40 protein-coding genes and 2 tRNA genes (1 of these 42 running past the window's edge) are annotated in these 46,048 nt (G+C 65.5%); 27 read left to right on the plus strand and 15 right to left on the minus strand.

From position 1 onward, the window contains the following. Positions 1-173, plus strand: partial view of a phosphoglycerate dehydrogenase gene (gene serA / locus HK108_RS11665; RefSeq protein ID WP_172171209.1) — the 3' portion only. It extends 1,420 nt beyond the left edge of the window; only the last 173 of its 1,593 coding nucleotides appear in the window; its start codon lies beyond the left edge, outside the window; the stop codon is at positions 171-173. Positions 174-194: 21 nt separating this feature from the next. Here serA and HK108_RS11670 read toward each other — a convergent pair whose 3' ends face one another. Next, positions 195-896, minus strand: coding sequence for a phosphatase PAP2 family protein (locus tag HK108_RS11670; protein ID WP_181271647.1), 702 nt, complete (start codon positions 894-896; stop codon positions 195-197). After that, positions 893-1,744, minus strand: a complete 852-nt coding sequence (locus tag HK108_RS11675; protein WP_181271648.1) for an HpcH/HpaI aldolase/citrate lyase family protein — start codon at positions 1,742-1,744, stop codon at positions 893-895. The genes HK108_RS11670 and HK108_RS11675 overlap by 4 nt, the downstream gene beginning before the upstream one ends. Positions 1,745-2,042: 298 nt before the next feature. Here HK108_RS11675 and HK108_RS11680 point away from each other — a divergent pair, with 298 nt between their 5' ends. From HK108_RS11680 to HK108_RS11730, 11 genes are all read left to right on the plus strand, one after another. After that, the gene (locus HK108_RS11680) at positions 2,043-3,080 is read left to right on the plus strand and encodes a 3-isopropylmalate dehydrogenase (protein WP_139468860.1); all 1,038 of its coding nucleotides are present in this window, start codon (positions 2,043-2,045) and stop codon (positions 3,078-3,080) included. 178 nt (positions 3,081-3,258) lie between these two features. Then, positions 3,259-4,350: a branched-chain amino acid aminotransferase gene (locus tag HK108_RS11685; protein WP_181271649.1), complete on the plus strand. Its 1,092-nt coding sequence runs from the start codon at positions 3,259-3,261 to the stop codon at positions 4,348-4,350. Positions 4,351-4,482: 132 nt separating this feature from the next. Further along, on the plus strand, positions 4,483-5,904 hold the full coding sequence (locus HK108_RS11690) for an MFS transporter (protein WP_181271650.1): 1,422 nt from the start codon (positions 4,483-4,485) through the stop codon (positions 5,902-5,904). A 130-nt stretch (positions 5,905-6,034) separates the two neighbouring features. Continuing rightward, complete coding sequence (locus HK108_RS11695; protein ID WP_181271651.1) at positions 6,035-7,846, plus strand: DUF222 domain-containing protein; 1,812 nt, start codon at positions 6,035-6,037, stop codon at positions 7,844-7,846. A 78-nt stretch (positions 7,847-7,924) separates the two neighbouring features. Then, positions 7,925-8,587, plus strand: coding sequence for a GNAT family N-acetyltransferase (locus tag HK108_RS11700; protein WP_181271652.1), 663 nt, complete (start codon positions 7,925-7,927; stop codon positions 8,585-8,587). Positions 8,588-8,661: 74 nt separating this feature from the next. After that, positions 8,662-10,863 (plus strand): prolyl oligopeptidase family serine peptidase, encoded by a 2,202-nt coding sequence (locus tag HK108_RS11705; protein WP_181271653.1) that lies wholly within the window; start codon positions 8,662-8,664, stop codon positions 10,861-10,863. Between the two features lie 10 nt (positions 10,864-10,873). Further along, the gene (gene lplB, locus HK108_RS11710) at positions 10,874-11,953 is read left to right on the plus strand and encodes a lipoate-protein ligase small subunit (RefSeq protein ID WP_173155895.1); all 1,080 of its coding nucleotides are present in this window, start codon (positions 10,874-10,876) and stop codon (positions 11,951-11,953) included. After that, positions 11,950-12,753: a Type 1 glutamine amidotransferase-like domain-containing protein gene (locus HK108_RS11715; protein WP_229664105.1), complete on the plus strand. Its 804-nt coding sequence runs from the start codon at positions 11,950-11,952 to the stop codon at positions 12,751-12,753. Before lplB ends, HK108_RS11715 begins: the two co-directional genes overlap by 4 nt. Positions 12,754-12,846: 93 nt before the next feature. Then, the gene (gene thyX / locus HK108_RS11720; RefSeq protein ID WP_139468853.1) at positions 12,847-13,632 is read left to right on the plus strand and encodes an FAD-dependent thymidylate synthase; all 786 of its coding nucleotides are present in this window, start codon (positions 12,847-12,849) and stop codon (positions 13,630-13,632) included. A gap of 119 nt (positions 13,633-13,751) precedes the next feature. Beyond that, complete coding sequence (locus HK108_RS11725; RefSeq protein WP_181271654.1) at positions 13,752-14,330, plus strand: maltokinase N-terminal cap-like domain-containing protein; 579 nt, start codon at positions 13,752-13,754, stop codon at positions 14,328-14,330. A gap of 81 nt (positions 14,331-14,411) precedes the next feature. Next, entirely contained in the window at positions 14,412-14,846 is a 435-nt protein-coding gene (locus HK108_RS11730; protein ID WP_181271655.1) for an HIT family protein, read from the plus strand. Positions 14,847-14,919: 73 nt separating this feature from the next. Here the strand turns inward: HK108_RS11730 and HK108_RS11735 are convergent, their stop codons facing one another. From HK108_RS11735 to HK108_RS11745, 3 genes are all read right to left on the minus strand, one after another. Continuing rightward, positions 14,920-15,975 (minus strand): zinc-binding dehydrogenase, encoded by a 1,056-nt coding sequence (locus HK108_RS11735; protein WP_181271656.1) that lies wholly within the window; start codon positions 15,973-15,975, stop codon positions 14,920-14,922. 129 nt (positions 15,976-16,104) lie between these two features. After that, the gene (locus HK108_RS11740) at positions 16,105-17,034 is read right to left on the minus strand and encodes a 3-methyladenine DNA glycosylase (RefSeq protein ID WP_373284087.1); all 930 of its coding nucleotides are present in this window, start codon (positions 17,032-17,034) and stop codon (positions 16,105-16,107) included. Between the two features lie 76 nt (positions 17,035-17,110). Then, a complete protein-coding gene (locus HK108_RS11745; RefSeq protein ID WP_181271657.1) occupies positions 17,111-19,888 on the minus strand; it encodes an ATP-dependent RNA helicase in 2,778 nt (925 codons plus the stop codon). Positions 19,889-20,016: 128 nt separating this feature from the next. Here HK108_RS11745 and HK108_RS11750 point away from each other — a divergent pair, with 128 nt between their 5' ends. The 5 genes from HK108_RS11750 (at position 20,017) to HK108_RS11770 (ending at position 24,133) form a co-directional block, all read left to right on the plus strand. Further along, the gene (locus HK108_RS11750; RefSeq protein WP_139468848.1) at positions 20,017-20,823 is read left to right on the plus strand and encodes a fumarylacetoacetate hydrolase family protein; all 807 of its coding nucleotides are present in this window, start codon (positions 20,017-20,019) and stop codon (positions 20,821-20,823) included. Between the two features lie 129 nt (positions 20,824-20,952). Next, positions 20,953-22,419, plus strand: coding sequence for a glutamate--tRNA ligase (gene gltX / locus HK108_RS11755; protein WP_181271658.1), 1,467 nt, complete (start codon positions 20,953-20,955; stop codon positions 22,417-22,419). Positions 22,420-22,421: 2 nt separating this feature from the next. After that, on the plus strand, positions 22,422-23,750 hold the full coding sequence (locus HK108_RS11760; RefSeq protein ID WP_181271659.1) for an alpha/beta fold hydrolase: 1,329 nt from the start codon (positions 22,422-22,424) through the stop codon (positions 23,748-23,750). A gap of 201 nt (positions 23,751-23,951) precedes the next feature. Further along, positions 23,952-24,023: transfer RNA gene (locus HK108_RS11765), tRNA-Gln, on the plus strand. A 37-nt stretch (positions 24,024-24,060) separates the two neighbouring features. Then, a tRNA-Glu gene (locus tag HK108_RS11770) sits at positions 24,061-24,133 on the plus strand. Positions 24,134-24,296: 163 nt separating this feature from the next. On the opposite strand, the gene HK108_RS11775 is transcribed toward HK108_RS11770, so the two are convergent. Together HK108_RS11775 and HK108_RS11780 are read right to left on the minus strand one after the other, a co-directional pair. Further along, entirely contained in the window at positions 24,297-25,043 is a 747-nt protein-coding gene (locus HK108_RS11775; protein ID WP_181271660.1) for a DUF4282 domain-containing protein, read from the minus strand. A 106-nt stretch (positions 25,044-25,149) separates the two neighbouring features. After that, positions 25,150-26,151, minus strand: a complete 1,002-nt coding sequence (locus HK108_RS11780; protein WP_181271661.1) for an aldose 1-epimerase family protein — start codon at positions 26,149-26,151, stop codon at positions 25,150-25,152. A 119-nt stretch (positions 26,152-26,270) separates the two neighbouring features. Here HK108_RS11780 and galT point away from each other — a divergent pair, with 119 nt between their 5' ends. The 3 genes from galT to HK108_RS11795 all read left to right on the plus strand — a co-directional run bounded on the left by galT (position 26,271) and on the right by HK108_RS11795 (position 29,802). Then, a complete protein-coding gene (gene galT, locus HK108_RS11785; RefSeq protein ID WP_181271662.1) occupies positions 26,271-27,491 on the plus strand; it encodes a galactose-1-phosphate uridylyltransferase in 1,221 nt (406 codons plus the stop codon). Then, positions 27,488-28,795: a galactokinase gene (locus HK108_RS11790; protein ID WP_181271663.1), complete on the plus strand. Its 1,308-nt coding sequence runs from the start codon at positions 27,488-27,490 to the stop codon at positions 28,793-28,795. Before galT ends, HK108_RS11790 begins: the two co-directional genes overlap by 4 nt. Before the next feature lie 86 nt (positions 28,796-28,881). Then, on the plus strand, positions 28,882-29,802 hold the full coding sequence (locus tag HK108_RS11795; RefSeq protein ID WP_229664107.1) for an alpha/beta fold hydrolase: 921 nt from the start codon (positions 28,882-28,884) through the stop codon (positions 29,800-29,802). Between the two features lie 94 nt (positions 29,803-29,896). On the opposite strand, the gene HK108_RS11800 is transcribed toward HK108_RS11795, so the two are convergent. From HK108_RS11800 to HK108_RS11835, 8 genes are all read right to left on the minus strand, one after another. Further along, a complete protein-coding gene (locus tag HK108_RS11800) occupies positions 29,897-30,175 on the minus strand; it encodes a hypothetical protein (RefSeq protein ID WP_181271664.1) in 279 nt (92 codons plus the stop codon). Between the two features lie 17 nt (positions 30,176-30,192). Continuing rightward, entirely contained in the window at positions 30,193-31,890 is a 1,698-nt protein-coding gene (locus tag HK108_RS11805; protein WP_181271665.1) for a sodium:solute symporter family protein, read from the minus strand. Between the two features lie 216 nt (positions 31,891-32,106). Then, positions 32,107-33,159, minus strand: a complete 1,053-nt coding sequence (locus tag HK108_RS11810) for an ABC transporter permease (protein ID WP_181271666.1) — start codon at positions 33,157-33,159, stop codon at positions 32,107-32,109. Then, on the minus strand, positions 33,156-34,124 hold the full coding sequence (locus HK108_RS11815; RefSeq protein ID WP_181271667.1) for an ABC transporter permease: 969 nt from the start codon (positions 34,122-34,124) through the stop codon (positions 33,156-33,158). The genes HK108_RS11810 and HK108_RS11815 overlap by 4 nt, the downstream gene beginning before the upstream one ends. Beyond that, positions 34,121-35,677 carry a sugar ABC transporter ATP-binding protein gene (locus HK108_RS11820; RefSeq protein ID WP_229664108.1) on the minus strand — a complete coding sequence of 519 codons (1,557 nt, stop codon included), beginning with the start codon at positions 35,675-35,677 and terminating at the stop codon, positions 34,121-34,123. The genes HK108_RS11815 and HK108_RS11820 overlap by 4 nt, the downstream gene beginning before the upstream one ends. A 1-nt stretch (position 35,678) precedes the next feature. Continuing rightward, on the minus strand, positions 35,679-36,773 hold the full coding sequence (locus tag HK108_RS11825; protein WP_181271668.1) for an ABC transporter substrate-binding protein: 1,095 nt from the start codon (positions 36,771-36,773) through the stop codon (positions 35,679-35,681). Positions 36,774-36,891: 118 nt separating this feature from the next. Next, on the minus strand, positions 36,892-37,650 hold the full coding sequence (locus HK108_RS11830; RefSeq protein WP_172171257.1) for a DeoR/GlpR family DNA-binding transcription regulator: 759 nt from the start codon (positions 37,648-37,650) through the stop codon (positions 36,892-36,894). Positions 37,651-37,805: 155 nt separating this feature from the next. After that, positions 37,806-38,522 carry an IclR family transcriptional regulator gene (locus HK108_RS11835; protein WP_025777351.1) on the minus strand — a complete coding sequence of 239 codons (717 nt, stop codon included), beginning with the start codon at positions 38,520-38,522 and terminating at the stop codon, positions 37,806-37,808. Positions 38,523-38,698: 176 nt separating this feature from the next. On the opposite strand from HK108_RS11835, the gene leuC reads away from it, so the two are divergent. From leuC to HK108_RS11870, 7 genes are all read left to right on the plus strand, one after another. Further along, complete coding sequence (gene leuC / locus HK108_RS11840; RefSeq protein ID WP_139468837.1) at positions 38,699-40,183, plus strand: 3-isopropylmalate dehydratase large subunit; 1,485 nt, start codon at positions 38,699-38,701, stop codon at positions 40,181-40,183. Positions 40,184-40,199: 16 nt separating this feature from the next. After that, on the plus strand, positions 40,200-40,799 hold the full coding sequence (leuD, locus tag HK108_RS11845; protein WP_181271669.1) for a 3-isopropylmalate dehydratase small subunit: 600 nt from the start codon (positions 40,200-40,202) through the stop codon (positions 40,797-40,799). 206 nt (positions 40,800-41,005) lie between these two features. Continuing rightward, positions 41,006-42,322: a UDP-N-acetylglucosamine 1-carboxyvinyltransferase gene (gene murA / locus HK108_RS11850; RefSeq protein ID WP_139468835.1), complete on the plus strand. Its 1,317-nt coding sequence runs from the start codon at positions 41,006-41,008 to the stop codon at positions 42,320-42,322. After that, a complete protein-coding gene (locus tag HK108_RS11855; RefSeq protein WP_139468834.1) occupies positions 42,319-43,086 on the plus strand; it encodes a lysophospholipid acyltransferase family protein in 768 nt (255 codons plus the stop codon). Before murA ends, HK108_RS11855 begins: the two co-directional genes overlap by 4 nt. Then, positions 43,083-44,096: an NAD(P)H-dependent glycerol-3-phosphate dehydrogenase gene (locus HK108_RS11860; RefSeq protein ID WP_181271670.1), complete on the plus strand. Its 1,014-nt coding sequence runs from the start codon at positions 43,083-43,085 to the stop codon at positions 44,094-44,096. Before HK108_RS11855 ends, HK108_RS11860 begins: the two co-directional genes overlap by 4 nt. A 44-nt stretch (positions 44,097-44,140) precedes the next feature. Then, complete coding sequence (locus HK108_RS11865; RefSeq protein WP_181271671.1) at positions 44,141-44,674, plus strand: YbhB/YbcL family Raf kinase inhibitor-like protein; 534 nt, start codon at positions 44,141-44,143, stop codon at positions 44,672-44,674. A 92-nt stretch (positions 44,675-44,766) separates the two neighbouring features. Beyond that, positions 44,767-45,882, plus strand: a complete 1,116-nt coding sequence (locus tag HK108_RS11870) for a D-alanine--D-alanine ligase family protein (RefSeq protein ID WP_181271672.1) — start codon at positions 44,767-44,769, stop codon at positions 45,880-45,882. Positions 45,883-46,048 lie beyond the last annotated feature (166 nt).

A 46,048-nucleotide genomic window follows, 5' to 3' on the forward strand; every position in this document is an offset into this window, starting at 1 on the left:
TCGGTGCGAACAACGTCAACATCGCGGGAATGCAGGTCTCGCCTGCATCGACGAGCAACGAGGCGCTGTCCGTGCTCGCCGTGGATTCGGTCGTCTCGGACGAGGTCGTCAAGGCCGTGGCTGGTGCCGTGAACGCCTCGGCCTTCACCGGCGTCTCGCTCCAGGAGGACTGAGCCCCTCAGCAGAAGACCCGTTCACCCCGCAAGCCACAGAGCGAAGCGGGGTGAACGGGTCTTCTGCGCTGTCAGGGTCCAGAATTCGTCGACGAGAACGGCGACGGCGATGCCGATGAAGGCGCCGGCGATCGTGTCGGTGAGCCAATGGACCTGGAGCGCTGTCCGAGACCACATCATGCCGAGGATCCAGATCCCGGCGAGGATGAACGACCAATGGAAGCCCATCCTCGGTGCTTGTGCTTGTGCTTCCTGGGCTGTCGATCCGCGCAGCTGATGACGGCGGCAGGCGATGATGGCCAGACTCATGGCCAGTGCGGCCGCGCCCATCGAATGCCCCGAGGGATAGGAGAACCCCAAGGATTCGTAGAGCTGGTCGCCGGGGCGCAGCCGGGTGACGATGGCCTTGAGGATCTCCGAGGCGGCGATGCCGGCGAGCATCGTGGTGACGAGGAAGAGCGCCGAGCGCAGGCGTCTGCGCAACACGAAGACGCCTGTGAGCAACGCGGTGCAGATGACCACACCCGTGCCGCCGCCGACCTCGGCGAGGACGACGGCGATCCAATATGGCACCGAGCCTCTATCGAGGCCGACGAACTCCAACCAGGACTGATCGACCGGGGTGGGCCCGATGCGCTCGAGATGCAGCCACAGTCCGAAGGCGATGACGAGCAGGACGGCGGGCAGTGTTGCCCGCAGCAGCCAAGGCGGCTGTCGGCTCAAGCGTTCCAGAGACCGTAGGCGTCGGCCATGGACGCGATCTTCTTGGCGCGGGCCAGGCGCGGCAGGTAGGAGCCGTCGGTGATCTCGGATCCGCCTTCGGCGGCTTCGAGCATCTGGCGGGCCCAATCGCGTTCGTCTTCGCTCGGGCTCATGGCCTCGTTGAGGGTGTTGACCTGGTCGACGGTGAGGACGAGCTTTCCGGTCATGCCCATCATGTGTGTGACTTCGGCATCGGCCCAGACCTTCTCATCATCGGCATCGGCGGCCGAAGGGCCGTCGATGGGTCCGGGAAGGCCGCCCATGCGAGAGGCGATCGTCAGGCGTGAGCGGGCATAGGCCAGAGCCATCGGATCGCCGGAGAAGCCGGTGTCCTTGCGGAAGTCATTGGTGCCGAAGGCCAGACGGAAGGTGCCGGGCGCCTCGGCGATGCGGGTGGCGTTCTCCACTCCGCGGGCCGATTCCAAGAGGGCGAGCACGGGCAGGCCGGCCTTCGCGCGCATCGCGGTGTAGGACACCTGCTCGGGGCGTTCGGTCTCGGGCAGCATGACTCCGCGCAGGCCCGGAAGCATGGCGACGGCGGCGAGGTCGTCGGCCCAGAACTCGGATTCCACCTTGTTGATCCGCACCCAGGCGGACATTCCCGAGTCGAGGGCGCGCACGACATTGTCGCGGGCTTCGATCTTCTTGTCATCGGCGACAGAAGCCTCGAGGTCGAAGATGACGGAATCCGCTTCCGAGGTCTGCGCAGGAGTGAACAGCTCCTCCCTCGCAGCATTGACGAGCAGCCAGGACCGGGAGAGTTTGGCGGGCAGAGCTGCGGCGCGGGCGTTGCGGATGATTTCGGTCAATGATCGACTTTCTCTCGGGGCTGGTTGCGTGCGGCCCCCACGGGGTTTGGGGTGCTGTCTCCATTTTCGTCCCTGCGGCGTCGGATGTGTAGCCGAGAACAGTGATTGAGACGTGAATTTGTTCATGTCGGCACACGGAGCGCGGGGCAGCGGCGGGTGCGGCGGTCGTCGTCCGAAGTGTTCGCGCCACTGTTGCGCCGACGTCGCTGCATCTCCGCCCCTCTGCGACGGCGCAGACGACGGTTCACATTGTAAGACGCTGTAGTTGTATCGTGAGATTGAGTCCTATTCTGTGAGCATGAAGTTCTCAATCGCAGTCATGCCCGGAGATGGAATCGGCAACGAGGTCGTCCCCGAAGGCCTCAAAGTCCTCAAGCGCGCCATCGAGGTGTCCGGCGAGCCCGTCGAGCTCGAGCTCACCGATTACAAGGTCGGTGCTCAGCGCTATCACGAGACCGGTGAGACGCTCACCGACGAAGAGCTCGAATCGCTGCGTGAACATGATGCCATCTTCTTCGGCGCCTGCGGAGATCCGTCCGTGCCCTCCGGCGTGCTCGAGCGCGGAGTCATCCTCAAGATGCGCTTCGGGCTGGGGCATGCGGTGAACCTGCGTCCCTCGAAGCTGTTCGCCGGAGTCACCAGCCCGCTGGCCGAGCCCGGGAAGATCGACTTCGTCGTCGTCCGCGAGGGCACCGAGGGCTCGTACACCGGATCCGGCGGTTCCGTGCGCACGGACACGCCACAGGAAGTCGCGACCGAGGTCTCGGTCAACACCTGGTACGGCGTCGAGCGCGCCGTCCGCGATGCCTTCGCCCGCGCTCAGGCGCGGAACAAGAAGCTCACCTACGTGCACAAGCACAATGTCATGGTCCACGCCGGTCACCTGTGGCGTCGCGTGGTCGAGAAAGTCGGGCAGGAATTCCCCGAGGTGGCCGTCAACTATGAGCACACCGATGCGTGCACGATCTACATGGTCACGAATCCCGAGCGCTACGACGTCATCGTCACCGACAACCTCTTCGGTGACATCCTCACCGACCTCGCAGCCGCGGTCACCGGCGGTATCGGTCTGGCAGCCTCGGGGAACCTCAACGTCGAAGGAACGGCGCCGAGCCTGTTCGAACCGATCCACGGGTCCGCTCCGGACATCGCCGGGCAGCAGATCGCCGACCCGACCGCCTCGATCCTCTCGGGGGCGCTCATGGCCTCCCATCTGGGGCTCGAGACAGTGGCCAAGGCGATCGAGACGGCCGTGGAGGCCGACCTCGCCGAGCGCGACGGAACGAAGCGGTCCACCGCCGAGGTGGGCGACGCGATCGCGGCACGCCTCGGCTGACCGGATCGACCGCCTCGGCGAAGGGGTGAGTGGGTGACCACGGGGTCACCTCTGCGAGGATGAACCCAACCGAGCGACACCCGATTTCAGGTTTGACGGCATCACCCCGGTGCGACGAGCGCCGGGGTGATGGACTACCCTGAAAGTGTCACTCATCACAAGTGAGAAAAGAGTTTTCATGACAGATTTCACCGTTCTTAAGAACCTCCAGCCGCAACCCGAGCTGGTGCGCGAGAACATCAAGAAGGATCCCGGCTTCGGCCAGTACTTCACCGACCACATGGCGCACATCCGCTATACGATCGATGACGGTTGGCAGGGACACGAGGTCCGGCCGTATGGTCCGCTGCTGCTCGACCCGGCAGCCGCCGTCCTCCACTATGCCCAGGAGATCTTCGAGGGGCTCAAGGCCTACCGTCATGCCGACGGATCGGTATGGACGTTCCGACCCGAGCGCAATGCCGCGCGCATCAACAAGTCTGCCGAGCGTCTCGCGCTGCCGCAGCTGCCCGAAGAGGACTTCATCGACTCGCTCAAGCACCTGGTCAGCCTCGATCAGGCGTGGGTTCCGACGCCGGAGTCGGACGCCGACGAGTCGAGTCTCTACCTGCGCCCGTTCATGATCGCCACGGAGCGGTTCCTCGGCGTGCGGGCGAGCCACGAGGTCGACTACTACGTCATCGCCTCACCGGCCGGACCTTACTTCTCCGGCGGCATCAAGCCGGTGTCGATCTGGCTCTCGCCGAAGCTCAAGCGCGCCGGCGCGGGCGGCACCGGATTCGCCAAGTGCGGCGGCAACTATGCATCGTCGCTGGTGGCGACCAACGAGGCGGCCGCCAAGGGCTGCCAGCAGGTGCTGTTCACCGACTCGGTGGAGAACAAGTACATCGACGAGCTCGGCGGCATGAACCTCATGCTCGTGACGAGGGGCGGCAAGCTGCTCACCCCGGCGCTGAGCGATTCGATCCTCGACGGCGTCACCCGCCGTTCTCTGCTCGAACTGGCACCTCAGCTCGGACTCGAGGCCGAAGAGCGTCAGATCTCCATCGAGGAGTGGCGCGAGGGCGCGGCCAGCGGCGAGATCGTCGAGGCGTTCGCCTGCGGCACCGCCGCGGTCATCACGCCGATCAGTAAGCTCGTCAGCGAAGACTTCACCATCGACCATGGTGAAGAGGCCGGTGAGAAGACCATGGAGCTGCGCAAGACGCTGCTCGGCATCCAGTACGGACGCGTCGAGGACAAGAACAACTGGCTCGTGCGGCTGGCCTGAGGGGCGGGGCTCTGGAGGGCCGGGCGTCGCGATGATCGCGGAGTCCGGCCCTTTGTGTCAGTCCGTCTGCTGTTGCGGAGCCGTTGATTACGGGTGACCGGTCGGCAGTTATTTTACTCAGCTGTGCGTTAAATGGGGTACTGTGTCTTCGTGCACACGACCACCTCGGCGTCGGTACCGACAGCCTCCGAAGTCATCGCTCACCTGCCATGGAAGTGGCGCACCCAAGGTGCCATCTTCATCATCGGCGGGCTCGGTTTCATGTTCGACGCATGGGACGTCGCCCTCAACGGATTCCTCATTCCGCTGCTCAGCGACTATTGGAGTCTCACCGTCGGCCAGGCCGCCTGGATCGCGACTGCCAACCTCATCGGCATGGCACTTGGTGCCTTCATCTGGGGCGGCATCGCCGACGTCATCGGTCGGAAGAAGGCCTTCACTCTCACGCTCCTTGTGTTCTCGATCTTCACCGTCGCCGGAGCCTTCGCGCCCGCATATGGGTGGTTCATCCTCTTCCGCTTCTTTGCGGGATTCGGGCTCGGCGGATGTATCCCCGTCGACTACGCCCTCGTCGGGGAGTTCACTCCCAGCCGTCACCGCGGACGCGTGCTCACGGCTATGGACGGCTGGTGGCCGATCGGCGCCTCGCTCTGTGCGTTCGTGTCGGCTTACCTCCTCGGCTTCGGGGACTGGCGCCTGATCATGCTCGTCATGATCGTGCCGGCTCTGTTGACGGTGGCGGTGCGTTTCGGGATTCCGGAATCACCTCTCTATCTCGCCTCGGTCGGCCGCTACGCAGAGGCCGATGCGATCATCAAGCGACTGGTCGAGCGCACCGGCGCCGACGTGCGTGAGTGGACACACGAGCCGGTCGGAGGGGCTGCTGCGACGCCGACCTCGAGTGCAGAGCCCAAGGTAGGTGGGCAGCTGCGTGCGGCCAGTGGTCAGCTGGTGCAGCTGTGGCAGCATTCCGCGAGAACGACTCTCGTCGCCTGGTCGCTGTTCGTCTCCGTCCTTCTTGTCTACTATGCGGCGCTGACATGGCTGCCGGGGATCCTCAAGAAGCAGGGGCTGGCCGATCAGGCGGCATTCCTCGTCACCGGGTCGATGACAGCGGTGGGCATCCTCGGTGTGATCGTCTCCGCGCTCATCGTCGAGCGATTCGGTCGCAAATGGGTGCTCGGGGTCTCGTCGATCGTGGCCGCGATCCTCCTCGTCGGATCGGCAGTGTTCATCGAAGCCTCCGGCGCCGACCTCACCTGGACCGCGAAGGCTGCGATCATCGGGTTCGGCTTCGTCATCCAGATCGCCATCCCGACGCTCTACACCTACGTCTCCGAGCTCTATCCCACCCGCCTGCGCGGATCCGGATTCGGATGGGCGTCGGCAGCGTCTCGACTGGCGACAGGATTCGCCCCGATCGTCTTTGGTGCGTTCATGTGGCCCGTGCTCGGACTGACGCTGACGTTCGTCCTCACCGGCGCGCTTGTGGTCGTCGCCGTGCTGCTCATGGGCTTCCTGGCCCGAGAGACGACCGGCGAAGAACTGAGCTGAGGCAGTCGCGAAAGCGACGGGGCAATTCCACTTCGGGACGCTTGGCATCGGAATTGGTTCCATGAGGCGGTGACCTGCACAGATGGTCGCGCGAAATCTCGTGTCAGTGGCGAACGATAGTGTTCTGGACATGGAGGCAAAGCAGGTTCCAGACGTACCCACCGAGATCGCTCGGTGGTGTGAGAGCCTGGCCGAAATGCCTGCTGCCGCGACCGAGGAAGAAGCGATCGATCGCATCACGGCTCTCGAGGAGCTGACCTCCGCCTGTGCCGCCGCGCAGGCCCGCGAAACCCTGACGTTCGATATGCACCGCAGGAATCGGGAAGCCGAAGACGGGATACCGAGCAAGAAGCAGGGTCTCGGAGTCGGTGCGGAGATCGGCTTGGCCAGGAAGGTCTCCCGGCACCGTGGCAACGCGCTGCTCAAATTCTCTCGGACCCTGCTCTTGGATCTGCCCAATGTCTACAGGGCGATGAAAGGTGGCGACATCTCGGAGGAGAAGGCCCGCACGGTCGCAAAGGAATCCGACTGGCTTCCCCGGGAGAAGAAGCACGAGCTCGACGAGCGGATGGCCGGACGCCTAGCCGAGGTGGGTGTCAGGCGACTGGGCAACGAAGTGAGGGCTCTCGCACAGAGACTCGATCAGAAGGCTGCAGTCGACCACCTCGAGCGCTGTATCGAGGAGCGCTCGGTCAGTGTGCGTCCGGCACCGGGAAATATGGCGTATCTGACCGCTCTGCTGCCGATGCCGCAGGCTGTCGCCGCATTCGCCAACCTCAAGAAGTCGGCGCAGACTGCCATCGCCACCGGCAGAGCCGACGGTCGAGGTCAGAATCAGATCGCTGCGGATCTCTTGGTCGAGCGACTGACCGGGCAGGCTGCTGCTGCGGCAGTGCCCACTGAAGTCCACCTCATCATGCAGGACAGCAGTCTGTTCGGGCCCGGGGAAGAATCGGCATGGTTCCCCGGAGTCGGCCCGATCCCGGCACAAGCCGCCAGGGCCGTCGTTGCCGAGAACGAGGCCGCCACCTTCATCCGCAGGCTCTACACTCGGCCCGAAGACGGGCAGCTCGTGAGGATGGACTCGCGCCGCAGGGAATTCTCCGGGCTGCTTCGACGCATGGTCGTCTTCCGCGACGACCTCTGCCGCTCGCCGTGGTGCGAGGCCCCCATCCAGCACGCCGATCATGCCGACGCGGCTGCCGGCGGCGGCGAAACCGAGTGGGACAACGCCTCTGGACTGTGCGCCGCCTGCAACTATCTCAAAGAGCTCAGCGGGTGGCGCCACAAGGCAACTGCCGACTCCCTCGAGGTCGTCACACCGACCGGTCACCACTACAAAACCCGCACCAAACCACTCAGCGGTTCCGATCCCGGATGCGCCTCCGGTCAGGACGGGGGACTCGGTGCGAGGCATGGCCCCGGCCAACAGGATCCTCCTGATCAGCAGCACGATCGGGAACGGCAGCAACTTCCCGGTCGACAACACGGTCCCGAGCCGGGACGAGACTATGGCCCCGAACCGGGACGAGGGCCCGTTCAAGCAGCGGAGGCGACGGCGTCGACCGGTGACGGACCTCGTGCCGCGCCGCCTGGCGAGGGAACACGTGCCGCGCCGCCCGGCGAGGGAACACGTGCCGCGCCGCCCGGCGAGGGAACACGTGCCGCGCCGCCCGGCGAGGGAACCCGTGCCGCGCCGCCGGACGACAGAGCTCGTGCCGTTCCCCCGAACGACCGTGAAGGTGCTTCACCAGATGAAGCCGAACACGAGTTTTCGGTGTTGATTCCATGGCGGTACGTCCGCCGGACCTCGCAGCCGGCAACCGTCGAAGTCGGCGGGTCGACCATCGGAATCGACATCTTCGATGCCGACGAACGCCCGATGAGTCCCACCGAAGAACTCCTGTGCGCCGCAATCCTCGAACACAGAGGCAGGCTGTGAACCGAGTCTGCCGAGGCGATGACAAGTGGTCACCGAAAGTTCAACTGCCCGCTCCGTCACGGGACTATGGTGATAGTCATGAACGACCTCAACGGGCAGTCGTCGCCCGCTGACCACATCGCGCCCTCCGGCCAGGCGGACGTTCCCGCGGTCGAAATCGTGTGGGGGATGCCGATGGGAATGGGTCCGTTGTGGCAGGGCGTGCCCTCGGGGCCGGGAATCGCCGGAGTCCTCCCGCCCCGCGACGAGGTCGAAGCAGTCTATGGGGCCGCTGCCGCCGAGCCGCCGCTGAACGAGGACCCGAGGTTTGCGGCAGTGTTCGCCGACGTCTACGAAGTCTCCGTCCGCAACGGGCAGGTCCTCATGACATTGACCCGGACCCAGCCCGACGGCCGGCTGAGCTCATTCGCCTACGGACACCATTGGAAATGGGAAGAACAGAAATATCCGTGGGCCTTCGAACTGCAGCGCCGCCTCGGCGAGGTTTCGACCGAACTCGAATCGACCTTCGCTCTCAACCTGCTCGCCCGTGATCCGAACCGGCGCGAACGAGGACTGGGACGGCGCACTCTCGAGGCGTGGATCGGGGAGGTCGGACGCTTCGGCTGCTGGCTGCAGACCGACGATATCGACAGCCCGGCACGACGGCTCTACGAGGAACTCGGCTTCACCGAACTCGGCCACGGGCCCGAAGCACCCAACGGGCACCCCGGCTTGGTCATGTTCCGCAGCCCGCGGTGAGAAATCCTCGGCAGAACAGTTTCTCGTCAGCGGCGACACGTGGCCGCGTCGGCGGCGGTCACTAGGATGGGAGCATGCGTGAAGAAGACTCCTCGAAGGCGGTCTCGACGGTGAACGCCGAACTGCCCGACGACGAAAACCTCTGGCTCGAAGACATCTACGGCGAGGAGCAGATCGCCTGGGTGAAGGACCAGAACGCGAAGACCCTCGAACGTTTTCACGACGGCCTCTTCGACGACATCTCCGGTGATCTGCGCACTGCGCTGGACTCCGACGACCGCATCCCAATGGTCACCAAACGCGGGGACCACTTCTATAACTTCTGGCGGGACAAGACGAACCCGAAGGGCCTGTGGCGACGCACCTCCTGGGACAGCTACCGCACGGCCACCCCCGACTGGGAAGTGCTGCTCGACCTCGACGAACTGGCTGCAGAGGAAGACACCGCCTGGGTCTGGTCAGGAGCGATGGTGCGCCGCAGCGACAACCGCCGCGCACTCGTCCTCCTCTCCCCGGACGGAGGTGACTCACACCGAGTCCGCGAATTCGACCTCGACGACCGCGCCTTCGTCGACGGCGGCTTCGACATCCCCGCCGCCAAAACACGGTTGGCCTGGCTCGACGACGACACCGTGCTCGTCGCCACCGAAACCGACGCCGACTCACTGACGACCTCGTCCTACCCACGCCAAGCCCGAGCGCTCCGCCGCGGTCAGAGCCTCGACGACGCCCCGATCGTCGCCGAAGTGCCACGCGACCACGTGGCGATCTTCGTCGGCAGCGACATCCGCCCCGACACCGAGGCCACCGACCGCGCCGTCATCATCGACGCCATCGACTTCTTCAACTCGACGATGAGCTTCCTCGACCTCGCCGACATCACGAGCGCAGACGGTTCGCTGTCAGTCGAACCGACGGCATGGGCCGACGCGCTCAACAGTGTCGACGTCCCCACCGACGTCGAGGTCGGCTTCGAGCGCGACCTCGTGCTCTTCCGACCCCAGTCGACGTGGACGTCCGCCACCACCGAGGTGGCCGCCGGCGGCCTCGCCATCGCCGATATCGATGCCGTCAAGGCAGGCGAGATCGCTCCGCGCGTGATCTTCACCCCCGACGCCCACACCTCCCTGCAGTCCTTCACCTCCACCCGGGACTACCTCGTGCTCGAGCTGCTCGCCGACGTACAGTCGAAGCTCACGGTCCTCGACCTGAACAACGACTTCGCCGAATCCGCACTGCCCGGAGTCCCGGCCAACCATATGGTCGGCCTCGGCGCGGTCGACAAGTACGACCCGGCCACCGCCAACGACTTCTGGATGGTCAGCACCGGCTTCCTCACCCCTTCGACATTGTCGTACGGCACATTGGGCCCCTCGGACGAAGCTGCGGGAACGAACGAGTCCAGCATCGAGGTGATCAAGTCAGCCCCGGCGATGTTCGATGCCGAAGGGCTGAGCGTCGAACAGCACTTCGCCACCAGCGCCGACGGAACGAAGATCCCGTACTTCCAGATCGGAGCCGACGACCTCCCGCTCGACGGAGAGAATCCCACCCTGCTCGACGGCTACGGCGGCTTCGAAGTCAGCCGCACTCCCGGATACTCACCCGTTGTCGGCATCGGCTGGCTCAGCCGCAGCACCACCGGCAACACCCTCCCGGCAGGTCGCCGAGGCGTCTATGTCCTCGCGAACATCCGCGGCGGAGGCGAATACGGACCCGAATGGCACACCTCGGCGATGCGGGAGAACCGCATGCGCTGCTATGAGGACCACTCGGCCGTGGCACGCGATCTCATCGCCCGCGGAGTGACGAGCCCGAAGACGCTCGCCTGCGCCGGCGGATCCAACGGGGGCCTGCTGGTGGGCAATATGCTCACCCAATATCCCGAGCTCTTCGGTGCTGTGTCCTGCGGCGTTCCGCTGCTGGACATGGCCCGATACACGAAGCTCAGCGCCGGCTATTCGTGGAAGGCCGAGTACGGAGACCCGGACGTGGCCGAGGACTGGGCGTTCATCAGAGAGTTCTCTCCCTACCACCTCCTCGAGGACGGTCAGGCCTATCCGCCGGTGCTGTTCTGGACGGCCACGTCGGATGATCGGGTGGGGCCGGTGCAGGCACGAAAGATGGCCGCCCGGATGCAGGCGGACGGAATCGAGAACGTGTGGTTCTTCGAAGACACCGAAGGCGGACATTCCGCCGCTTCGGACAATGAACAGACCGCATTCACCCGGGCGCTGAGCTACCGGTTCATGTGGAACGCACTGACAGGGGAGTAGGTTGGGAGACATGACGAACGAGACGCAGCACTTCCACGGCGAATACAAGGTCATCGGCGGCAAACTCGTCGTCGCCGATGTCACCACCGACGGTCAGACCATCACCGAGGTGAAGATCTCCGGGGACTTCTTCCTCGAACCCGAGGAAGCCTATTTCGACCTGGCACCGGCCCTCGTCGGCGCCAGCGTCACTGCCGATAATGCGGCGCTGCGCGGCCGCCTCGACGAGGCTCTGGCCGGCTACGGTTCGGAGCTGGCGATGCACGGCTTCTCCACCGCCGATATCGCCACCGTCGTGCGACGGGCGCTGGGATCGGCGGCGAACTTCACTGACTTCGACTGGCAGGTCATTCGCGGCGAGGTGCTGCCGACTCAGCTCAATGTGGCACTTGATCAGGTCCTGCTCGAGGAAGTTGCGGCAGGTCGTCGTCAGCCGACTCTGCGGTTCTGGGAGTGGGAGGACACGGCCACCGTCATCGGGGCCTTCCAGTCCTACGTCAACGAGCTGCGGCCCGAAGGCGTGGAGAAGTACGACGTCCAGGTCGTGCGTCGCATCTCGGGCGGAGGTGCGATGTTCATGGAAGGCGGCAACTGCATCACCTATTCGATGTTCGTCCCGCCTGCCCTCGTCGCCGGCCTCGACTATGAGGAGTCGTATGTGTTCCTCGACCAGTGGGTGCTCGCGGCTCTCAAGACCCTCGGCGTTGAGGCGTTCTACAAGCCGATCAACGACATCTCCTCGACCGGAGGCAAGATCGGCGGTGCCGCACAGAAGCGCAATCGCGACGGCACACTGCTCCACCACGCGACGATGAGCTACGACATCGACGCGGACAAGATGGTCGAAGTTCTGCGCATCGGCGAAGCGAAGATCTCCGACAAGGGAGTGGCGAGCGCGAAGAAACGCGTCGACCCGCTGCGGAGTCAGACCGGTGAGGCACGCAAGGACATCATCGATGTCATGGCAGACACCTTCGCCACCCGCTACGGGGCCACTTACGGTACCTACACAGAGGAGGAACTCAAGCGGGCGCAGGAACTCGTCGATGAGAAGTTCGGGACCGAGAAGTGGACGCACCGAGTGCCGTGAGCATCTCTGAATCCACCGCTTTCCGGGGCACGATTGTGGCCCTCGGCGGCGGTGGGTTCTCGGTGTCCGAGACCGGGGAATCGGCCATTGATGACGAGCTGGTGCGCATGGCCGCCAGACGGATCCGCGGCGGCGCTGAGGACGAGGCCGGTGCTCAGAGCGGCTTCGGCGCCTCTGTTGGACTCCCGAACGTCTGCTTCGTCCCGACGGCATCCGGCGACAGCCGCGACTACATCGAGCGGTTCGAAGCGACATTCGAGGCGCGGGCACGAACCCATGTCCTCTCCTTGTTCGGGCAGAGTCCGTGGGACTACCAAGATCCGGCGATGCTGCTCGACATGGACCTCATCTACGTCGGCGGCGGCTCCACGGCGAATCTGCTCAGCCTCTGGCGCAGGCATGGCGTCGACCAACGGATGAGAGAAGCGGCCGCCGGAGGAACGATCCTCGCCGGCATCAGCGCCGGTGCGAACTGCTGGTTCGCGGCATCTTCGACGGATTCATTCGGTCCGCTGGCACCGCTGAACGACGGGCTCGGATTCCTGCGGGGGAGTGCCTGCCCGCACTTCCATGGAGAACCCGGACGGAAGGAATCCTTCCGGGAATGGATCGCCCAGGGCCGGCTTCCCGGCCCCGGAATCGCCATCGATGATCATGCCGCGGTCGTATACGTCGACGGTGCAGCCACCTCGGTGATGGTGGAATCCGCGGGGGCGCAGGCGTTCGTCGTTGATACGGGCGGTCGCCTGCACAACCTCGACGAACAGGGCCCCGTCGCATCTGTCAGCCAAGACGGTTGAGGCGAGGAGAATTTCGGTGCGGACCGGTCGCCGCAACCAGCCGGGCTGTCTGTAGGATTGGGAATCAATCACGTCCCCTTCACTAGGAGAGCCATGCGCCAGGTCGAACCGTCCGTTGAACTGCTCGCCAAGCCCAATATCGATTGGGAAGCGATGAGGACTTACCTCGACGAGGTGGGCGGAACCTCCTGGGCGGACCGGGTCGAAGATGCGGAATCTCCCGACGCCGAGGATCTCCTCGAGTTCTCCGGACGCATGTGCTATCGCTCGTGGGAGCCGGGACTCAACCCGAACGTCTCGCGGGTGCGCACCGATTCCGCGCAGTACCTCGGCAACGTCGTGAAGTCCCAGCACGGATCCGTGCTCGAACACGCGAACTTCACCTTCGTCCTCCACAACGTCTCGCGCGTGCTCACCCACGAACTCATCCGCCACCGCGCAGGATCGGCGTTCTCGCAGGAATCGCTGCGCTACGTCCGCCTCACGGACATCCCATTCTGGTTCCCCGAGTGGGCCCGCGAAGATCCCGAACTCATGGAACGCAGCCTCAAGGTCCTCGACACCCTCGAGGAGCACCAGCAGTGGATGGCCGATCATTTCGAGCTTGACGAGGAGGGCACGAAGTTCTCCCACAAGAAGCACATGACCTCGTTCATGCGCCGCTTCGCCCCCGAGGGCCTGGCCACCGGAATCGTCTACACCGCGAACCTGCGTTCTCTGCGCCACGTCATCGAAATGCGCACTGCGAAGGGCGCTGAAGAGGAGATCCGCCTCATCTTCAACAAGATCGGCGAGGTCATGCGCGAAGAGGCACCGGCAGTCTTCGCCGACTACGAAGTCGTCGACGGAGAATGGATCCCCGGCACGCGCAAGGCCTGAGACCACGCAAGGCCTGTTGCGAAGCGTCCGGAGACTTCCGAGCGCCTCACACCTACAGACACCTGACCCGCCCAGCCACACCTGACGCCGACGTCAGACAGATTTCAGGAGGAACCGTCATGGCAGATATCTACGCAGCTCAGCTCAATCCCGGCAAGCTCGACGTCGTCACCGACTGGGTTGCCAAGCAGGACTGGGCCGCCGAGCTCGACCTCGCGGCGAACCCGCTCGAGACTGTTACCGCGTACCGCTTCGACGACCCTGCCGGCGAAGTGGGCATCGAGATCCACATCGTGAAGAGCGGCGACCAATTGCTGCAGGTGCCGCTGACCTACCGCGGAGCACCGCTCGAAGGCGCCGACGAAGCATTCGTGGCGAACATGGATCACTCGGTGCTCGGCAAGCGGTGGGTCTACGCCGGCATGGGCGACCCGCTGTTCCGGCAGCGCCTCGACCACACCATCGCCACCGCGTCGACCGCAGCGAAGCAGTACCGCGTCGATGCTGAGGGCAACCGGGGCGAAGAGATCACCGAGGTGGCCCACGCCTTCGGGACGGGACCTCTGCCGGGTGCCGGCGACGTCGAGATCCTCTACCGCCTGTCGCCCGAGTCTCCGGCGGAGAAGTCCGACGCCGGTCTGCTGTTGGGCCGCTGGGATGGCCAGGACACGAATGTCGTCCTCGCCATCATGGTCTGAGGGCTCGTCAGCACGATCTGAGGGACTCGACCCAGCACCGAACTGGACAAGTGACTGACAGCAGGGGAGGAATCGGAACTGATGAGCAGCGACTGCATCTTCTGCCAGATCGTCGCAGGTGACGCGCCGAGTGCGCCGATCGCCGAGACCGAATCGACGTTCGCGTTCATGGACATCCAGCCCGGGTCGGACGGGCATCTGCTCGTCGTGCCGAAACGGCACAGCACGGACCTGCGGGACATCCCGGCCGAAGATCTGTCTGCGGTGGCGCTCGAATCCCAGCGCATCGCCAAGCACGCTTTCGACGCATGGGGAGCCGATGGCGTCAATCTCCTCAACTGCTGCGGTGCCGAGGCGTGGCAGACGGTCTTCCACTTCCATATGCACGTCATTCCGCGCTACCGGGACAGGGACAAAGACCGCCTGCGGCTGCCGTTCGAACCCGGAATCCGCGGGAATCAGGAACTCATCGGATTCCTGGCCGCGAGCATGCGGGAGTCACTCGGCGACGAGTGAGGCATTGCCGTGATCGCCGCCGTTGCGCTCGACCTCGCCGAGGCGACTCACAGTGCCCGGACCGCCGGCCGTCTCACCTGGCCAGGTCGATGATCGTCATCCCCGCCGAGGCAGAGGGTGACCCCATCGCCTCCATCGCCGCGGGCGCCTCGTCGAGTCCGATGACAGTAGTGACCAGCTCCTGCGGACGCAATCGTCCCTGAACGACAAGGTCCACGAGCTCTGGGTACTCGGCCGCAGCCATTCCGTGCGAGCCGAGCACGCTGAGCTCGAGAGCGATCACGCGCGGCAGATCGACGACCGGCTCCGCGGGCAGCAGCCCGATCTGCACATGCCGACCCAAGGGTGCCAGAGCACCGATCGCCGCCCGGATCGTGTCCTCCCTGCCCAGGGCATCAACGGTCACAGCCACCCCGTCGGGATCAGTCGACGCGAACTGCGCGACCACCTCGGCGCTCAGCTCCTCAGGGCTGAGATCCCGAGCATTGACGCATCGTGCGGCACCGAACTCACGGGCGGATTCCAAGGCCGCATCGCTGACGTCGATGGCGATCACCTTCGCACCGAGGGCCCGGGCGATCATGATTGTCGACAGTCCCACCCCGCCGCAGCCGAAGACGGCGACAGTCTCGTCCGCGGCAAGGCGAGCCCGCACTCGCAGACCATGGAAGGCCGTGGCGAATCGACACCCGAGCCCGACGACGGCCGCGGCCGGCAGGTCCTCGGGCACGGCCACGAGGTTGGCATCGGCATTGTGGATGACGACCTGATCCGCCCACGATCCGAAATGCGTGAATCCCGGCTGCGTCTGATCGGGGCACACCTGCGCATTGCCGGAAACGCACCACCGGCAGTTCCCGCACCCGCACACAAAGGGAACGGTCACCCGCTGGCCGACGTGGAAGTCCTGTACGCCCACACCCGCCGAGGCGACCCGACCGACCAGCTCATGCCCGGGTACGTGGGGCAGGGTGATCGTCGAATCTTGGCCGGTCCACGCATGATGATCGCTGCGGCACACCCCGGTGGCTTCGACGTCGATGACGACTCCCGCACCAGGTGCGGTCGGGGCGGAAATGTCCGTGAGTTCGGGACGGACGGAGAACTGATCGAAGACGATGGCGCGCATACCGTCGATCGTAGGCTCGCCGGTGCCGCGACCGCGAAGACGTCCACGAAACGGCGCGGCCGCAGCGACTGGTCAGCACAGCGGGCCCGGCGCAGCCGCAGCGGCTAACCAGCGCAGCCCCCAGGCGACTCAGCGCGGATGAACTCCCGCGACCGCCAAAGCATCGAGCAGCCGAGCCCGCAGCGCCTGCGCCCTGCCCGAGAAATCCTTCTGCCGCTCCATGTATACGGCCTTGCCCGCAGCGGTCTCGATGGCGACGACCCCGTAGCCCCAACCACGCAGGTCATAGGGGGAGGCCTCCATGTCCAGGGTGCGGATGTCGAGCGCGAGGTCGAAGCAATCGACGACGAGATCCGAATCAGCGATCGGCGAGATCTTCATCGCCCATTTGTACAGATCCATCCCCGCGTGCAGACACCCGGGCTGCTCGTTGGCGACCATGCCCTCGCGGCTCGGCTGCAAGGTGTTGAGAGGCCGGGCCGGTTCGGTGAAGAAGCGGAACGCATCGTGATGCGAACACTGGATGCGGTGGCCTTCGACCACGGCATCGGTCTCGGCGGGGCTCAGCCGCAGGGGCACCTGCTGATGACGGCGCTGCTCGTCGGTGAGACGGTAGACCATCGCCCATTCGTGGATGCCGAAGCACCCGAAGTTCGCTTCCCGACCCAATGTCGACGACAGCAGCGAGGCGATGAACTTCGCCCCGTCCCCACGGTCGGTGCGCCAGGACTCGAGGTCCACCTCGGCGAAATTCTGCGCATCGTCGATGCGGTACCAGCGGCGGTCGAAATATCGACGATCAGCTGCCGTCTCAAGCGTGACGCGCACACCCGGCCCGGGATGCCACTTCTTCAGCTGCCCGACCTTGAACGGGTAATAGGTGAAGAGGAAGTCTTCGACCGGATGGGTCTCCTGTCGCATCCGCCGCTCGATATGCGCATCGGTGCGCTCGGCGATCCGACGCTCGTGCTCGTCACGCAGCCCGCGCCAGATCTCGGCAGGGACGACACCGTCACCGAGGCGGCCCGACGATGTGCCGGCACGCTCGGTCGCCGCCATGGCTGGGGCGGGAGTCGTGGTCGAGGGTGCGGAAGTCACCGCACCATTGTCCCAGACGGTGGAGTCGGGCTCCAGCTCAGCGACCCGAGCGCTTCGTGCCCTTCGCGGCCGATGCGGTGAGTGGATCCTCCGGCCACGGATGCTTCGGGTAGCGGCCCCGGTTCTCGGCCCTGACATGGGCATACGCATTCGCCCAGAACGACGCGAGATCACTGGTGACCGCCAGGGGCCGCCTGGCGGGGGAGAGCAGGTGCATGGTGACCGCCACCCGGCCGTCACAGACGCGGGGCACATCGGTCCAACCGAAGCACTCCTGGAGTTTGACCGCGAGGATCGGGGTCGGCTCGAGGAGATCGGGATCCGGATACTCGAGGCGAACGTGTGACCCGCTGGGCACCTCGATATGGGTCGGGGCCAGCTCATCGAGCCGGGCCGCCTCGGGCCACGGCAGCAGGCCGCGCAGCGCGGAGACGAGGTCGACGCGAGCAGGATCGGAGCCCTTCGCGATGTGGTCGAGCGCATCAGGACACCACTGATCGAGCGTCTCAGAGAGGTGCACCCACGTCACGTCCGGCCATGGGTCCCCGAAGACCGCGCGGAGCAGTCCCAGCCGGGCGCGCAGCGATTCGAAGGCTTTGGAGGGACGCAGAACCTCGCGGGCTCCTCGCTCGCGCACCGATTCGGCGATGGCACGGCGGGCGAGTTCGCGACCGGCCTGGATCGGGGTGGAGGTCAGTTCGATTCCGCCGAGGCGGCTGCGCCGTACCGCACGGACCTTCCCGGACTCGAACGTCGCCGTCTCCTCCGTGTGCAGCAGCCCGGCGCCGGCGAGTTCCGCGGTGTCGACGTCGATGGGAACAGCAGATCGGATGATCGCACGCGATCCGGCCAGGCCCACTTCGGCGATAGCCAACCATGGGCTGCCCTGCAGCGAGGAGTCTCGGGGCAGGCTCGCCGCCGTGCCGGAAGCCAGTAGGTATTCGGAATCGGAGGCGCCGCGCAGACGCGCGATCTGCAGGGGATAGGACAGCGCCGTGACGAGCCCGAGATCCTCGGGAGTCAGCGATGTGCCGGAACCGCCGTTGACTTCAGCGCGGTCGCCGATTCCACCGTTCCCGGTGTCGCCTCCCGTGTCGCCGCCATCGCCACCCTCGCCGCCATCGGAGGCGAACTCGCGTGCGATCGACGCGAACCGTTTGCGGTCCTGAGCGAATCGAGCGTCCTTGCTGCGTCGCAGCTGCCGCAGCAGCGCGGAGAGATCGGCGCCTGGAGCCCGCTGATCGGATTCGATGACGGCGACTGCTTCTGCCGCACGAGCGGGAGAGAGCAGCGCAGCTCCGTCGAGGAGGCCACGTGCCGACCACACCGAGGCGGGAACCGCCGCGATGGCCCGCCCCGACTGGGTGACGTTCAGTGCTGATATCGGGAAATCGGCAGTGTCGGGGCGCTCACCGGTGGGGCGCTCCCCGGCGGGGCGCTCGCCTCCTGCACCGTCCATTGCCGCTGCCGAGATCTCCATGGCTCCCAAGGCGACCAGGTTGTCGACCGCCTGCCGTTTCGGTCCGGCCGGCAGCGGATCTGGCAAGAGGGTCTCGTCGCCGCCCCACACAGCGAGTGCGAGCACTGCGGAGGTGAGATCGGAGGTCGCAATTTCGGGAGGAGTGTGCTCGGGCAGGCTTGCCCAATCCGCCTCTGACATGCACCGATACGCAACACCCGGTCCCTGCCGGGCGGCACGACCGGAGCGCTGTGTTCCCGAAGCCTTCGACTCCCGCATCGTGACCAGCCCGGACATGCGACGCCGCGTATCCAGCCGTGGTCCTCGGGAGAGCCCGGAGTCGACGACGATGCGGACCCCGTCGATCGTCAGCGCCGACTCTGCCACCGAGGTCGAAACGATGACGCGACGGTTCCGTCCCTCGTCGGTGCGTGGGCGCAGAATCGCGTCCTGCTCCTTCGCGGGAGTCCGTCCCGTGAGAGTGTGCACCTCGATCGTGTCACCGGTACCCGAACCACCAGAGCCGATCGGTCCGCCATCACCCGAACCGCCACCTGATTCCACACGGCGCCGCACGCGAGAGGCCACCTCGTCGACTTCGCGTGCACCGGGAGCGAAGACGAGGACGTCGCCCTCACCGGTCTCAGTCAGCGCACGCACCGTCGTCGCCGCCAGATGATCAAGGAAATCCCAGGTCACACCCCGCGCATCAAGGGGCCGCTCCTTCGCCGGTGCCCACCGTATCTCCAAGGGATGAGGATCGGCGGACACCGACAGCAGCGTCGCCGGCGACTGCGGTCCGTCACCGAGACGCGCGGCCCACAGCTGCGCATCCAAGGTCGCCGACATGACGACCACGGACAGGTCCTCGCGCAGATCAGCCAATTCCCGGCACATCGCGAACGCGAGATCCGTATCCAGCTGCCGCTCATGCACCTCGTCGAGAATGACCCCGTCGATACCGGTCAGCTCCGGATCGCGCAGCAGTCGGGACAGAAGCACACCCGTGGTGACGAACTCGATCCGTGTCGCCCGCGAAGTCCGCGATTCACCGCGGACGGTGAACCCCATCACCTCGCCGAGGCGGGTCCCCGTCAACGACGCGAGCCGCCTGGCCGCGGCGCGGGCCGCCATCCGCCGGGGCTGGGTGACGATGATGCGGCCCGGACCAGTCAGGTGCTCAGCGATCATCGGCGGCACCACGGCGGTCTTACCGGTTCCGGGAGGAGCCTCTACGACCAATCTCGGGGCGGGGGTCGCCTCGGCGAGGCCCAACTCATCGATGAGCGCGGCGGCGGGCAGGCCGGCCCCGATGCGGGCGAGATCGAAGGTGTGCGGGAGGTGCGGATCGGGCATGCCACCAGTCTCTCAGCAGGGCGGCCCGGCCCGCACACGGGACACAGCGGGGGATCTGCTGGGATCCGATCACGGATCGATGAGCACCGACGCGCGGAAGGCACCAGGCACTGACTAGACTGTGACACATGCGTATCGCCAGATTTGTACATCAGGACGAACCCAAATACGGAGTCGTCGAAGGTGAAGTGCCGCCGATCACCGACGGAAGCTGGGACACGTCGGGACTCGAACTCGCCGTTCTCGACTCGGACCCCTTCTTCTCTCCGGCCCAATCGACAGGCGAGAGGCTGAAGATCGACGACGTGCGTCTGGTCAGCCCCATCCTGCCGCGTTCGAAGGTGATCGGCGTGGGCCGCAACTTCGCCGCACACGCAGCAGAACTCGGCAACGAGGTTCCCGTGACCCCGGTGACCTTCTTCAAGCCGAACACCGCGGTCATCGGCCCCGGCGACCCTATCCGCCTGCCCGCGATCAGCGAATACGTCTCCTATGAGGCCGAACTCGCCGTCGTCATCGGCCGTGTGGCCAAGGGTGTGAAGGCGGAGAACGCCTTCGACCATGTCCTCGGCTATACCGCGAGCAACGATGTCACCCTGCGCGACCTCCAGAAGTCGGACAAGCAGTGGACTCGGGCGAAGGGCTTCGACACCTCGGCCCCGCTGGGTCCCTGGATCGAAACCGAACTCGACGTCGACGACCTCGGCATCCGCTCCTGGGTCGACGGGGATCTCAAGCAGGACGGCACCACCGCCGACTTCATCTTCGATATCCCGACCATCATCGAACACCTGTCGGAGACGATCACCCTGCTGCCCGGCGATGTCATCCTCACCGGAACCCCGGAGGGGGTCGGCCAGATCGTGTCCGGCAACCGCGTCGACATCGCCATCGAAGGACTCGGCGTCCTGTCGAACCCGGTCATGGACGCCTGAACCCACCGCCGCCTCGGCGATCGCATCCACGGAACACCAGAGCCGCCGAACCACCAGCGCCACCGCGCACACCACAGACTCACATCACCCAACAGACTCACACCCGAGAAGATCACGCAAAGGACAATCGTGAGCGTCAAAGTTCGTTTCTGCCCATCACCCACCGGCACCCCGCACGTCGGCATGGTCCGCACAGCCCTGTTCAACTGGGCCTATGCCAAGCACACCGGCGGCAAGTTCGTCTTCCGCATCGAGGACACCGACGCGGCACGTGACTCCGAGGAGAGCTTCGGCCAGGTCGTCGATGCTCTCAAATGGCTGGGCCTGGACTGGGACGAAGGCATCGAGGTCGGCGGCGACAACGGACCCTACCGCCAGTCGCAGCGCGGCGAGATCTACTCAGGCGTCATCGAGAAGCTCAAGGCCGGCGGCCACATCTACGAGTCCTACTCGACCAACGAGGAAGTCGAAGCCCGGCACAAGGCCGCGGGCCGTGATCCGAAGCTCGGCTATGACGGCTACGACCGCGACCTCACCGACGAGCAGAAAGCAGCCTTCCGCGCCGAGGGCCGCGAACCGGTATGGCGCGTGCGCATGCCCGATGAGGACATCACCTTCAGCGACCTCGTGCGCGGCGACATCACATTCAAGGCCGGAACCGTGCCCGACTTCGTCGTCGTTCGTGCCAATGGCCAGCCGCTGTACACCCTGGTCAACCCCGTCGACGACGCGCTCATGGGTATCACTCATGTGCTTCGCGGCGAGGACATCCTGTCCTCGACCCCGCGTCAGATCGCTCTCTACGAACACCTCAAGGCCATCGGCATCGCCGAGGCGACCCCCGAGTTCGGCCACCTGCCCTACGTCATGGGCGAAGGCAACAAGAAGCTGTCGAAGCGCGACCCCGAATCGAACTTGTTCCTCCATCGCGAGAACGGATTCATCCCCGAGGGACTCATCAACTACCTCGCCTTGCTCGGCTGGTCCATCGGACCCGACCGCGACGTGTTCAGCGTCAAGGAATTCACCGAGGCCTTCGACATCCACGACGTCCTGCCCAACCCGGCCCGCTTCGACGTGAAGAAGGCCACCGCCATCAACGCCGACCACATCCGCCTCCTCGAGCCGGATGACTTCCGTGACCGTCTGGTGCCGTATCTCCAGGCCGCCGAGGTGCTCCCGGAGTCCCCGACGGAAGCTCAGCTGCAGATCCTCGACGAGGCGGCTCCGCTCGTGCAGACCCGCATGAAGCTGCTCGGAGAGGCTCCCGACCTGCTCGCGTTCCTCTTCACCTCCGATGACGACCTTGTCATGGCCGAAGACGGACTGAAGACGCTCAAGGACTCTGCACCCGAGGTGCTCGCCGCCTCCATCGAGGTCCTCGAAGGGCTCGACGACTGGACCACGGCGAAGCTCGAAGAGGTGCTGTCGGCGAAACTCGTCGACGAGATGGAGATCAAACCGCGCCTGGCCTACGGACCCCTGCGTGTGGCCGTGTCCGGCCGCAAGGTCTCACCACCGCTGTTCGAGTCGATGGAGATCCTCGGCAAGGACTCCTCGCTGAAGCGCCTCAAGGCACTCGCGGCGCAGCTGTGACCATGGTCGAGCAGAAGAACTGGACCCGTGGGGGACTGCACTTCCGTGACGTGACGGTCACCGTGCCCTTCGACCATTTCGGACGGTCGGGGGAGGCCGCCTCGGCGGGGGAGGGAGCCGCGACTGCCGCCTCGGGGAAGGTGGATCTGCCGGACACGATCGGCGTGTTCGCCCGGATCATCGCCACCGAGGCGGACAGTCAGAAGCCCTACCTCGTGTACCTGCAGGGCGGGCCCGGCGTGGAAGCCCCGCGCCCGGGCGTCGTCGGCGGTCCCGGCGGCTGGGTGAAGCGTGCCCTCGAGGAATTCCAGGTCGTCATGCTCGACCAGCGTGGAACCGGAAGATCGAATCCGATCGGCTCTGTCGATGGGGCCATCACCGGACTGGAGACGGTAGGGGACGACCCGGCCGCGATCGCCGAGGCGCTGTCCTTCTTCCGTGCCGATTCGATCGTCGAGGACGCGGAGATCCTGCGCCGCCACCTCGGCGCGGAAACCTGGTCCCTGCTGGGGCAGTCCTTCGGCGGCTTCACGACTCTGCGCTACATCTCCGCGCATTCGAATGCCCTTCACGAGGTGTACTTCACCGGCGGTCTGCCGGCGATCGGCCTCGACCCGGCGACCGTCTATGGACGCACGTGGGAGGGCATGATCCGCAAGTCCGAGCAGTATTACGCAGCGTTCCCCGGCGACCGTGAGAAGCTGCGGCGCCTCGTCGACCTTGCGTCTGTCGGTGACGGTCTCGCCCTCCCCGGGGGAGCGCGGGCGACGCCGGAGCGGATCCGTCTGCTTGGGCACTTCCTCGGCGCCTCGGATGGTCCGGAGAAGCTGCATTATCTGCTCGACCTCGACTTCTCTTCGGGGGCTTTCCGGCATGACCTCGCCGCGTCTCTGCCGTTCTCGGGGCGCAACCCGCTCTATGCCGTCATCCACGAATCCTGTTGGGCCGACGGCACGGTGACGAACTGGGCGGCCAGGCGGGCGATGCCCGATGCCGTGGTCAAGGATCCGACGCTGCTGGCCGGCGAGCATGCCGGGCCGGAGTCGCTGCACGAGGATCCGGAGCTTACGCCCTTCGCCGAGGTGGCCGAGCTCGTCGCCGCGCGTCAGTGGCCCGGTCTCTACGATGTCGACGCTCTGCAGGCCGCCTCGGTGCGTGGTGCGGCGGCAGTGTACTTCGAAGACGCGTACGTGCCGGTGGAGTATTCGCTGGCCACGGCCGAGCATCTCTCCGGGGTGCAGCCGTGGGTGACGAACGAGTACGAACACAACGGTCTGCGCGCCGACGGCTACCGGGTCCTCGACCGGCTCATCGGCCTCGCTCGCGGGTGAGGCCGGGGCCGTCGGGGCCGGCAGAGCGAGCCTGCGCGCGGGACTTCTGGGCCCGTCGACGGGCCGGGTGCGGTGAGCCTATTCTGTTAAGAAGGTCACACTGAAAAGGAGCCTCTCGGATTTGTCGGGAGGCGGGGTGCTTGTGTAGAGTTATATCTCGTTGCTCAGGGAAATCTCCTCGGGGATGACCTTGAAAAACATTGGGCTATGGTGTAATTGGCAGCACGAGTGATTCTGGTTCATTTAGTCTAGGTTCAAGTCCTGGTAGCCCAGCGGACACAGTCTGGATCAGTCCAGGAGTGTTGTTCTAGCCCCCGTCGTCTAGTGGCCTAGGACGCCGCCCTCTCAAGGCGGTAACGGCAGTTCGAATCTGCTCGGGGGTACGGTTGAGCCCCGCATCGAATTTCGGTGCGGGGCTCACTCTAATTCACGGGCGTTCCTGCACCGTGTCAGCATCTGCGGGTTCAAGATTCATATGCACTGATTGAGATCACCACTTCTGCACACTGAAGCCGCTCCTGCACCAGAAATATAGGGCGCAGTGAGTCAGCGGCCGACTGAATCGGCGATGCGCTTCGTATGTTCGGCAGTCTTGATATTGGAGACGATGAGCTCGAGCACGAGACGCACGCCGATGACCCACAGGGCCGGGATGATCCAGCCGAAGATGATCGACAGGATCAGTGGAAGCACGCTGAAGCTCGGTCCGCCGCTGAGGTAGCTCGACGCCGAACCTGCGGCGATTCCCGTGGTGATGCCGGCGACGATGGTGCCGAGATAGGACAGGACCGCGACCACGATCGCGATGATGTAGATGAAGCCCGCCCACTTCACCGCGATGAAGTTGTCGAAGCGGATATCGAACAGCGACTTGAAGAACCCAGCCTGCTGAGGCGCCGACTGCGGAGCCTGACCATACCCAGGCTGACCATAAGCCTGCTGCTGGGCTGCACCCTGCGAGTATGCGTGCTGCTGATAGGGATCCTGCTGATAAGCGCCGGGCTGCGAATATCCGCCCTGCTGGTACGGCTGCCCCTGTGCCTGATAGGCATTGGGATCATAGGTGCCCTGCTGATAGGTGGGCTGCTCGGGCTGGAACTGCGCATCTTGGCCAGGCTGCGATGCCGGTGCATCCTGGTTGGGCTGGAACTGAGTGTCCTGAGGGTTCTGCCCCGACTGGTTCGAGGCGGACTGGGCACTCTCCGGCTGGTCGCTCGCGCCGGGGTTCTGGCCGTCGAGATTCTGCTCAGCCGAGCTGCTGTTCGGGTCGTTCGGGTTCTGCGGTGTCGACATGGTGTCCCTCTCGAGAAAGGAACGCACCCAGGACAGGGCACGCTCGCCTGATATCTGCCTGTAGTCGCAACCTATCAGGATGCGCCGACTCGCGGCAGGGCGACTGTCATTTCGGAAGGAAGCACGAAGTGTCGTCTGCCCCGGTCAGAGCGATGCTCCACTCGACGACAAGCTCGTCACCCGGGGCGACGACGTCGAAGTCCTCGCCGGCTTCGCCCGCTGCGAATGCATTCGGGGGACAGGTCATCGGCTCGATCGCAATCGCCCGACGTGCCAGATCCTCATCGAGGCCGTCGCCCGTACACGCCTGCCAGGTGCGGAACCCCGGCCCCATCCCGACGACGACCTCGCGCAGATCTGCACCCTTCAGCCGTGCCCGCGACCATCCGTCGTCACCGCGCCGAGGTGAGCCGTACGCATCATCGAGGACCGTGCCGCCGATGAGGCGCAGCGCCCGGAAGTCCTTGCACACCATGCATGCCGAATCATCGGAGGCGTGATCGGCCGGGACGGTAGTGCCGTCATCGAAGGGGCGAACAGCCGTGGGGATAAGCCGCTCATCGGTCTCGTGCCAGTGCGCAGCGGGAATGACGAGCTGAGCCTCATCGACAAGGGCATCGTCAACGGGGTCGGTTGTACCCGGTGGGGCCGTGCCCGGGGAGAGCCACGGATGAAATCCGAAACCGAACGGTGCGGGGGCCGACCCCGTGTTCAGGGCACGTGCGCGCATGCGCAGCTCCGCCTCGGCGAGTTCGAAATCCACCTGCAGATCGAACGCGAACGGATACCCCTCGGTCGGCTCCAGCGTGTATTCGAGACTGACCGTCGACTCGGTGCGCTCAACCACGGACCACGGCACATCGGCGACGAGGCCATGCAGTGCAGCATCCCGCTCAGGCTCGGTGATCGGCAGCCGGTGGCTGTCTCCGGCGAAGTCGTAGCGGCCCCCATCGATCCGATTCGGCCAGGGGGCGAGCACGGCTCCGTCGAAGGCGTTCATCGGCACCACGACCGGACGATCGCCGACGCTGAAGCGAACCAGGCTCGCGCCGATGGGGGAGATGGCCGCCGCTGACTCGTCACAGGCGAGTTCGATGGTGGCGGTCATGGGTCTCCAGGGTGCTCGAGCGCGGGAAGAACAGTTGCAGATATTCTACTCCGTCCACGCGCATCTTGGCCGCCGGATGTTAGCATTATGATCGAAAATGATAACTTTTGGGAGGTCAGATGCCAGCGTCGCATCGCCGGGCGAACCTGTCCGATGGTCGTGAGATCCTGTTCTTCCAGGACCCCGACTCACCTGCACCGACGATCGCTGCCGACCCCCGGCCGCACGATACGCGACCAGACAGCGGAACCCTGCGCTTCGATGTCCTCACCGGCGAATGGGTCGCCGTGGCGACCCACCGACAGACCCGCACCCACCTGCCTGCCGCCGCCGAATGCCCGCTGTGCCCGTCGACGCCGGACCGTCCCACAGAGATCCCGGCGGCAGACTTCGATGTCGCCGTCTTCGAGAACCGCTTCCCCTCCCTCGGCCCCGGCCTCGGTGATGTTCCGTCCGCTCAGAGCGTGGACACCGCCTTCGCCGAGGCGGCCGCCGACTCCGCCGAAACCGTGACCTCCGTGCTGTCGGGACCGGGATACGGCCGCTGCGAAGTCGTCGTCTTCTCCTCGGAGCACACCGGCTCCTTCGCGGGCCTCGGCACCGCGCGCGCCCGCACCGTCATCGACGCGTGGGCCAACAGGAGTGCCGAACTCGCTGCGCTGCCGGGCATCGAACAGGTCTTTATGTTCGAGAACCGCGGGGAGGAGATCGGGGTGACGATGAACCACCCGCACGGTCAGATCTATGCTTACCCCTATGTCACCCCGCACACCGCGATCACCTCGGCCCGGGCGCATGAACACCTGCGCCGGACCGGTCGGCCGCTGCTCGGCGATGTGCTCGCCTTCGAACGCGAGGCAGGAGAGCGAATGATTCTTGAGACCGATCACTTCTCCGCTTTCGTGCCCTTCGCGGCCCGCTGGCCGATCGAGGTCCACCTCGTTCCGCACCGCCAGGTGGGAAGCGTCGACGAGCTCGACGAGACCGAACGCGACGACCTGGCCCGCGTCTATCCCGAGGTGCTGCGACGCATCGACGGCCTCTACCCGAGTCCCACCCCGTATATCGCGGCCTGGCACCAAGCGCCGGTCAACAGTGCCGACCGCCGCGCCGACTGGCTCCACCTCGAGATCACGAGCCCCCGCAGAGCGGAGAACAAGCTGAAGTTCCTCGCCGGTTCGGAGGCCGCCATGGGTGCCTTCGTCGGCGACGTCTCCGCCGAGGAGACCGCAGCCAGACTGCGTTCCGTGACCCTGGAACCCCTCGCCGAGGCGGCCGTACCCGTGAGCGTGAACGCGAGCACGGCTTCGGCACTCGACCCGGAAGACGATCGTTCATGACCACAGAGCCCCCCGAGGCCGTATCCACACCGACCCCCGAACACCTCGCCGAGGAGTTCGAGTCCCTGTTCGGATACCGTCCGATCGGTTCCTTCCGTGCTCCAGGCAGGGTGAACTTCATCGGCGAACACACCGACTACAACGCCGGCTTCGTCCTGCCGATCGCCATCGATCGGGCGGTGTACGTCGCCATCGGTCGGCGACCCGACAACGGCGCTGCCGGGCAAGGCGGGGACGCCGCAGGGCGGCAGGCCGAGGACGCAGGGAACACGGGAACTGTGCAGCCGCCTCGGCGTGGGGAGAGCATTCGCATCGTTTCAGACCATCGCGATGACGCCGGCCAGAGAATGTTCGGCCAGTTCGCGGCCGCGGAACTCGTGCCCGGAAGCCTGCCCGGGTGGCTGAGCCATCCTGCCGGAGTCGTCGATGAGATCGCGAAGACCACCGGCACGGTGGTCGGCGGAATCGACCTCTATATCGAATCCACCGTGCCCGTCGGTGCCGGACTGTCCTCGTCGCACGCACTCGAAGTCGCGGTGCTCATCGCCCTCGACGAGGTGTATGGCCTCGGTCTCGACGACCGGGAGAAAGTCCTGCTGACTCAGCGAGCCGAGAACGACTTCGTCGGTGCACCGACAGGAATCGTCGACCAGGCCGCGTCGATCATGACCGAGGCCGGGCATGCGCTCTTCCTCGACTGCCGCGACCTCAGCGCTCGCCAGATTCCCTTCGACCTCGACGCCGAGGGACTCAGACTCCTCGTCATCGACTCGAAAGTCTCTCACTCGCACAGCGAAAGCGGGTACGGCGCCAGACGGAGGACCTGTGAGGAGTCCGCCGCGATCTTCGGAGTCGACAGTCTGCGGGAACTCGCCGATGACGTCGACCTGAGCGAACTGACCGAGGAGCAGCGGAAGCGGGTGCGCCACGTCATCGCCGAAAACGCTCGGGTCCGCGCCACCGTCGAACTGCTCGAGGACAATGAACGAGCAACCGGCGACGAGCATGGTGCGCGCATCAGTGCCATCGGCGACCTGTTGGTGGCCTCCCACGAATCTCTGCAGCACGACTACGAGGTCTCGTGCGTCGAACTCGACGTGGCGGTGGCCGCCGCGATGGGAGCCGGGGCGCTCGGCGCGCGGATGATCGGCGGCGGCTTCGGCGGTTCCGCGATCGCCCTCATCCACGCAGACCAGGTTGTTCAAGTCGGCGACGCCGTCACCGCGGCATTCGCCGAGCACGGCTACGGGGAGCCGGACATCTTCGCCGTCAGTGCCGGCCGGGGCGCTGCCCGTTTCGACTGAGCTCCTGATTCGGCCGAACCTGTTTCGGCTGAGCCGCCGGTGCAGCCGAGCCGGGCAGGCATTGACCTCTCGAAGCAACGCGGTTCATGCTTGAACCTCAGACGAGGATGAACTCGGAGCGGGGGAGCGGCATGGATATCTGCGACGTCAATGGAGTGAGCCTCGGCGTCGACGAGTTCGGTGAGACGGATGCGCTGCTGGTTCTCTGCCTCGGTGCCCCGACGATGCTGTCCTGGCCCGATGCTCTGTGCGAGCAGCTGGCAGAGCAGGGACGTCACGTTGTGTGCTGCGATCTCCGGGATGCCGGGGCCTCGAGCCATGGTGATCTCGAATCACCGGACTACACTCTGCGAGACCTCGCGGCTGATGCCGCCGAACTCGCACGGACCTTCGATGGCCGACCCGCTCATCTCGCAGGAATCGGTATCAGCGGGATGGTCGCACAGGTCGCGGCGCTCGACCACCCTGAGGCGTTTTCGGCACTCACTCTCATCGGCACCCGACCGGTCGCTCCCGGTCCCGTCGACGATGACCTGCCGGATCATGATGAGGCCACGATGGGTTCGCTCTTCTCCCGACCGCAGCCGGACTGGACGGACGTCGACTCGGTGACCGACTATATGGCCGAAGGTGCACGGATCCTCGGCGACGACCCTGAAGAGGCACGGGCAGTCGCCGCGCGGATCTGGGCACGCACGCAGAGCTCTGATTCAGAACAGGGCTCAGTTCCGACACAGAACTCAGATCCGGAAGCTCACCTGGCCGATCAGCTCGGAATGGTGTTCTCCCGCCTCGACTGCCAGCCACGCTGGCGAGAACGCCTGCCGCAGCTGCGAGTGCCGACGCTGGTCATGCACGGCAGGCGTGACCCGTTCTTCCCCGTGGGCAATGGAGAGGCGCTCGCCCGGGAGATTCCCGGTGCCCGGCTGCTGACCCTCGAGGAGGCCTCGACGGCCGTACCGGTCGCGGACTTCCCCGAGGTTGTGAGAGCGATGGCCTCGCTCTGAGCAGACCGGCTCAGACGGCCTAGGGTCGCTTCTGACCCGGCACCGCGCGGACTCAGGGAATCACTCGGACCCAAGGTCCGCCTCGGCGACGGTGTCAGTCGGTGCTGGCCGCGCCCGCGGCGTCGTCGGGAGTTTCGACGATGCGGATCGGGCGCAGCTTCGCCCAGATGAGGAAGACGGCCGCCGCGATGATGAGGCCGATTCCGGTCCACAGGTTCGCATCGACCCCGCCGGTGCGCTCTGCTTCGTCGGGAGTGAAGCCGATGATTCCGGCGATCGTGAGGATGACGCCGAAGATCGCCAGCAGCGCACCGATGAAGTTGCGGACGTCGAAGGCGCCTGCGGTCTTGGTCAGTTCGTTGGATTTGCTCATGGGTCTCACTGGCTCCTTCAGCCGAATGTCACGTTGAGGATGATGACGAGCACCAGAGCGACACCCGCGACGGGCACGGGGCGCTTCCAAAACGGCGCCTTCGGTTCGCTGAGGTCCTCGAAATCGGACTTCGGGGTCTCCGAGTAGACGAGTCCGCGCAGCTCCGCGGCGGGCTTCGGCGTGGTGAACAGGGTGACGATCACCGACAGAACGATGTCGACGACGAACGCCGTGCTGGCCGCGAGGAATGCGGCACCCTGACCGGGCAGATCGAGGACTCCGGTCTCGGCGAGGATGAACACGAACACGGCCGAGAGCGTGCCGCCGACGAGGCCGACCCAACCGGCGGTCGCCGACATCCGCTTCCAGAACATACCGAGGATGAACGTGGCGAACAGCGGGGCGTTGAAGAAGCCGAACAGCGTCTGCAGGTAATCCATGAGGTTGGAGAAGTTGCCCGCGATGAGCGCCGTGAAGATCGCGACGACACAGGCACCGATCGTCGCCCAGCGGCCGATCTTCAGGTAGTAGTCGTCCTCGCGGTCCTTGACCACGTACTGCTGCCACAGGTCATAGCTGAAGACCGTGTTGAACGCGGAGATGTTCGCGGCCATACCGGCCATGAACGCGGCGAGGAGGCCGGCGATCGCCACACCGAGGAGACCGTTGGGCAGGACCTCGCGCATGAGCAGCAGGAGCGCATCGTTGTACGTCACGCCCGTCTGCTCCAGCGCGGTCGCCTCGTCGATGGAGGCCGAGATCTCCTTGAACTGCGTCATCTGCGGCACGAGGACCGCGGCGATCATGCCGGGGACGACGACGATGAAGGGGATGAGCATCTTCGGGAATGCGCCGATGATCGGGGTCAGGCGCGCGGCATTGATCGACTTCGACGCCATGGCGCGCTGGACCTCGACGAAGTTCGTCGTCCAGTAGCCGAAGGAGAGGACGAAGCCGAGGCCGAAGACAATGCCGACGACCGAGAGCACGGGGTTGGAGAAGCCGGAGAGCTGCTCGCCGGGCCAGCTGCTCAGCTGTTCGGCGCCGAGCATTCCGTCATTGCTCACACGGTCGACCAGCCCGTCCCAGCCGCCGACGCGGTTGAGGCCGATGAGCGTCAGCGGCAGGAGGGCCGCGACGATGACGAAGAACTGCAGCACCTCGTTGTAGATGGCCGCGCTCAGCCCGCCGAGGGTGATGTAGGACAGGACGATCGCGGCGGCGATGATGAGAGTGATCCACAGCGGCCAGCCGAGCAGTCGATTGACGATCGTGCCGAGCAGGAACAGGTTGACGCCGGCGATGAGCAGCTGTGCGACCGCGAAGGACAGTGCGTTGACGAGGTGAGCGCCCGTGCCGAAGCGCTTGCGCATGAACTCCGGAACCGACCGGACCTTCGAACCGTAGTAGAACGGCATCATCACGACGCCGAGGAACAGCATCGCCGGGACCGCGCCGATCCAGAAGTAGTGCATCGTCGGCATGCCGTACTGGGCTCCCGTGGCGGACATGCCCATGATCTCCACGGCGCCGAGGTTGGCCGAGACGAACGCGAGAGCCGTGACCCAAGCAGGCAGGCTCCGTCCGGAGAGGAGGAACTCGATGCTCGAGGAGATCCCGCGCTTGGCGAACCAGCCGATGCCGAGGACGAAGATGAAGTAGATCGCTATCAGCAGATAGTCGATCCACTGTGCGTCCAAGCGGATTGCTTCCAAGGTTCCTCCATATGCGTCAGTGCATCGCTTCGTAATGCGTCAGTGCATGGCTGCGTGTGGTGTATGACACCCGAGTGGACACTTTAGAGGATTGTGAGCCTGATCGCTAGTGATCGAACCTGAACAGTTTTGATCGTTTGCGCCGGAGCCGTGCGCAGACCGCCTGCACGCGCGCTTGTGCGCACTTCTGCGAGCCTGTGAGCGCCCCTGTCGGAGTCAGATCGGTTTCGGCGCGTCGGCCTCGCCGCCTCGGCGTCTCTGCCGTTCTTGGGCCTGAACTCTGGACAGCAGCACCTGAGCAACGGCGACGACGAGCAGCACAGCGCCGTTGACCACGGCCTGCCAGTTCGAATTCGTCAGTCCCATGCGGTTGATGAGGTTGGCCACCACCTGCAGCAGCACGACTCCGACCAGGGATCCGACTACAGTTCCCGCTCCTCCTGTGAGCAGAGTGCCGCCGAGGACCACGGCGGCGATCGCCGTGAGCTCGAGACCGACACCGAGGGTGGTCACTCCCGACGCGGTGTAGGACGCGGTGAGCGCTCCGGCCAGACCGGCCATGGTCCCTGACACAGCGAAGACGATGAGGGTCGACCGCAGCACCGGCAGACCCATGAGGCGGGCGGCATCGGGTTGACCGCCGATCGCCAGCAGGGTCGAACCGTAGGAGGTGCGGTGGAGCACGAGGACGCCGATCGCGAAGAGGACGATGACGTTCCACACCGGGAATCCGAGACCCAGAAAGGATCCGCGGCTGAGCTCGAGGAAGGCGGAATCACCGGGTACCTTGTACGTCTCCGACCCTTCTTCGGTCAGTGCTAAGAGCAGACCGCGGGCGAAGAGCAGACCGGCGAGGGTGACGATGAACGACGGGATCGACGTGAACGCGACGATCGCTCCCTGCACGAGACCGATGAGGGTGCACACGATGAGCGGGACGAGGAGGGCAGCGAGGAATCCATATTGAGATGCCCACGCTGCGAGCACTCCGCCGAGGGCGAAGACCGACCCGACCGACAGGTCGATGCCCCCGGTGAAGATGACGAACGTCAGCCCCAGGGCCACGGGCGCGAGGAATGCGGCCTGCAGAGCGATCTGGCTGAGATTGCCCGCAGAAGCGAACGTCGGAAAGGCGAAGGCAGAGACGACGATGAGGCAGAGCAGAATCACCAGCGCACCGTTGCGCTGAGTCAGCCGAGCCAGCTTCTCGACTCGTGATCGCCTGCCCGCATCGGCGAGAGCCGCCTCGGTGGTGGAGGTAGTGCTCATGTCTTTCTCCTTCCGACCTGGAGGGCGACAGCGACGACGATGACGATCGCCTGAACCATCTGGGACACGGAGTCCGGAATGTTGTGGGAGACGAGAGTGGACACGATGAGCTGCATGAGCAGCGCACCCCCGACAGTGCCGAGGATGCGCACCTTGCCGCCGGCCAGTGAGGTCCCGCCGATGACGACGGCGGCGATGGCCGACAGTTCCATGAGCAGGCCGAGGGTGCGTGGGTCGCTGGCCGACGAGCGGGCGGCCACGAGGACTCCGGCGCACGCTGCGAGCAGACCGGAGAGGACATAGACGCTGACCAGCACGGACTTGATGCGGATCCCGGCGAGTTCGGCGGCCTTCTTATTGCCGCCGATGGCCTCGACCATGATCCCGAAGGTGGTGCGGCGCATGAGGAACGCCGCGACAAGGACCAGGATGACGGCGCTGAGAACCGAATACGGGATGCCGAGCAGAGAGCCGGAGCCGAGTACCGCGAGTCCGGGGTCGGAGAGGTTTTTGATCTCACCGCCGATGACGTTCGCGAGACCACGCCCGCCGATGAGTACGGCCAGGGTGGCGACGATGGGTTGGATGCCGAAGTATGAGACGAGAGCACCGATCATCAGTCCCGAGAGGCCGCCTGCAGCGATTCCGACGAGGATCGCCGGAACGGTCCCGTAGCCGATGTACAGCGGCATGATCGCTGCCGACAGCGCCATCACGCTGCCGACCGACAGGTCGATGCCCTTGGTGCCGATGACCATGGCCATGCCGAGTGCCACGATGAGGACGGGAGCGGTCTGGATGAGCTGCAGGCGCAGGTTTGCGACAGTGAGAAAATGCGGAGTGATGATCGCGTTGATGACCACCATCAGTGCCAGTGCGACATAGACCCCGTAGTTCGCGATCCACGCTCGCACGGACATCGAGCGCTTCACCGGCACCGAGGCGGTGGTGGGCGAGGCCTTCATCGCTGTCCTCCATCGACGAGGGCCGACAGGAGTCGAGAGTTGTCCACCTGGTCGTCGGTGAGGATCTCGCTGACCTCTCCGTCGCGCAGCACGAGGATCGAGTCCGAACCGGCAACGAGCTCCTCGGTCTCCGAGGAGATCAGGACGACGGCCATTCCCTTCTCCGCCAGTTCGTCGATGAGGGCCTGCACCTCCTGTTTGGCTCCGACGTCGATGCCGCGAGTCGGTTCGTCGAGGAGGAAGACCGAAGGCTCGGTGCACAGCCATCGGGCGATGAGCACTTTCTGCTGATTTCCCCCGGAGAGTTCGGAGATGAGTTGTCGGGTTGACGAGACCTTGATGCCCAGACGGCGAATCCAGCGATCGACGAGTTCATCGATTCGGCGGTTCGACAGCACGCCTGCGTTCGAGACCCGCGGCAGGATGCCGAGGATGATGTTGTCGCGGACACTGAGCTCGGGGACGATGCCCTCGGCCTTCCGATCCTCGGACAGCAGTGCGATTCCTGCTCTCAGCGCAGCGGGGACGGAACCCCGTCGGACCGGTCCGCCCTTGACTGTGATCTGGCCTGAGCTCGTATCCAATCCGCCGTAGATCGCTTTGACGGTCTCGCTGCGACCTGACCCGAGGAGACCGGCCAAGCCGACGATCTCGCCTGCCCGGACGGACACGTCAACGGACTGCAGACGGCCGGGCGCGCTGAGATCCTTCGCCTCGAGCACCACCTCGGCGGTCGTTTCGGAAACATCGGTATCGGTGAATGAGGTGACGCCGTGTTCGGTGATGTCACGACCGAGCATTGCCGAGATCAGGGACCGGCGGTCGAGTTCGTGCATCGGACCGGTATGGACGACGCGACCGTCGCGCAGGATCGTCACCTCATCGCAGAGTTCCCACAGCTCATCGAGTCGATGTGAGATGAAGACGATGCCGACTCCCTGGTCACGGAGCCGGCGGGCCACGGAGAACAGCACTTCGACCTCGCGGCGTTCCAAAGACGAAGTCGGTTCATCCATGATGACGACGCGTGCCTCGGTCGTCACCGCGCGGGCCAGTGCGATCATCTGCTGGACGCCGAGGCCCAAGGCTCCGAGCTCCGCAGTCACGTCCACATCGATGCCGAGATCCTGGACCACCTCGGCGGCCTTCCTGTTGAGTGCGCGTACGTCGATGAGGCCGAGGCGTCCCCGCGGCTCGCGGCCGAGGAAGATATTGCGGGCCACCGACAGGAGCGGGACGAGGTTCACCTCTTGGTAGACCGTGGAGATTCCGGCGTCCTGCGCCTGGGACGGATGGTTGAACCGGACCTCGCTGCCGGCAAGCTCGATGCAACCGGTCTCGGCCTGATAGACCCCGGTCAGCGATTTGATGAGAGTGGACTTCCCGGCCCCGTTCTCGCCGACGACGGTGTGGATCGTTCCGGGACGCAGGGAGAAGTCGACGTCGTGGAGGACATGGACACCGGAGAAGGATTTGTTCAGTCCTCTGGCGGCCAGCGCCAGCGCAGCCTCCTCGTGAGGCTGCGCCGGGCCCTGTTGGGATGTGTCGGTCACGTCAGAACGCCTGACCGGCCTGTTCTTCGGCGTTGTCGGGTGTGTACTCGCCGTCCTTGATGATGATGTCCTCCGGGATCTCCTCACCGGAGTAGAACTTGCTCAAGGTGTCGAAGACTAGCGGTCCGAAGCGCGGATTGGATTCGATCACTGCGTTGTACTTGCCGGCGACGATGGCATCGACAGCATTCTTCGTCCCGTCGATCGACACGATCTTCACGTCTTTGCCCGGTTCCTTGCCCGCTTCCTGGATGGCGGCCATCGCGCCGAGGCCCTCTTCATCGTTGAATGCATAGACAGCGTCGATCTCCGGGTTCGACTGCAGCAGCTGAGCCGTGACCTCCTGACCTTCGGAACGGGAAGCATTGGCCGTCTGTTCGGCGACGATCTCGATGTCCGGGTACTCGGCCTTCACCTGATCCTTGAAGCCCTTCTGCCGGCCGTCGGTGACGTTGTTGCCCGAGGGCCCCAACAGTACTGCGACCTTCGCCTTGGAGTCGGTGGCCTCGGCCAGGGCATCCGCCGCGCGCTCGCCCTGCTTGACGAAGTCCGAACCGATGAAGGTGAGATAGTCGTCGCAGGACTTGTTGGTGACCTTCCGGTCGATGGTCACGACCGGGACCTTCTTCTTCTTGGCTGCATTGAGAGCCGAGTCGAGTCCGTCGGAATTGACCGGGGCGATGACGAGCATGTCGACGTCCTGGCTGAGGAGGTTCTCGATATCGCTGATCTGTTTGGGCAGTTCGTTGTTGGCGTTTGTGACGACGAGGTCGGCACCGGCGTCCTTGGCCGTGTCCTTGAGAGATTTGGTTTCTGCAGCGCGGAAGCTCGCGGAATCCGGCTCGGACTGGGAGAAGCCGACCTTCGCACCTTTGATGTCGACTTTGTCGACGCCGTAATCGTCCATCGTGCAGGTCGGACCCGATGATCCGGCACTGTCAGCGGCCTGAGCGGCTTCGCCTCCGCTGCCTCCTGAAGCTTCGGGGTCGCTGCCTTCGTTGGTGCAGCCGGACAGCAGCAGCCCACCGGCTGCAGCGATGGCACACACTCGAATTGCTGTGGAGCGGAAGACCGAATGCGATTCTCTGATTTTCATTGGTGCCTCTTCTGTCGGTACGGCCCCATTGCCGTGACTGATCAAAAGTTATCAGAATCACAATAAAACAATCAAGAAGTAGAGATGTAGTGACGGAGAATGTCAGCAGATCGATATCTCAGACGACCTCGACCTCAACCCCCGCCTCGCGCAGTGCGGTGAGTTCGGATTCTTCGCTCTTCGAATCGGTGATGAGCTGCTGGATCTGCTCGGTCGGAACAGTGAGCACCGACGAGCGGAGGCCGACCTTCGTGTGATCGACGAGTGCAGTGACGCGCCCTGCCCCGGCGGCCATGGCCCGATCCGTATCGGCGACGGGGAACGCCGGTGTCGACAGGCCGAAGTCCGCGGCCAGTCCGTTCCCGGAGAGGAAGACGGTGTCGGCGCGCAGGCCGAGCAGCTGAGACACCGTGCCGCCGCCGACGAAGGCCCGGATCGAATGGCGCAGCAGACCGCCGACGACGATGACCTCGTTGTCGGGGGAGGAGACCATGGCCTCGGCGACGAGCAGCGAATTCGTCACCACGCGCAGACCCGAGCGCGTCACGAGCTCCTTGGCCAACAGCTCTGTCGTCGTTCCCGGCCCCAGCGCCACGACATCTCCGTTGCGCACCTGGGTCGCTGCAGCACGCGCGATCGCCGTCTTCTCGGCCAGAGCCTGCTCGAGCTTCTCCGCATAGCTCGACTCCCGCGCGCTCGAGGCGAGAACGGCGCCGCCGTGGGTGCGGATGAGTCTGCCCTCCTCGGCGAGCTGATCGAGGTCCCGGCGGATGGTCACGGCCGAAGTATCGAGCTTCTCCGACAGGGAAGTGATGGAGACGGCGCCGTCTCTCTCGATCGTATCGACGATGATGTTGCGTCTCTGAGCGGCGATCATGGGGCCATAGTACAAGCCCGGAGGTCGGGCCGACTTCAAGGACGAGGCACGACCGCGGGCCTGGAGGCACGACCGCGGGCCCGGAGGGATGATCCTCCGGGCCCGCGGTCAACACGTTCGCCGCTGGGCGAGGTGCGATGGGAGCTGAGTCGGACTCAGCCGCGCACGAGTGCCTCGGTCAGCGCACGCGCGGCGTCGATGACCGACTTCGCGTGCAGGCGGCCGGGCTGGCGGGTGAGCCGGTCGACCGGTCCGGAGATCGAGACGGCTGCGACCACCCGATTGCTCGGACCGCGCACGGGAGCCGACACCGAGGCGACCCCCCGTTCGCGTTCGGCGATGGACTGGGCCCAGCCTCGGCGGCGGACCCCGGAGAGCATGGTCGCGGAGAACCGGGCACCGCGCAGGCCCGTGTGCAGACGGTCCGGCTCCTCCCAGGCCAGCAGCACCTGAGCCGCAGAACCGGCGCGCATCGACAGCGTCGCGCCGATCGGCACGGAGTCGCGCAGACCCACGGGGCGCTCGGCCGCGGCCACGCACAGGCGCAGATCGCCCTGACGGCGGAAGAGCTGAGCGGACTCACCCGTCTGATCGCGCAGCTGACCGAGCACCGGCCCGGCCGCGGCCAGCAGGCGGTCCTCGCCGGCGGCCGACGACAGCTCGGCCAGACGCGGCCCGAGGACGAAACGTCCCTGAAGGTCGCGACCGACGATGCGGTGGAATTCGAGGGCAACAGCCAGGCGGTGGGCAGTGGGGCGTGCCAGTCCGGTCAGCGTCACCAATTCGGCGAGAGAGGCGGGTCCGGCCTCAAGTGCGGAGAGAACCATTGCGGCCTTGTCGATGACCCCGACGCCGCTACCATTGCTTGTCATAGGCACCATTGTGCGCGTCTCAGTGGGCGAGATGCAAGTTCGCATTGCGATACGGGCGAGTAGATTTCGAATACGCACTCACTCCAGTGCGCACATCGCAGTTCATCGACGCGGTCGTACCTCGGCCCGTCAGGTCTACATCGGGTGCAGAGATCCCTGCACCGGCGGGAGGAACCATGCCACGCACATTGGCCGAGAAGGTCTGGGCCGATCACGTCGTCTCACGAGGTGTTGACGGTGCGCCGGACCTTATCTACATCGACCTCCACCTCGTCCACGAGGTGACCAGCCCGCAGGCCTTCGACGGACTCCGACTCGCCGGGCGCCCAGTGCGCCGCCCCGACCTCACCATCGCCACCGAGGACCACAACACCCCGACGTGGGACATCGACAAGCCGATCGCCGAACCGACCTCGGCCACGCAGATCAACACCCTGCGCAAGAACGCCGAGGAATTCGGCATCCGCCTGCACAGCCTCGGCGACGCCGACCAGGGAATCGTCCACGTCGTGGGACCGCAGCTGGGTCTGACCCAGCCGGGCACCACCGTCGTCTGCGGCGACTCGCACACCTCCACCCACGGCGCCTTCGGAGCGCTCGCCTTCGGCATCGGCACCTCCGAGGTCGAACACGTGCTCGCCACGCAGACGCTGAGCCTCAAGCCCTTCAAGACGATGTCGATCACCGTCGACGGCGACCTGCCCGAAGGCTCGAGCGCCAAGGACATCATCCTCGCCATCATCGCGAAGATCGGCACCGGCGGGGGGCAGGGCTACGTGCTCGAATACCGCGGCTCGGCCATCCGCCAGCTGTCGATGGAAGCCCGGATGACGATCTGCAATATGTCGATCGAAGCCGGCGCCCGCGCCGGAATGGTCGCCCCCGACGAGACGACCTTCGAATACGTCAAGGGCCGTCCCCACGCCCCCGAAGGCGAAGACTGGGACGCGGCCGTCGAGTACTGGAAGACCCTCTACACCGACGAAGGCGCGGAATTCGACGCCGAGGTGGTCCTCAAGGCCGAAGACATCGAACCCTTCGTCACCTGGGGAACGAACCCCGGCCAGGGCCTGCCGCTGTCGGCGAGCGTGCCCAGCCCCGACGACTTCACCGACGAGAACGACAAAGCCGCAGCCGCCAATGCGCTGGCCTATATGGGCCTGACCCCGGGTACGCCGCTGCGCGAGATCGACGTCGACACCGTCTTCCTCGGGTCCTGCACGAACTCCCGGATCGAAGATCTCCGGGCCGCCGCCGAGGTGGTCCGCGGCCGCAAGAAGGCCGACAACGTCCGCTTCATGGTCGTTCCCGGCTCCGCGAAGGTCCGACTCCAGGCCGAAGAAGAGGGCCTCGACGTCATCTTCAAGGACTTCGGCGGCGAATGGCGCTTCGCCGGCTGCTCGATGTGCTTAGGGATGAACCCGGACCAGCTGGCCGAAGGCGAACGCTGCGCCTCGACCTCGAACCGCAACTTCGAAGGCCGCCAGGGCAAGGGCGGGCGCACCCACCTCGTCTCACCGCTCGTGGCCGCGGCCACCGCGGTGCGCGGCACGCTGTCCTCACCGGGCGATGTCGCCGACCTGCCGCGGGATGCCGAACCCGTGGAATGGGCCGACAACCGCCTGTCCCTCAACCTGACACCCGTCTCGGCGAACGACTGACAAAGGAGGACGAGCCATGGAAGCTTTCACCACCCACACCGGCATCGGCGTTCCTCTGCGCCGATCCAATATCGACACCGACCAGATCATTCCCGCGAAGTTCCTCAAGCGGGTCACCCGCACCGGCTTCGAGGACGCCCTGTTCTACCGGTGGCGGACCAACGACGATTTCGTCCTCAACGACCCCGACTTCGCATCCGGCTCCGTCCTCGTCGCCGGCCCCGACTTCGGCACCGGCTCCTCCCGCGAGCACGCCGTCTGGGCGCTCAAGGACTATGGCTTCCGCGTCGTCCTGTCCTCCCGCTTCGGCGATATCTTCCGCGGCAACTCCGGCAAAGAGGGCCTGCTGGCCGCCCAGCTCGAACAGGCCGATATCGAACTGATCTGGAAGATCCTCGAGAACCATCCCGGCACCTCGATCACCGTCGACCTGAACGAGAAGACCGTGACGTGCGACACCGTCACTGTGTCCTTCCAGATCGACGACTACACGCGCTGGCGCCTGCTCGAAGGCCACGACGACATCAGCCTCACCCTGGCCAAGGAAGACGATATCGTCGCCTACGAATCCTCCCGCTTCGCCTTCAAGCCGACGACCCTGCCCGCCAAGGTCTGACCCTCACCTAAGCCGGCCCACCCGTATCGTTTCCACCCCGCCGAGGATGCCCACCGTCACACGTCCGGACGTGACGGTGGGCATCCTCGGCGAATCGGTGGGATACCGTCGGCTGGGTTAGTCTAGGACGGTGCCCGCGGCAATCGTGGGGCACCGTCTCCGGGTGGCATCCCGCCCGGATCCGATCATCGGAATCAGGGAGGAACATGCTCGAAGTACGTGGGGGAAATCCGCTGGACGGCACCGTCCGAGTCCGCGGCGCCAAGAACCTGGTGCCCAAGGCGATGGTGGCCTCTCTGCTCGGTGAGACCCCGTCCGTGCTGCGCGGCGTGCCCAACATCCGCGATGTCGAGATCGTCACCGGACTCCTTGAACTCCACGGAGTCCGCGTCACCTCCGGCCCCGACGGGGACCAGCCTGACGGCGAACTCCACCTCGACCCGGCCGATGTGGCTCAGGGCTCCATCGTCGACATCGACGCCCACGCCGGATCCTCCCGCATCCCGATCCTCTTCTGCGGACCTCTCCTGCACAGCCTCGGTCAGGCGTTCATCCCCGACCTCGGCGGCTGCCATATCGGCGACCGCCCCATCAACTTCCACCTCGATGTGCTCCGCAAGTTCGGAGCCGAGGTCGACAAGACCCCCGGCGGCATCATGCTCAAGGCGCACAGCCGCCTGCAGGGCACCAAGGTCGAACTGCCCTACCCCTCCGTCGGTGCCACGGAACAGGTGCTGCTGACCGCGGTCCGCGCCGAAGGCGTGACCGAGCTGCGGGGCGCGGCCATCGAACCGGAGATCATGGATCTCATCGCGCTGCTGCAGAAGATGGGCGCGATCATCACCGTCGACACCGACCGCGTGGTGCGCATCGAAGGCGTCGACACCCTCCGCGGGTTCATCCACCGCGCCCTGCCCGACCGCAACGAGACCGCGTCCTGGGCCTCGGCGGCACTGGCCACCGGCGGAGACATCTTCGTCGAAGGCGCCAGCCAGCCGGAGCTCATCACGTTCCTCAACGTCTTCCGCAAGATCGGCGGAGAATTCGATGTGCAGGAGAACGGCATCCGCTTCCGCCACCCCGGCGGCAAACTCCGATCCTTTGCGCTGGAAACCGACGTCCACCCCGGCTTCATGACCGACTGGCAGCAGCCGTTGGTCGTCGCGATGACTCAGGCCGAAGGTCTGTCGATCATCCACGAGACCGTGTATGAGAACCGCTTCGGCTTCACCGACGCCCTGCGCGATATGGGTGCGCAGATCCAGCTCTACCGCGAATGTCTCGGCGGCACTCCCTGCCGCTTCGGACGACGGAACTACCAACACTCGGCCGTGATCTCCGGACCCACCGACCTCAAGGGCACCCGCATCGACGTTCCCGATCTGCGCGGCGGCTTCAGCCACCTCATCGCCGCATTGGCTGCCCAGGGTGCGAGCGAAGTCCACGGTATCGAACTCATCAACCGCGGCTACGAGAACTTCCTCGACAAACTCACCGGACTCGGTGCCGAGGTCTCCGCATGAGCGCCGACATCGAACCGGACGCGAACGACCACGATCTCGTCTCCTTCGATCCCGCCTCGGTGCGGTCCCAGAACCGGGCCGGCACCGTCGCCGCCACAGCGGCCTTCGGGCTCATGCGCACGGCCACGAAGATGAGCGTGCGGGGAGTCGAGCACCTGCCGCCGGCCGGCACGGGCATCATCGCCGCCGCCTACCATGCCAACCATCTCGACCCGATCCTCGTGGGGCTGGCGCTGAAGCGCAACGGTCGGATGCCGCACTTCCTCGCGAAGTCGACGCTGTTCACCGGGGTGCTCGGCAAGATCCTCAAGACCATCGGGCAGATCCCGGTGCTGCGCGCCTCGGCCTCGGCCGGGGACTCCCTCGAATATGCGAAGGACGCCCTGGCGAACGGCCAGACCGTCGTCATCTACCCCGAGGGCACGCTGACGAAGGACCCGGAGCTGTGGCCCCAGCACTTCAAGACCGGCACTGCCCGGCTGGCGCTGGAGACCGGAGCCCCGATCATCCCCGTCGCTCACTGGGGACTGGACACGGTCTACCCGCGTGGGCAGAAGAAGGTCCGCTTCCGCCCCTTCAGCCATGACTCCGTCGTGGCCTTCGGTCCCGCCATCGACTATTCGGATCTGTGGGATCACCGGGCTGAGAAGAAGACGATGGGAGACCTCTCCCAGCGTGTGAAGAACACCGTGGCGGCGATGGTGGCCGAACTGTCCGAACGCGAACTGCCGCAGCGTTTCACAGCGAAGGAGACTGGCGAATGAGCGTCGACAAGATCACCGTCCTCGGAGCCGGATCGTGGGGAACCACCTACGCCGCGGTCATCGCCGACGCCGGATTCCCCGTCACCCTGTGGGCCCGCCGTCCCGAGGTCGCCGAAGAGATCAACTCCACGCACACCAACGAGCGCTACCTGGGCGAGCGACTCCTGCCCGAGGGGCTGAGTGCGACCGCTGACGATATCGCCGCGGTCACCGACGCCGAGGTCATCGTCCTCGCCGTGCCCGCCCAGACCCTGCGGGAGAACCTCACCCGGTGGAAGCCGCATCTGCGTGAGGGTGTGAAGCTCGTGAGCCTGATGAAGGGCATCGAAGTCGACACCGGCAAACGCATGTCCGAGGTCATCGCCGAGGTCGCCGAGGTCGCCGAATCCCAGATCGCCGTCGTCTCCGGACCCAATCTGGCGCGTGAGATCGCCGACCGGCAGCCCACCGCCACCGTCGTCGCGTCCTCCGAGATCACCACCGCCGAGGTGGTCGCAGAGATCAGCGCGAACACGTACTTCCGCCCGTATACGAACACCGACGTCGTCGGCGTCGAGATCGGCGGTGCGATCAAGAACATCATCGCCCTGTCCGTGGGCATCGCCGACGGACAGAAGCTCGGCGACAACTCGAAGGCGTCGATCATCACCCGCGGGCTCGCCGAAACCTCTCGCCTGGCCGCGGCCATGGGTGCCGAGGCGCACACCCTGTCCGGACTCGCCGGGCTCGGCGACCTCGTGGCCACCTGCGCCTCGCCCCTGTCGCGCAATCGCACCTTCGGGCGCCACCTCGGTGAGGGGATGAGCCTCGAGGACGTCATCGCCCACACCTCACAGACGGCCGAAGGCGTGAAATCCGCTCCCGCCGTCCTCGCCCTGGGTCGACGCAACGGCGTCGACCTGCCCATCACCGAGGCGGTCTGTGCGGTGCTCAGCGGAAAACTGCAGGTTGACGAACTCGCCGGATTGCTGTTGTCTCGGAAGCGTAAGCACGAAGGACCACCCGCCTGATTCACACCGAGTCTCAGGCACCCGCTGGAAAACTAGGAGCACAAATGAGCGCCAACTCACCGTTCTTCAACCTTCCCGAACTTCCCACCTTCACGCTGACGAGCACCGACATCGAAGACGGTGGGGTGCTCACCGGCCCCCAGCTCTCCGGCGCCATGGGCGTGCCCGGCGGTGAGGACGTCTCGCCGCAGCTGTCCTGGTCTGGGTTCCCCGAAGAGACCAAGGCCTTCGCCGTGACCTGCTACGACCCCGACGCTCCCACCGGCTCGGGCTTCTGGCACTGGGTCGTCACGGACCTCGACGCCTCGGTGACGAGCTTGGAGGCCAACGCCGGTGACCCGGCCGCCGACCTCCTGCCCAGCGGTGCCGTGACCCTGCGCAACGACGCCGGCGAACCCCGCTTCGTCGGTGCCGCCCCGCCGGAGGGCCACGGACCGCACCGCTATTTCTTCATCGTCACCGCTCTGGCCGAACCGCTGGGCATCGACGAATCCGCAACACCTGCCTTCGCCGGCTTCAACATGTTCTTCAAGGGCATCGGCCGGGCGTGGCTGGAATGCACGTACGAGGCCAAGTGAGCTAAAGTCTTTCAGTCCGCGCACACCTGACCCGCTGTGCGCACCCGTGTCCGGTCCGAGTGCACGGGAGTACCACTTCAGCAAGGAAACTCATGGCAGACAACGATCACCGGCCCCTTGTCGCAGTCCTCTTCGGAGGCCGTTCGAGCGAGCACTCCGTTAGCTGCGTCACCGCGGCCGGGGTGATCGGTGCCATCGACGCCGATGCCTTCGACGTACTGCCGATCGGCATCACGAAGACCGGTGTGTGGCGGGTCGTCGACGACTGGGCGAGCATGCGCTTCGACCCGCAAGCCATGCCCGAGGTCACGGACAATGGGACCGAGGTGATTCCTCCGGTCTCTGCCGACGGGTCACCGCTGCTGCACCGCGATGCCGAGGGCAATTACACCGAACTCGGTGCGGTCGACGTATTCTTCCCACTCCTGCACGGCCGCTTCGGTGAGGACGGAACACTGCAGGGACTGTTCGAACTCAGCGACACCGCGTTCGTCGGCTCCGGAGTGTTCTCCTCCGCCGCGAGCATGGACAAGCACTATACGAAGTCACTCATGGCCCACGCCGGAGTCCCCACCTGCCCGTGGGAGCTCGTGACCGAGACGATGTGGGCCGCAGACCGCGCGGAGGCGGAGAGGCGAGTGGCCGCGCTCGGCCTGCCCGTGTTCGTCAAACCCGCCCGTGCCGGATCGTCCATGGGAGTCAGCCGGGTCGCCGAGGCGGCCGACCTCGAAGCCGCCCTGCTCGGTGCCTTCGAACACGACTCCAAGGTCATCGTCGAACCCGAGGTCAGCGGTCGTGAGGTCGAATGCGCCGTGCTCGGTTCCGTCTATGACACGGAGCTGCGAGTCTCCTCTCCCGGAGAGATCCGGGTGAGCGGCGACCACTCCTTCTACGATTTCGACGCCAAGTACCTCGACCTCGCCGCCGCAGAGGTCACCTGTCCGGCCGATCTCGACGAGACGGTGACCACCCGGGTTCAGGAGTTGGCCGCCTCGGTGTTCCGTCTCTTCGACTGCACCGGTCTGGCCCGCGTCGACACCTTCGTCACGGACACCGGCGAGGTCGTCATCAACGAACTCAACACCCTTCCCGGGTTCACTCCCACCTCGGCGTACCCGTTCATGTGGGCGCAGTCGGGACTCGAATACTCCGAACTCATCGGCGAACTCATCTCGATCGCCCTGATCGACCACGCCCGCGCGAAGTAGAAGCGGACGCCGTGGAGCAATCGCGTCTTCGGTGGGCGCTCTAGCTGTACTTCCCCGACACGTTGTGAACGGTAGTTGAAACACAACGAAGACCTCCGATACCGATATGGGTAACCACACTCATGATCGAGTCCCGGAGGTCTTCATGACACACCGTAACGCACCA

The sequence above is a fragment of the Brevibacterium sediminis genome (assembly GCF_013623905.1).
GTDB lineage: Bacteria > Actinomycetota > Actinomycetes > Actinomycetales > Brevibacteriaceae > Brevibacterium > Brevibacterium sediminis.

Coding starts and splice junctions, on each gene's coding strand:
- HK108_RS11680 (WP_139468860.1), top strand. CDS start 2,043: ATGAAGTTCTCAATCGCAGTCATGCCCGGAGATGGAATCGGCAACGAG.
- HK108_RS11685 (WP_181271649.1), top strand. CDS start 3,259: ATGACAGATTTCACCGTTCTTAAGAACCTCCAGCCGCAACCCGAGCTG.
- HK108_RS11690 (WP_181271650.1), top strand. CDS start 4,483: ATGGGGTACTGTGTCTTCGTGCACACGACCACCTCGGCGTCGGTACCG.
- HK108_RS11695 (WP_181271651.1), top strand. CDS start 6,035: ATGGAGGCAAAGCAGGTTCCAGACGTACCCACCGAGATCGCTCGGTGG.
- HK108_RS11700 (WP_181271652.1), top strand. CDS start 7,925: ATGAACGACCTCAACGGGCAGTCGTCGCCCGCTGACCACATCGCGCCC.
- HK108_RS11705 (WP_181271653.1), top strand. CDS start 8,662: ATGCGTGAAGAAGACTCCTCGAAGGCGGTCTCGACGGTGAACGCCGAA.
- lplB (WP_173155895.1), top strand. CDS start 10,874: ATGACGAACGAGACGCAGCACTTCCACGGCGAATACAAGGTCATCGGC.
- thyX (WP_139468853.1), top strand. CDS start 12,847: ATGCGCCAGGTCGAACCGTCCGTTGAACTGCTCGCCAAGCCCAATATC.
- HK108_RS11725 (WP_181271654.1), top strand. CDS start 13,752: ATGGCAGATATCTACGCAGCTCAGCTCAATCCCGGCAAGCTCGACGTC.
- HK108_RS11730 (WP_181271655.1), top strand. CDS start 14,412: ATGAGCAGCGACTGCATCTTCTGCCAGATCGTCGCAGGTGACGCGCCG.
- HK108_RS11735 (WP_181271656.1), bottom strand. CDS start 15,975: ATGCGCGCCATCGTCTTCGATCAGTTCTCCGTCCGTCCCGAACTCACG.
- HK108_RS11740 (WP_373284087.1), bottom strand. CDS start 17,034: ATGGCGGCGACCGAGCGTGCCGGCACATCGTCGGGCCGCCTCGGTGAC.
- HK108_RS11745 (WP_181271657.1), bottom strand. CDS start 19,888: ATGCCCGATCCGCACCTCCCGCACACCTTCGATCTCGCCCGCATCGGG.
- HK108_RS11750 (WP_139468848.1), top strand. CDS start 20,017: ATGCGTATCGCCAGATTTGTACATCAGGACGAACCCAAATACGGAGTC.
- HK108_RS11760 (WP_181271659.1), top strand. CDS start 22,422: ATGGTCGAGCAGAAGAACTGGACCCGTGGGGGACTGCACTTCCGTGAC.
- HK108_RS11775 (WP_181271660.1), bottom strand. CDS start 25,043: ATGTCGACACCGCAGAACCCGAACGACCCGAACAGCAGCTCGGCTGAG.
- HK108_RS11780 (WP_181271661.1), bottom strand. CDS start 26,151: ATGACCGCCACCATCGAACTCGCCTGTGACGAGTCAGCGGCGGCCATC.
- galT (WP_181271662.1), top strand. CDS start 26,271: ATGCCAGCGTCGCATCGCCGGGCGAACCTGTCCGATGGTCGTGAGATC.
- HK108_RS11790 (WP_181271663.1), top strand. CDS start 27,488: ATGACCACAGAGCCCCCCGAGGCCGTATCCACACCGACCCCCGAACAC.
- HK108_RS11795 (WP_229664107.1), top strand. CDS start 28,882: ATGCTTGAACCTCAGACGAGGATGAACTCGGAGCGGGGGAGCGGCATG.
- HK108_RS11800 (WP_181271664.1), bottom strand. CDS start 30,175: ATGAGCAAATCCAACGAACTGACCAAGACCGCAGGCGCCTTCGACGTC.
- HK108_RS11810 (WP_181271666.1), bottom strand. CDS start 33,159: ATGAGCACTACCTCCACCACCGAGGCGGCTCTCGCCGATGCGGGCAGG.
- HK108_RS11815 (WP_181271667.1), bottom strand. CDS start 34,124: ATGAAGGCCTCGCCCACCACCGCCTCGGTGCCGGTGAAGCGCTCGATG.
- HK108_RS11825 (WP_181271668.1), bottom strand. CDS start 36,773: ATGAAAATCAGAGAATCGCATTCGGTCTTCCGCTCCACAGCAATTCGA.
- HK108_RS11830 (WP_172171257.1), bottom strand. CDS start 37,650: ATGATCGCCGCTCAGAGACGCAACATCATCGTCGATACGATCGAGAGA.
- HK108_RS11835 (WP_025777351.1), bottom strand. CDS start 38,522: ATGACAAGCAATGGTAGCGGCGTCGGGGTCATCGACAAGGCCGCAATG.
- leuC (WP_139468837.1), top strand. CDS start 38,699: ATGCCACGCACATTGGCCGAGAAGGTCTGGGCCGATCACGTCGTCTCA.
- leuD (WP_181271669.1), top strand. CDS start 40,200: ATGGAAGCTTTCACCACCCACACCGGCATCGGCGTTCCTCTGCGCCGA.
- murA (WP_139468835.1), top strand. CDS start 41,006: ATGCTCGAAGTACGTGGGGGAAATCCGCTGGACGGCACCGTCCGAGTC.
- HK108_RS11855 (WP_139468834.1), top strand. CDS start 42,319: ATGAGCGCCGACATCGAACCGGACGCGAACGACCACGATCTCGTCTCC.
- HK108_RS11860 (WP_181271670.1), top strand. CDS start 43,083: ATGAGCGTCGACAAGATCACCGTCCTCGGAGCCGGATCGTGGGGAACC.
- HK108_RS11865 (WP_181271671.1), top strand. CDS start 44,141: ATGAGCGCCAACTCACCGTTCTTCAACCTTCCCGAACTTCCCACCTTC.
- HK108_RS11870 (WP_181271672.1), top strand. CDS start 44,767: ATGGCAGACAACGATCACCGGCCCCTTGTCGCAGTCCTCTTCGGAGGC.